The following is a 57,346-nucleotide window of genomic DNA, read 5'->3' on the forward strand; positions in this document are numbered from 1 at the left end:
TTTTGATGATCAGATCGACAAGTTCTTCAGTTTCCTGGCGTGGAATGAGGACCGATTCATTGACCTGGAAAACTTCACCATAAAAATCTGCTTTATTGAGTATGTACTGTATAGGTCTGTGCTTTTTTAAATTCTGAAGGATGCTAAGTGCTTCAGCCTTATCCGCCTCGTGGACGATAGCTGTTTTTCTCAATTGATAATTGGTTCTATTTAACCCAAACTTTTCGGCAACAACCACTAAGAATATTGCTTTTATTTCATCCTCCTCATATAACTCCTGAAGCTCATGTTGAAATAATAATTCGAAATCTTGAAGTATTTCCATGTGTCAAAGGTACGATTTTCATAGATTTGTATCTATGGATATGCACAGGCAATATATGCATCGTTGTTTGGAACTGGCCCAAATGGGGGCGGGTTCAGTGAGTCCCAATCCAATGGTTGGGGCTGTCATTGTTTTGGACGGTAAAATTATTGGTGAAGGGTATACTTCTCCGTATGGTGGACCGCATGCTGAAGTCAATGCTGTACAACAGGTTATGCAAAAGTATGGGGAAGAAGCAAAACGGCTTATCGCAGAAAGTACTTTTTATGTCAGCCTTGAACCTTGCGCGCATTATGGGAAGACACCTCCCTGTGCCAATATGATTGCGGAGCTGAAACCGTTGAAAGTTTTTATAGCCTGTTTGGATCCTTTCGCAAAGGTCAATGGCAAAGGAGTAGAAATACTACGGGAAGCTGGTATTGCGGTTGAAATTGGTTTACTGGAAAAAGAGGCCATATGGCTCAACCGTCGATTTTTTACCCGTATCGGTCAATTTCGTCCCTATGTTATTTTAAAATGGGCACAAACCAAGGATGGTTTTATAGGGCAAGAAGGTAAGCAGATTTGGATAAGTAATGCTGCAAGCCAACAGTTGGTTCACCGTTGGCGAGCAGAAGAGGATGCTATTTTGGTCGGTACAAATACTGCAATCGTAGATAATCCCAGTCTGACCGTAAGAGAATGGCAGGGCAAAAACCCATTGCGTATTCTTTTAGATAGAGATCTTGCTATTTCGCTAGATGCCAATATTCTCAATGAGCAAGCTGATACAATTGTGTTCAATGCTAAAAAGACAGAATGGACAGTAAATGTGAAGTATATTGAGCTTGAAAATTATGGTCTATATCTACCGCAAAATATTCTTTATCAACTTTATTTAATGGATGTTCAATCTATAATCATAGAAGGCGGGCGAGCAACCCTGCAAATGTTTATAGATGCGGGCCTGTGGGATGAGGCCAGGGTCTTCGAATCTGAAACGAATTTATTGAGCGGGATTACGGCTCCTCTCTTCAAGGGGCAATTGCTCGAAAGTAAATTAGTTTCCAATGATATTTTAAAGATCTATAAGAAACAGTAATTTTTGTATATTTAGGAAATTATAAGCCATAGCCGGTTAGTTGAATTCTTAAAATACAATTATGTTAGTTACAGAAAACTTAATGCAGTTTATCTGGAAACTTCGGCTATTCCGTGCAAATGGGTTAAATTCCACTGATGGTGGGTCCCTAGCCGTCGTTCAAGTGGGACAATACAATACAGATTCTGGCCCCGATTTTCTCATGTCGCACATTAGATATGCAGATAGGGATTGGTTTGGTCATGTAGAAATACATGTTCAATCATCAGATTGGGACCGCCATGCTCATCAAGAAGATGTTACTTACAATAACGTGATCTTACATGTGGTTTGGAAAAATGATAAAGTTATCTACCGAAGTGATGGAACGTCTATTCCTACGTTAGTACTTTCGGACTATGTAGATAAAAATCTATTAGAAAAATATGCCAATATGATGGATACCAAAAGCTGGATTCCATGCGAATATCAGCTTGGGCCTATCAATATCTTAAAAAAATCAATGTGGCTGGATACCCTGTCAATTGAGCGTTTGGAAATGAAAGTTCAGCGGATTTTCGTACTTCTGAAACATTTTGACAATGATTGGGAAAAAACCTTCTGGGTATGGATGTGTAGATCTATGGGGTTAAAAGTTAACGCAGATACTTTTCAGGAATTCGGAGAAAAACTGCCGTTGCATATTCTAAAAAAATACCGTTCAAACTTATTTAAAACGGAAGCTATTTTTTTTGGTATCAGTGGTTTATTGCTTGGTAAACCAACTAGTGGGTATGTGAAGCGATTAGTAGACGAATTTAAATACCAACAGCATATTCACGATATTGAAATCGTTTTTGGTGTATGGAAGAGGTTGAGAATGAGACCCTATAATTTCCCCGAACGGCGGATTGCCCAATTAGCGGTTTTGTTTAGTAAGAATGAGTTGGGGGTGGCAAAGCTTTTGGGCGTTGATAGTTTGGAGGCGGCGAGAAAATTATTTAAAATTGAATCTTCAAGCGATTTTTGGGAATCACGTTTTTCTTTAGGCACAAAAGAAAAAGCTAAAAAAAGTGCTTGGATCGGGAAAGAAACTGTTGATCTTCTGGTTATTAATGTGGTTGTTGTATTCCTTTTTTCATATGGAAAATATTTTGGCATTCAGTCCTATATTGAAATGGCTTTACAGTTATTGGAGGAGCTTCCTGCTGAAAATAATAATATCGTGCGGCGATTTGCTAAACATAATTGGGATGTTAAAGACGCAGGCAAGACGCAAGGAATGTTGCAGCTGAAGGAGTTTTACTGCGATAAGAAACGTTGTCTTCATTGCAGAATCGGTATGGAGATTTTAAAAGGTAACTAGTTCTTTAAAATTTCTGCAATTTCTTTATGGCCTTTTTCATACGCCAGATCCATTGGTGATAGTCCTGAAATGTTGATTATTCTTGTATCTGCTCCGTTTTCAAGTAAGGCAACAATAAAATTGATATTACCATATTGGGCAGCAAAATGAAGCGGAGTTTCGCCTGTGGCGTGAATGGCATTGACATTCGCGCCCGCATCGATAAGCAATTTCCCAATTTCTTCATTGTTGTTTGAGGCGGCAATATGCAATGCTGTAGTGAGCTGTTCATTTTTGGTTACGGTGTTTGGATTTGCACCTTTGGATAGCAATAGACGAACAATGTCTACTTTGTTGAAATATGTAGCTAAGGTCAATGGCGTAAAACCCTGCGATGACCATTCATTGATAACAGAAGGGACCTGCGAAATAATAGCCTCAAGATAGGATGTTAATCCTGCTGCACAAGCCTCATGTACAGTCATGGACTTAGTGTGTTGTAAAAGTACCCTTATGATCTGAGGTTTGTTGTAATAGCATGCTAATAGAAGGGGCGAAATTCCATGACTTGTTGTTTCCTGTAAAAGTTCGGGATTTCCAATCAATAACAGATCTATGTCGTTGCTTTTTCCTTGTTCTATGTATTGTTCTAAAATGGAGAGGCTCATGTGTTTGTTAATTGTCTAAGTTCTTTACTAAAATAAACTTTATTCATGACAATAAATGTTTGATTGGAGAAATTATTGATAATTTATGATGCTCCATATCCGAATTAAAAGTGAGAGGTGCGCTTTTTTTAAAAGGTGTATGGAGATCGAAAAAGCCCAAAAAGCGTATTTTTTAATTTTTTATATACACAAATGTGTAGTAATGCACATAATATTTCCGTAAATTAAAAAGTAGATGTACTTTTGTTAAGCCCCTCCCAAGGGCATGTTTTTCATAGGTAGATGTAGGGTCGGGTGTTTCTCACTACGACCCTTTTTTTATAGCTTTGTTTTATATTTTAAAAGAGATGTCTAAAAGGAAGATAGTTATAGCCATTACGGGAGCTAGTGGCTCAATTTATGCTAAAGTTTTACTTGAAAAGCTGTTGGTGTTAAAAACACAAATCGCTGAAGTTGGTATTGTCATGTCGAATAATGCGAAGGATGTATGGCGTGCGGAATTAGGCGATGAAAGTTACCAGGATGTACCTTTTAAATTTTATGATAAAGGAGATTTTTTTGCTCCTTTCGCATCGGGGTCCGCTCGCTATGATACCATGATTGTATGTCCTTGTTCGATGGGTACATTGTCGCGAATAGCGCATGGCATATCCTCAGATCTGACAACACGCGCTGCTGATGTCATCTTAAAAGAGCGACGACGATTGATTTTGGTTACACGTGAGACACCTTTAAGTATCATTCACATTCAGAATATGAAATTGGTGACAGAGGCAGGTGGCATCATTTGTCCGGCATCGCCTTCATTTTATAGTTTGCCAAAGACGCTTGAAGAAGTAGCAGAAACCGTTGTTGATCGTATTTTGAGTCTTGCTGGATTTGACTTTAAGCATTATCAATGGGGAGAAAATTCCTAGGTAATCGTTGCCGAAATCTATTTTTAATGTTCTTTAATAAATTTGTATTTTGTAACTTTGTTTCTCGAAATGAAGCAATCACAAGCATCAAGCGAAAAAGTTATTTATAGCTATATGATTTATAGTGATAAAGCGCCTTTCTACCTGTTCACAATGCACAAGCTATGTGCTTCGATTAAAACTTTGTACCCTTTTAATTTCAATCACAATCATATATGAAAAGCTTATTGATTACTTCTGTTAAAGTAATTTTACCTGGTAATAAATTTCATCAGCAGCAAGTGGATGTATTTATTGAAGAGGGAAAGATTGCACAGATTGGAAAATCTGTCAAATTAGCGGATAAAGATCGTGAGACCATTGATGGCTCCGGAAAAATTTTAGCGCCTGGTTTTTTTGACTTACATGCCAATTTTGGAGAGCCCGGGCTAGAAACCAAAGAAGATATCTTAAGCGGAACAGCTGCAGCTGCTGCAGGTGGCTTTACTGGAGTAGCCGTGATGCCCAATACTGAGCCACCTATTCAAAGCCGTTCAGAAGTGGCCTTAATTGTCAATACTGCGAAAGGAAATATTGTGGATGTACATCCTATTGGTGCTATCAGCAAAAAGAGAGAAGGCAAAGAATTGGCCGAATTATTTGATATGAAGCAAACCGGGGCTGTTGCTTTTAGTGATGGAAATAGGAGTGTTCAACAAGCGGGACTAATGAGCAGAGCATTGTTGTATGCTAAGGGGTTTAATGGATTAATTTTTTCGCATGCTGAAGATGAGTCAATGGCAGGAGGAAACAAGATGAATGAAGGGGCTATGAGTACTTATTTAGGTATGAAGGGTATTCCAAACCTTGCCGAATCATTGATGGTTTCTCGCGATCTCTATTTAGCAGAATATACAGGAGCTCCTATTCATTTTGCTTCCATAAGCACACCGGAAGCTGTTGATCTGATAAAAAAAGCAAAAGCTAAAGGTCTTGAAGTCACATGCGATGTTGCCGCACATCAATTGGTGTTTACTGACGAAGATATTGTTGGTTTCGATAGCAATTACAAGGTTAGCCCCCCATTAAGAACGAAAGCAGATCTTAAGGTATTACTTAAAGGAATCAAGGATGGAACTATTGATGCTGTTGTCTCGCAACATACACCGCAAGAAATAGAATTCAAAAATGTCGAATTCCATATTGCCAAAAATGGCATTATTGGTTTGCAGACAGTGCTGCCGCTGTTGATTCGTGCCGGATTGAACGAAGAACAAATTGTAAATAGCCTGTCCGTCAGACCAAGGCAAATTTTAGGACTTGAAGTACCTCAGATTGAAGAGGGAGCAGAAGCCAATCTTGTTTTATTTGACGCATCGAAAGCATGGAATTTCGATGAGAAAACCAATAAATCCAAATCAAAAAATTCACCTTTATTCGGAAAGACCTTAAACGGTGCTGTCGAATTGGTCATCAACAATAGTCAAATTATTAAAAACGATTAAAAACCATGGAAGCAAATATTAAAGCAGCCGTTGAGGCAGGTATATTAAATTATGGCAAGGTTGATGGAATTTCGACTGCACCGGAATTTCTTGAAAGGATTATTCGCGTATTCAACAACGAAGTAAGCTATTTGGAAAAGTTAGAACTGTTGGATCAGTCTTTCGATGACTATCCTTTGTTTGACGAACTTCGCGAAGTATATGTTGATCTTTTATTGATGAATTTTTTCTCTAACGATGTATTGAAGCTGGAAGATGATTATTTGGATTCAGAAGAATGGGAAGCGATTGAAGATGAAACCATCGATCGTGGAACGGAATTGTTGAATATTTTTCTTTATTTAGGCGAATGTAAAGACGATGAGATTGAACCTGAATTGGATGACTTCTTAAAAGAGTTTTTACTAGTTGATGAAGACGAGTTTCAAGACGAGCATGAAATTTATGAAGATATTATTGCTAACCAAATTGTGGTAGATAGTCCATATGCTGAAATCGCGAAAGTCGGTAAAGGAATAAATCCGAAAAGCGAGGTTTATGAACTTTTCTATCCCATTATGAGCTTTTTTAGTGAATTCAAGCCCTCTGAAAAGCAATTTGAGGAATATGCTGAAGCGTCTTCCAATAAGGCTTTTGATATTGCCCTTTACCAAATAATGAGTACTTATTATAATAAATAGTTTTATGGCAGATTTAATCAACCCAAGTAATGTAGGATTTGATGCGGTAATCGACAAAAAGAAAAGTATTATCTATGGTGTCATACTGGGAATAATTTCTTTTATCCTAGGATTAATTGTCCTGTTTATTGTCAAAGACTTAAATTCCTTTTGGGGTGTAATGTCGATGTCATTTATCGTTAATACAGGGGTTTTCGTTATTATTGCTGCCTTGTTCGCTTTCGCTCTTCGGAAAGCAAATGGTGGTTACTGGAATTTTTCAATAGCATTGAAATCGATCTTTATGATGCTTGCTATTTCCACTATTATTTCCACGATCGGTACACAGCTCTATGTTAACTTCGTTAATCCAACGTTACAAGAAAAGGTTGTAACTCATACCATTAACGTAACCATTGAGTATATGGAAAAGAATAATGTTCCCGACGAAGTTATCGATTCAAAAATAGCGGAGCTTGAAAAACAAGTTGATTCTATCGGCAAAATTACCTTAGGACAAATATTTAAGGGGTTGGCAATCACTTTGATGTTTCAATTTGTTTTTGCATTGTTACTGTCAGCTTTGACAAAGCGAGAAAGATTAACGATTAGACAGGACACCATTTAGTGCCTAACAAAATAAAACTGTTCCTACAAGGTATTGCTGAAAAAGTAATACCTTTGTTACTATTTTAACACTATACTTTTAGCATGATTAACATTCACATGGATATTTCTGTTGTTGTTCCTTTGTTTAATGAAGAAGAATCCTTACCCGAATTGACAGCTTGGATCGACCGTGTTATGGCGGCCAATCATTTTTCATACGAAATTATTTTAGTTGATGATGGAAGTAAAGATCATTCCTGGAAGGTTATCGAAGAGTTAAAGTTAAACAACACGAATATTTCTGCTATCAAATTCCGACGTAACTATGGAAAATCTGCAGCATTAAATGTGGGTTTTGCTGCTGCACAAGGTGATGTCGTTATTACAATGGATGCTGATCTTCAGGATAGTCCCGATGAGATTCCTGAATTGTACGACCGAATCATAAATAAGGGGGCTGACCTAGTATCGGGATGGAAACAAAAACGATATGATCCGTTAACCAAAACCTTACCTACCAAATTGTTTAATGGTGTGACAAGGTCGATGTCTGGCATTCACAACCTGCATGATTTTAACTGTGGTCTAAAAGCCTACAAAAAGGAGGTTGTTAAAAATATCGAAGTGTATGGTGAAATGCATCGTTATATACCTGTAATTGCAAAATGGGCAGGATTTACAAATATAGAAGAACAGATCGTACAGCATTATCCACGAAAATACGGTACAACCAAATTCGGTCCTGGCCGCTTTGTGAAAGGGTTCCTCGATTTATTGTCCATATTTTTTGTTGGTAAGTTTTCAAAGAGGCCGATGCATTTTTTTGGGGGTATGGGCGTTATTAGTTTTCTGGCAGGTTTATTTATATCTATTTATCTAATTTGCCATAAATTGATAAGTATTGCCAGCGGAACACCTTTTAGGGACATAACAGATCAACCATTGTTTTTCTTTGCGCTAACAGCTATTATTTTGGGCACGCAATTATTTCTGACAGGTTTCTTAGCAGAATTAGTCTCTAGAAGCAGCTCCGATCGGAATAATTATCAAATTGAGAAAGTCATTTAAGTGGTTATGCGTATTGTGATTTTAGGATCTGCTTACCCACTGAGGGGTGGTGGGATAGCGTCTTTTAATGAACGGTTAGCATCCCACTTTCAGCAGTTAGGTCATGAAGTGGATATCTACTCGTTCAGTCTGCAGTATCCAAATTTTCTTTTTCCGGGAAAGTCACAATACTCGGATGAGCCTGCGCCAGAGGGACTTCATATCAAAACAAAAATAAATTCCATCAATCCATTTAATTGGATTAGTGTGGGCAAGGAACTTAAAAATGCTAAATATGATCTCCTTATCGTACGATTTTGGATGCCCTTTTTTGGACCGTGCTTGGGTACTATCCAGCGACAGGTTCGTAAGAATAGGCATACTAAAATAGTATGTATCGCTGATAATATAATTCCCCATGAACAGCGGCTAGGGGATAAGCTATTGATTCGGTACTTTTTGAAATCTGTTGATGCTTGTCTCACCATGAGCAAAAGCGTTCTGTCGGACCTCAAATTGCTAAGCCCGAAAATGCCTGCGGTGTATACTCCTCATCCCCTTTACGATAACTATGGCACTCAGCAAAGTAAAAAGGAAGCTCGTAGACGACTTAACATTGATCAAGAGGGGAAAGTGATCTTGTTCTTTGGATTTATTCGTCGATACAAAGGCTTAGATATCTTGTTGCAGGCTTTAGACGATGTCAGGCTGCGTGAGATGGGGGTTAAATTGTTGCTTGCTGGAGAATTTTATGATGACCCTGCGTTATACTTGGATCTTATAAAGAAGTATAAACTCGAAGAGTTTATTCTTATGCATACCGATTTTATTCCAAATCAGGAGGTAGGGTGTTATTTTTCGGCCGCGGATTGTGTCGTGTTACCTTATCGTAGCGCTACGCAAAGTGGGATCACTCAAGTTGCTTATCATTTTGATCTTCCAATGATTGTGAGTAATGTCGGTGGGTTGCCCGAATTGGTTCAAGATAGTTATGTTGGTTATGTTGTTGAACCCAAAGCAGAGGAAATCGCAGAATGCATTTTTTCTTTTTACCATTACAACAAAGAAGAACAATTTAGAACAAATATTAAAGACGAAAAAAGAAAATATAGCTGGGATACTTTCGGTAATGAACTTCTTAAATTGGCCCATTGATCGCTAACGGTTATTTTATTTGTATATAAAATCAAATTTATCTAAGTTTGGAATACTGAGGAAGAATTTTAAAAGAAGGAGAGATTTTGTTGCCGTTTACACAAAGCAGCTTAACTAAGCTGGAGGAATTTTTTAAGGAACAAGGGTATAAAGTTAGGTACGAAAAGGGGTCATTCCGTACAGGTGCTTGTATGTTGCAAACGACAAAAGTTGTAGTAGTCAATAAGTTTTCGAATCTTGAAATAAAAATCCAGTCATTGTGGAACATATTATTGGATATTGAAATTGATTCGGAGGCCATTTCTGAGAAGCTTCTTCCAATTTATGAAGAGGTATTGAAATCAAAAATTATAGCTTGAGAGTTACATTTTTAGGAACCGGAACATCCCAGGGGGTACCTGTCATAGCGTGCCAATGTCAGGTCTGCCAGTCTGAAGATCAGCGTGATAAAAGATTACGTTCTTCTATCCTTATTGAGTATAATCAACATACAATAGTGGTCGATACTGGTCCAGATTTTAGGTATCAGATGTTGCGCGAGAAAGTTATGCACTTAGATGCTGTGTTAATGACACACCCACATAAAGATCATATTGCTGGTTTGGATGATGTAAGGGCATTTAATTATCAGCAGCATAGTTCTATTTCCATTTACGGTACAGCTGATCTACACGAAGCATTAAGGCGCGAATTTTATTATGCTTTTACTGAAACGAAATACCCTGGAGCCCCGAGGTTGGATTTGGAGGAGATAGGGGCTGGTGTATCTTTGCCTTTGTTCGGGAAGGAAATAATGCCTATCGAGGTGCTTCATTACAAAATGCCAGTCTTGGGCTTCAGGATCGGAGAGTTTGCCTATATCACCGATGCAAAATTTATCAGTGAAGAATCACGGCAGCTATTGAAAGGTGTTAAAGTACTTGTTGTAAACGCACTCCAGAAAGAATCTCATATTTCGCATTTAACCTTGGACGAAGCGATTGAATTTGCCTACGATATTCAGGCAGATAAAACTTATTTTACACATATAGGACACCGAATGGGGTTGCATGAAATTGTTTCGAAAGAATTGCCCGAAAACATGTTGTTGGCCTACGACAGGTTACAGCTGGAGATCAGCTAATCTATTTATTATAAAACTATATTTCCATTTTCTTTGTTATACCTATAAAAATAGATTTAGGTATTAAATTAATAAAAGAAAATGGGAAATTTACTGTATATCATCGCTGTTATTTTGGTCATCATTTGGGCGATAAGTTTTTTTGGAGGTTATGCAGCTGGCAATAACATTATTCACGTCCTTTTGGTGATTGCAATTATTGTGGTATTATTGCGTGTCATCCGCGGTAATGCGTAATAGATTTCAAATCAAATTTAAATAGAGCTGGGCAATTTGTAGATCTTGAGGATAGGTGATCTTTATATTTTTAGCATCACCTTCTATAATAGCGATACTGTTGCCCATCTTCTCTACCACAGACGCATCATCCGTAAAAAGGGGATCTTCCACTTGCTGATACGATTTTAATAGTAACTCTCCATGAAATACCTGCGGCGTCTGTATTAACCAAATATGATTCCTATCTACAGCCGAATTAAAGGAAACATCTCCCATCCGGACGGATTCAATACTCTTTTTCCCCAATACAATCGCTCGATGATCATAGGCTCCTTCAAATGCTCTGTTTACAAGGTCTTCAGTAATGATAGGACGAGCCGCATCGTGTACTGCGATATAATCTTCTGAACCGATTTTAAAATTTTGCTCAATATAATTAATTCCATTTTTAACACTTTCGAATCGGGTTCTTCCACCATAAGTGAGATGGATAGGTGAAGTAAATTCATGCTCCAAGCATAGTTCATTCCAGAATTCCGCCATTACCTCACTGATTACTAGTATTACTTCCGATACAATCTTACATTGGCAAAATCGATTAATTGTATGCATGACAATGGGCATTTCATTTAAACAAACAAACTGCTTAGGAAGGTCGCTATTCATTCTGCTTCCTGTTCCGGCTGCAACGATTATGACAAAGTTCATGTTATTGAAAGTTAAGATTTATAAAATACGTGGATAGCTGGAGACTATCCACGTATTTTCTTTTTTATTAAACATAGGATTAAACGATTAACATCGCATCGCCATAGCTATAGAATCTATATTTTTCCTTCACAGCAACTTCATATGCATTCATTACATTTTCATAACCAGCAAACGCAGCAATCATCACTAGCAAAGTGGATTCTGGTGTGTGGAAATTTGTGATCATGGAGTTAGCGATACTGAAATCGTAAGGAGGATAAATAAACTTACTTGTCCAATCCGATGCTGCTTTTAAATGATGGTCAGCAGAAACAGAAGATTCTATTGCGCGCATAGAAGTCGTTCCTACAGCACATACGCGACGTTTATTGTCTATAGCTCTATTAACAACTTTTGCAGCTTCGTCAGTTATGATGAACTGTTCAGAATCCATTTTATGCTTAGTTAAATCTTCCACTTCGACAGTACGAAAAGTTCCAAGACCAACGTGAAGAGTAACCTCTGCAAAATCAACGCCTTTCAATTCTAAGCGTTTCATTAATTCTCTAGAGAAATGAAGTCCAGCCGTAGGAGCGGCAACAGCACCTTCATTTTTTGCGTAAATAGTTTGGTAGCGGAACTTGTCTTCTGGTGTAGCCTTACGCTTGATGTATTTAGGTAGTGGTGTTTCACCTAAGATCTCGATATTACGGCGGAACTCTTCATCGGTGCCATCAAATAAAAACCGGATCGTACGGCCCCTTGAAGTTGTATTATCCACGACTTCAGCAACTAGTAAGTCTTCATCGCCGAAATATAATTTATTGCCAACACGTATTTTGCGTGCAGGATCGACCAATACATCCCAAAGGCGAAGCTCATTGTTCAATTCACGCAGCAAGAAAACTTCAATCGTAGCTCCAGTTTTCTCTTTATTACCATAAAGACGCGCTGGAAAAACTTTAGTATTGTTTAAAATCATGACATCTTTGTCATCGAAATAATCCAATACATCTTTGAAAATTTTGTGTTCAATTTTACCACTATCTCTGTGTAGGACCATCAAGCGCGATTCGTCACGATTTTCAGAAGGTTCAGAAGCAAGTAATGATTCTGGTAAGTTGAATTTAAATTGAGATAACTTCATCTTTAATGATATATATTTTAATGTCTACCTTTTAGTGCATTACAGTGCACCAAATATTAGGCTGCAAAAAGCATACAAAGTTATAACTTTTTTGGGTATAGACAGGCGGTAATTCTAATTAAGTAGATATTTTTAACGATTTTGACATTAAATCAAAACTATATTGTATTTTAGAATACAAATTATGCAATTTTTTAGATTGATATTGGAGAGTTGTCAGTTTGCTTTTTCAGCATTAAAAGACAATCGTACACGCACTTTACTGTCGCTGTTGGGTGTGACCATTGGTATTTTTACGATTATTGGCGTATTCTCCGCAGTAGATACACTTCGGAATAATATTGAGGAATCAGTAAAGAAGATAGGAAGCAAGACTCTCTACATAGAAAAATGGCCTTGGGATGGAGGACCAAATTTCCCCTGGTGGAAATACTTGAATAGACCGGAACCCACGTATAATAATTATCTGGATTTAAAAAGCCGAATGACGACTGCTGAATATATGGCTTATATGATCAATATCGGCAATACGACAATAAAATATAAAAGTAATTCTGCACAGGGCTCATCGGTTAATGCCGCTACCTACGAAAACCTATATATTCAAAATTTAAATATCGTAGATGGCCGTTACTTTGCCGAAAGTGAATCGAGGGGGGGCGCCCTCGTGACTGTATTGGGAGCCAATATAGCGGAAGGACTTTTTCCTAATGATGAACCGGTTGGCAAATATATCAATATGCTAGGCCGAAAAATTCAAGTTATTGGCGTGTTAAAGAAAGAAGGAAATGGTGTATTAATCAATACCTCACCTGATGATACCGCCTTTATTCCATTTGAGCTCGCGAGGAATTTGGTCAATTATGATAATTTTTCACCAAGTATAGCGATGGTTATTAAACCGAACTATACACTGGCCGAGGCAGAGAGTGAAGCAAAGACATTAATGCGTTCAATTCGTCGTATATCTCCTCAGCGGGAGGAAAATTTTTCTATTAATCAGACAACAATGATTACAGGTGCATTGGATCAGCTCTTTGGAATAATTAATCTTGCGGGTTTTTCGATTGGTATTTTTTCAATCCTAGTCGGTGGTTTCGGTATTGCCAATATCATGTTTGTTAGCGTTAAGGAGCGTACACACATCATCGGAATTCAAAAGGCGCTGGGAGCCAAAAATTTCTTTATTCTTTCGCAGTTTTTAATAGAATCTATCGTGCTCTGCCTCTTGGGGGGAGGGATAGGTCTGATCGTTGTATATTTTTTAGCATTTCTTGTTCAGGCTGCGACTGGTGTTGCTATCGTCGTTAGTTTGAAAATGGTTATCCTGACAATTTCACTCTCTACTTTTATTGGGCTAATATCGGGCATTGTTCCTGCCTTAATGGCGTCTCGATTGGATCCCGTGGAAGCTATCCGAAGCAATTAAGGAGAAGATATGTTTAAAAAAGCTCAATTTTCGATATTGCAGGGATTTTGGCTTTTAATTTTTACCTATAGCTGTCTGCTAATGGCAGAAATCACTCTTCGCTATCGTGGTTTCTCACTCGACGCAAATTTCTTGATGATTAAACAAACGGAAATTGAAGAATTTTGGTGGTATCGCTACGTGTTTTATGTCCATGTTTGCACAGCTATCTTTGCCTTGCCTGCGGGTTTTACGCAGTTTAATACTTATCTATTAAATAAATATCCGCGAGTTCATCGGAGTATCGGGTATTTGTATGTATTCGCCATTTTGCTTTTTGCCGCTCCTTCAGGTTTGCTTATTGGATCCGTGGCAAATGGCGGATTAACATCTATCATTGCATTTGAATTATTGGGGCTTGGATGGTTTTATTTCACCTGGATGGCAGTTCGTTTGGCGAGTCACCGGAAATTCAATAAACACCGCGATTTTATGATCCGTAGTTTTGCCTTAACCTGTTCAGCACTTACGCTACGTTTTTGGAAGCTTGCTTTAGTGTACCTGTTTCAGCCCAATCCCTTGGACGTCTACCAGATTATCGCATGGCTGGGATGGATACCAAATTTGTTATTGGCAGAATTTATTATTTATCAAAAAAATCAAAAATTATGAGGAAGAACCTTTATTTAATAGTAATGCTTGGAGCAATAGTTGGCTGCAAGGACGGGAAAATTAAAAAGAATGAAGCCCATGGGACAAAGGACAGTGTTGTTGTTGAGCATGAGGTACATAGGGAACTCTACGGCAACTGGGTGGGAGAATTTGTAGTTGATGAAAATACACTGCAAGAAGGAGACGGTTTGCCAATTACAGATTATTCTCCGAAGATAAATTTGACCATAAAAAAAATTACGGATAAAGGTAATATCTTCGGACAGAATATGGTTAAAGGAAATCTGCGTCCTTTTGTGGGGAAATTGGAGGAAAATGGTGCCGATATCCGGTTATTATTGGATGAGCCCGGCGACAAAAAGTCCGACGGGCGTTTTGAAATCAAGCTTGATCACGATACGTTAATCGGCAATTGGACCGCATATGACCAAGGGGTAAAGATTAAAAAGAGAAGCTTTAAATTGTTGAAAAAGCAATTCGCATATAATCCTAATCTGATGCTGAAAAATCAGGGTGAGGAAAATGGGACTTTGGTTGACTGGATTAACGAAAAGAGAAAAGAGGAAACCGATGTAGATGGAGATTCAACTTATACATACGTCATCCAATATTATCGGTCGGCATCCCCTGCAGTTTTTACGGTCAATGCATCTAAACAAAAGTTGACCGAGAAAGACCTGAAAAATCTTAAGAAATTGGATCTGGAGATTATTCGGAATACGATTTTTGCCCGTCATGGCTATGCGTTTACTAAGCCAAGCATTCGCCAATTTTTTGAGCCTGTAGACTGGTATGTGCCTATTTCAAAAGATGTGAATGCAGATTTGAGTCCATTGGAAAAAGATAATATAGCTTTATTGACGAGATTTGAAAAATATGCAACGGATAATTATGACACCTTTGGAAGGTAGTGTATAAAATCCATTCCGAAACATTCGAAAGATCAATTTCACAAAAAGGGCTTTACAATGTAAAGCCCTTTTTGTGATTTAAACGGTCTATGTTTTATTATTTTTTTCGAATGGAAATTGCATTTTTATGCGCCTGCAAACCTTCAAGTTCAGCAAGTATTTCAACTACAGTTCCAATGTGTTGGAGCCCAGTTTCGCTAATATGTTGGAAAGTAACTTTTTTTACAAAAGAATCCACCGATACACCCGAGTAGGATCGCGCATATCCCGAGGTAGGCAGCGTGTGATTTGTACCCGAAGCATAATCACCCGCACTTTCGGGCGTCAAGTGCCCTAGAAATACTGAACCAGCGTTACTGATATAGCGTGTTAAAGACTCCCATTGATCCGTTTCCAAAATAAGGTGTTCTGGAGCGTAATCATTTGAAAATTGTAGTGCCTCCTGAAGGTTATCAACAGTGACTGCATAAGAATTGTCAATAGCTTTTGCAGCAAGTTCTTTGCGCGGTAAGACCGCCAATTGGGCTAACAGTTCTGTGTTGACCGCATCAACTATAGCTGTAGAAGTTGCAACCAAGACAGCTTGGCTGTCGACGCCGTGTTCGGCTTGTGCCAAAAGATCGGCGGCAACAAACGCCGGGTTAGCTGAATCATCAGCGACGACTAATACTTCGGATGGGCCGGCAGGCATGTCAATGCTAACATTTGCCAGACCCTGTATAATGGATTTTGCCTTCGTGACAAATTGATTTCCAGGGCCAAAAATCTTATCGACTTTGGGTATTGTCTCTGTTCCAAATCCCATAGCAGCAACAGCCTGAGCACCTCCAACCAAGTATATTCTATTTATCTTCAGTAATTTTAAACAAAAAGCGACAAACCCATTAATTTTTCCGTTGGATTGGGGGGGAGAACAAACGACAATTTCTTTGCACCCAGCTATTCTTGCGGGAATACCAAGCATTAAAAGTGTGCTAGGTAAGACCGCTGATCCTCCAGGAATATAGAGACCGACTTTTTCAATAGGGCGCACCTCCCGCCAGCATTTTACGCCTGGCATGGTTTCAACAGTGCGTTCTCTTTTTAGTTGCGTACTATGGAATTTATGAATATTTTGAAAAGCAATTTCCAGTGCTCTTTGCTGATCACGGTCTATGGTAGATGCCAACGCATCGATATCTTCCTCGTCCAAATACAGTCGCTCAAGTTCAACATTGTCAAATTTAGCAGCATATTCGCGTAGTACGATATCTCCTTGTTGGCGTACCTGTTGAATAATTTCCTGAACAACCTCCTGTATTGCATTGTTCGGATCCGTGTTTCTGGCAACCAGTTGTTGGATTTCGGATTTTCCTAACGTCTTGTAATCATAGTTTTTTAGCATGGTTGTATAAGTGCATCAAGTTTAAAGAATGATTTTTTCAACGGGCATCACAACGATACCTTGGGCACCTTCAGCTTTTAATTTGTTGATCTTATCCCAAAAGTCATCTTCGGTGATAACGGTATGTACGGCTACCCAGCCTTCTTCTGCCAGTGGAACAACCGTAGGGCTTTTAACGCCGTGGAGTAAAGAAGTAATAGCTGGCAAATTCTTCTTTTCGACATTCAATACCACATATTTGGTTTCTTTTGCTAAAAGAACAGATTCGATGCGTTGTACTAATTCAGTCAAAACTTCATTACCCTCTAATCCTTTTCTTCCCACCAAAATTGCTTCTGAATTTTTAACATCAGCAAAAGGTTTTAAACCATTGCTTTTTAACGTTCCACCCGTAGATACGATATCACAGATTGCATCACTAAGGCCCAAGCCTGGGGAAATCTCAACGGAGCCAGATATCAAACGGATGTCTGCATTAATATTGTACTCGTTTAGAAAGTTCCTGAGTATATTTGGATAAGAGGTCGCGATTGCTTTACCATTAAGGTCTTTAATGTCCTCAATGCTACTATCTTTGGGGATAGCTAATTTCAATGTACATTTTCCAAAACCGAGCCTCTTGACGTATTCTACTTTGGATTCAGTCTCGTCAATGATGTTTTCACCGACTATACCGAGATCGGCTATGCCTTGTTCTACATAACCCGGAATATCATCGTCTCTTAGAAATAATATCTCCAACGGGAAGTTACCTACAGTGGTGATTAAAGAACTTTTGTAGTTTTCGAAGTCTAAACCACAATTTTTCAGTAATTGAACAGATTTTTCGTTTAACCTACCCGATTTTTGGATAGCAATTTTAAGATTTTTCAACGCTTTATAATGTTAGCAGTAAATTATTAATAATAAGAAATCAAACAAGAGGGAAGGTATTCTACGTAAGAACACATTAAATTAACATATCGCCACAACGGCGATGATGGAAATGAAAATGATGTACGTAAGTATAAACCATGTTTGTATTAATAACTGTAAGCAAATGTATAGTAAATTAATTGGAAATCCAAGGCCATCATTTTAAAATTGTCATCTAAACAGGCTTATTATTTAAACGGATTCTAATTTGGATACAAAAATAAATGGTAAATATAACGAGTGTCGACTACATGCCAAATCTTGGCGTATGACCATACTGATTTGATGGCTTGGAGTATACAGTTTAGTATACTTTACAGACCAGTAATGAGTTTGATTCAAATTTAAACGTCTTTAATAAGGTAACAACTCACATAAATTTCCTTACTTTTAGGGGGTGAAGAAATTATAAATAGAGAGATTAATTACTGGATGAAAAGATTAGTTTTTATTTTTGTTTGCTGGTTGAATTGTTCGTATACCGGTGCTGTAGCGCAGGAAATACCTGCTTCTACATTAGATATCCGGATATTGGAGTCGATTGCTGAAACCAGGACTGTGCCGCAAACACAAACATTTAAAGTGCTTTCTGATATCAATAATTATGTTCAGATTGCAGTTCCCGTCGGTTTACTGGTTGCCGGTGCAGTCAATGATGATAAAATAATGCGTCAGAATGCTTTGTATGTTGCTAGCAGTACGGCTGTAACTGCTTTGGTGAATGTGGGTTTGAAACATTTGTTTAAGCGCAGTAGGCCTTTTAAAAAATATCCTAATTTCATCTCGGTTCGTACAGCTAGTGGATATTCCTTTCCCTCTGGGCATACGTCTTCCGCTTTTGCTACCGCATCTGCTTTGTCACGTGCCTATTCGAAGTGGTACGTCGTCGCTCCCTCCCTTTTATGGGCAAGTAGTGTTGGTTATTCACGGATGTATTTGGGCGTACATTTTCCTACCGATGTATTGGCTGGGGCTGCACTGGGAACGGGAGCAGCATTCGCTTTAGATGGATTAAAGAGATAATATAAAATGAAAAAAAATGGTGCAACAGATTGTTAAAATATTAGTTGTTGGATGTGGAAATATGGGCGCATCTCATGCAAGGGCTTACCACGATTTAGATGGCTTTCAAATTGTAGGTCTAGTGGCTCGTGGAGAGAGCAAAAGTAAGCTGAATGAAGAATTGGGAGGAAACTATAGCTTATTCTCGTCTTATGAACAGGCACTTCAGGAAACGAAACCGGATGCGGTGTGTATAGCCACCTATCCAGATACACATAAAGATTATGCTATAAAAGCCTTTCAAGCTGGGGCTCATGTCTTTATCGAGAAGCCTATAGCTGAAAACGTAATTTCAGCACAGCAGGTAGTGAATGCAGCAATAAAATACGATAGAAAATTGGTTGTTGGTTATATCTTGAGATACCATCCATCCTGGATCAAGTTTATCGAGATTTCTAAAACGATGGGAAAGCCACTTGTTATGCGTATGAACCTCAATCAACAGAGTCATGGATATATGTGGGATGTGCATAAAAATTTAATGTCTAGCTTAAGTCCCATTGTTGATTGCGGGGTCCACTATATTGATGTCATGTGTCAAATGGTGGGCGCAAAACCATTGTATGTATCTGCAATAGGTGCACGATTAACTGATGAGATTCCAGCTTGGAACTATAACTATGGGCAACTTCAGTTGCATTTTGAGGACGGTTCTGTAGGATGGTACGAAGCTGGATGGGGACCAATGGTGAGTCAGAACGCTTTTTTTGTAAAAGATGTTTTTGGACCAAATGGTGCAGTTTCCATTGTCGCTAACAAAGCCAGCGATGAGGGGAAATCGGATTCGGTCGCCTCCCACACACAGACGGAAAGCCTAAGAATACATTATAGTGATTTAGATTCAGCCAATGAATTTAAGAAGCCCGATGAATGGATTAACTTATCGGATGAGCCTGATCATCAAGAATTATGTAATCGGGAGCAGCTATTCTTTCTGCGGGCAATTTTAGAGAATTTGGATCTTACTGATTCAATGGAAGATGCTATCAACAGTCTGCGAATCGCTTTGGCATGCGATGATGCTGTGAAAACTAGATTGATGATAAAGTTGTAGTGCTTTTTCATAAACTATCTTGTGAATATTGCGATAGAATATATAGCAACAAAGCGCTTAAATAAAAAAATAGCTTAAAAAATAGACTTTTTGGTCTGTCTTTTGTTATTTAGCTACATATTTAACATTCTTATGAATAATTTACTCAAAGTTGCACTATTATTTGGATTATCAATTTCGACAACTTATGCGCAAGATAAGCAATGGCAGATGGAGTTGGTTTTTAAAGGTGAAATGTCGCCTGAAAAGTTTGAAAATGAAGTTCCAGAATTTGCAAAGGAGTTTTATGAGCCATTTTTGAAAGGAAAAATGGCTTATCGGAATGTAGAGGTTTTGGCCGATGCCGATTATTCTTCCACTATAGTGAATCGAAAAGCCCATGCTGTTTTAAATCGAAAGTTAGCAAAAACTTATTCGTATTCATCAGGAGATGATGTCGTCACTGCTGAATCATATCATCCATCTTATAAGATTGTTGGTGTAAAGCCGGAAGAATCCGAAGGCCCTTATGTGCAGCTACAAGATATGGACGAAATAGAATCAATAGCGGGCATCACCTGTAAAAAAGCAAAGTTGTTTTTCAAAAACAATGCGGATTCGGCTATCGCAACCGTTTGGTATTCGGAAGCAGTACCGACTTATTATTTGACTGCCTTTCCATTTATAAATGATTTGCCTGGTGGTGTGCTTAAATTGTCTTTAGGTGAAAGCAATGAGCTTGGTTTCGAAACAACAAAAGTGGCTAATACATCTTTTGTTGCAGACTTTCAATTGCCTAAAAACGCGAAGGTTATTGATATCTCCGGCGGAGATAATGATAGCCAGGCAGAAGATGTCGGTTTATTTGAAGATACTTTCCCATTGGATAAATCACTAAAATGGACGATGGTTAAGGATAAAAATACCAATGATGAATATTATGGTATAAAAAGCATGGCAGGAGAAGAAGTATTGCCTTGCTCTCTTTTCTCTTTAGCATACTTTAGTGAGCAAACTGCCATTGTTTCAGATAAAGATAATTATTTTTGGTTATTGGATAAGAAGGGGGTAAAGGTAAATAAAGAAGGATTTGACTGGCTGACGCCAGCAAATCAAAAAATTGCCATATTCCAAAAAGACGGTAATTTTGGATTGGTCACAGAAGAAGGAAAAATTCTGCTCGATAAGAAAGAAAACATCAGTAAATTTTTGGACAATTATCTGATGTTCTCTGAAAATGGAAAAATTGGATTGCTGGATGAACATGGAAAGATTATATTAAAAGCGAATCTACTATTTCTAGATGCTGATCACGTCGGGAATGTTTTGATTCGCGAGAAAGAGGGCGAAGAAACGAAGAAGATGGACCTAAATACTTTCTTAAATGCTTATGTTAAGTAATTTTAATTCCTTACCATCTATGTTTAGCGGTTACAAAAAAAGGCTTTCATACTATTGAAAGCCTTTTTTTGTAACCGCTAATTGAGAAGCAATTCAATTATTAGGGAATATTTAAAAACTTATGTGTTTGTAGCGAAATATCCCATTTCGGATTTTCTTTTACGTATTCAATAATAAAAGGGGTCATTTCTTTGGATTTTGACCATTCAGGTTGAAGATATAATCTGCAGTTTGGTCCAACGAGTTGTGCGTATTCTTCTCCCCATGCGAAATCGCTTTTATTGAAAACGATCACTTTCAGTTCACCAGCAGCTTCTAATACATCTTTGCGAGGCGCTTTGAATTTCTTCGGCGATAAACATATCCAGTCCCATTCACCACTCAGTGGATACGCACCAGAGGTTTCAATAAAGGTTTTAATACCTTCCTGATGAAGCCCTTTCGTTAGGTAATCCAAATTATAGATAAGTGGTTCTCCACCTGTAATGACAACTGTTTTGGCAGGATATTTCTTTGCGTTTTCGATAATCGAATCTGCTGTTGTAAGCGGATGTATAGAAGCATCCCAGCTTTCCTTTACATCGCACCAATGGCAACCCACATCGCAGCCCCCCAATCGTATGAAATAAGCAGCAGTCCCGGTGTGGTAGCCCTCACCCTGAATAGTGTAAAATTCCTCCATCAAGGGCAATAGTGTTCCGTCTTCTGGTACTTGATTTGACATAGTTAAAATTTCAGTCTGCAAAAGTAGCAAATATTAATGAGATGCTCAATTTGTCAATTGGCTTTTATTAACTCACTATCATTTTTTAGTCATTTCAATTCACAACTGGATTTATTTATCAGATTAATTACAGCAAACCGTTTTTGGAAGGGTAATGGTAATCTCTACAGCGAGTCAAATAGATATCACATAGTATACTAACAGCGAGAAAACACTCCTTTCAAAGGGAGATAACAGGGGGGTAACTTGGGTATACCCCTGTTAACCCCCTGTTATCTCCCTGTTAACCCCTTGTTAATACCCTATTAATGCTTAAAGTGGCATAGAGCAATTATCAAAAATTATTCTAAAGCGTGAAAGTTCATTCTTGGCCATAAAAAGGAAGTCCCAATCGAGTTTGAATAGCATGCGCAAGAGAAAAATCATAATGAGACCAGAGATGTATAACGGATTTAAATGATGGGTGGTGGTGAAAGGAGGGGTGGGAAACGTATAGCTCGCGCTCAGCACAAAGTCATGTTATTTATCAGAATTTTTACTAAATTTGTGACACAATTTATTTATTGAAAACGTAAGTGTAATAACATAATTGTACATGTTGTTTTATGTTTTCTATTTTTTAACAATTTAAAGATCATAGTTGTAAATGATTAAAATTACACTACCGGATGGTTCCGTAAGAGATTATCAACAAGGGATCACTGCTGCAGAGATTGCGTTATCAATCTCAGAAGGGCTTGCAAGAAACGTCCTTGCTGCCGAAGTAAATGGTGAAGTGTGGGATTCTGCCCGTGCTATTGAAAATGACGCTACTGTCAAGTTATTGACCTGGAATGATACCAAAGGTAAATCCACTTTTTGGCATTCTTCAGCACACTTGTTGGCTGAGGCTTTGGAGGCATTGTATCCTGGGATTAAATTTGGTATTGGTCCCGCGATTGAAACCGGATTTTACTACGATGTTGATTTTGGTGATCGTGAATTCTCGTCTGATGACTTTAAAGCGATCGAAGACAAGATGCTGGAGCTGGCTAAACGGAAAGAAACATTTGAACGTAAAGCTGTTTCGAAATCGGATGCATTGTCTTACTTTACTGAAAAAGGAGATGAGTATAAGCTAGATTTAATCAAAGACTTGGAAGATGGAAAGATTACTTTCTATACACAGGGGGAATTTACAGATTTATGTCGCGGTCCTCATATTCCAAATACTGGGTTTATCAAAGCGATTAAATTGACGAATGTTGCCGGTGCTTACTGGAGAGGTGATGAGTCTCGCAAACAGTTGACACGTATTTATGGTGTTACGTTCCCTAAGGCATCGGAGCTTACAGAATATTTGAAGTTTATTGAGGAAGCGAAAAAGCGTGATCACCGTAAACTGGGAAAAGAACTTGAACTTTTTGCTTTTTCTGAAAAAGTTGGTGCAGGTTTGCCTCTTTGGTTGCCTAAAGGAGCTGCATTACGCCAAAAGCTGATAGACTTCTTACAGAAAGCACAGTTAAATTCGGGGTATGAGCCCGTTGTTACGCCGCATATCGGACATAAGCAGTTATATGTGACTTCTGGACACTATGAGAAATATGGCGCGGATTCATTTCAACCCATAAAGACTCCTATCGAAGGAGAGGAGTTTTTGTTAAAACCAATGAACTGTCCGCATCACTGTGAAATTTATAAAGTAAAACCACGCTCGTATAAGGACTTACCGGTTCGATTTGCTGAGTTTGGTACTGTATATCGTTACGAGCAATCTGGTGAGCTTCACGGTTTAACAAGGGTTCGTGGGTTTACTCAAGATGATGCCCATTTATTTTGTCGTCCAGATCAGGTTAAAGATGAATTCAAAAAGGTAATCGATTTAGTACTTTATGTTTTTGGAGCCTTAGGCTTTAATGATTATACAGCACAAGTGTCGTTACGTGATCCTGAGAATCGTACGAAGTATATTGGTACTGACGAAAACTGGGCTTTGGCTGAATCTGCAATTATTGAAGCGGCGGAGGAAAAAGGCTTGCCGACAGTCGTAGAATATGGTGAAGCTGCTTTCTATGGTCCAAAATTGGATTTTATGGTGAAGGATGCTTTAGGTCGTAAATGGCAGTTGGGTACGATACAAGTCGATTACAATTTGCCTGAGCGTTTTGAGTTGGAATATACAGGAAGTGATAACATGAAACATCGCCCTGTGATGATTCACCGTGCACCCTTCGGATCTTTAGAACGCTTTGTGGCTGTATTGATCGAACATTGTGCTGGACAATTCCCATTATGGCTTGCTCCTGAGCAATTTATAGTCTTGCCAGTGTCAGAAAAATATGAAGAATATGCTCAAAATGTTTTGAATTCGCTAAATAATTCCGATATTCGCGGACTGATAGACTTACGTGACGAGAAAGTGGGCAGAAAAATCAGAGACGCCGAAGTGAAAAAGCTTCCTTATATGTTGATTGTAGGGGAAAAAGAGGTGGAAAATGGCACAGTTTCTGTACGTAAACATGGCTCAGTGGAATTAGGAACTATGACTGCTGAGGCATTTAGAGATATATTAATTAAGGAAATAACCGTTTAATTTTTAAACATTTGGCATTAAAAAGACCCGGTGGTCCAAGACCACCAATGAGAAAGAAAGAACCAGATCACCGCATTAATGAGTTAATCAAAGTACCTGAGGTACGTTTGGTAGGAGATAATGTGGAGCAAGGAGTTTTCCCTACGCGCAAAGCGTTAGAGTTGGCTGATGAGTTGGAACTTGATTTAGTGGAGATTTCGCCAAATGCTGTACCGCCGGTTTGTAAGATTATCGACTACAGTAAGTTTGTTTACGAACAGAAGAAGAAACAAAAGGAAATCAAAGCTAATGCAAAACAGACTGTTATTAAAGAAATACGTTTCGGACCTAACTCTGGTGAGCATGATTTTGAGTTCAAATTGAAGCATGCGATTAAGTTTCTAGAAAGTGGAGAGAAAGTTCGTGCTTATGTACACTTTAAAGGTCGTGCTATTGTACACAAAGATCAAGGTGAGATTTTGTTGTTACGCTTTGCTCAGGCTTTAGAAGATTACGGTAAAGTAGAACTTTTACCTAAATTAGAAGGTAAACGTATGTTTTTAACAGTAGCTCCAAAGGCTCCTAAAAAATAATAAGAATTCTAACAGATTGATATAAAATTTATAAGTATTATGCCAAAAGTTAAAACCAATTCCAGCGCAAAGAAACGTTTCAAATTGACTGGAACAGGTAAAATTGCAAGAAAAAACGCTTTCAAAAGCCACATCTTGACAAAAAAGAGCACAAAACGTAAACGTAACTTAACACAAACAAGTTATGTATCTGATGGCGATATGGGCAACGTAAAACGTATGCTTGCTATCGGTAAATAAGTTTTATTCGATTTTATTAATAATAATTTTTTAACCGGGTATAAGGTTGTAAGTTCATTGAAATACATGGCACCTTCTACCAAACTAATTTTAAAAATATGCCACGTTCGGTTAACGCAGTAGCTTCTAGAAGAAGACGCAAAAAAATCCTAGGCCTTGCAAAAGGTTACTTTGGATCACGTAGCAAAGTTTATACTATTGCTAAAAATACAGTAGAAAAAGGTTTACAATACGCTTACCGCGATCGTAAAACCAAAAAACGCGAGTTTAGAGCTTTATGGATTCAACGTATCAACGCTGGAGCTCGTCAACACGGAATTTCTTATTCCCAATTGATCGGTAAATTAAACGCTAAAAACATTGGTTTGAACCGTAAGGTTTTAGCTGACTTAGCTTTAAATAACCCAGAAGCTTTCAAAGCAGTTGTAGACGCAGTAAAATAGAGTTTTTAATCCGCTGTCAATTTGTTAGAGATATTAAAGGAGCCTTTTAGGCTCCTTTTTTTGTTATGATCGTTACTGTATCTTTTTTCGTACGCTATGTGACAAGTATATCCAATACAATGCTGTGTTTCATTTTAGTTCTTGCCCCCAATTATACTCTTGATGCAAGTGACGCTGTATTTTACAAGTTATAGCTCTTTTAGATTTGAAATTAGGTTTGATTTTTGTAGAGCTGTAGAAAACATAGCATTATGACATTAAGAACGATTATATTCGGATTTTCGCTTCTTTTGACCGGAAGTTTGGTGATGGCGGCCAAAGAGCCAGTTTCCAAGGCTCTAACGAACGATGTGGTTAATCAGCAGGGAAAAGTTATCTCAATTGAAGGGGTGAACAATAATCGTACGATAGAGGCCAAAGGGGGGGAGATTGTACAAATAGAAGGTGCTGACAATAAAGTTGTGATCCGTGGCAATGTGAGTAAATTGATTATTGAGGGGAAGGGGAATACTGTAACAGGGAATGACATCACAACGGTGACCATAGAGGGGGCAGACAATATGGTTAATATTGGTTCAGTAGAGACTGTTCAAATTGAGGGAGTCAAAAACCATGTCCATTATAAGTCTACGAAGAACAAAACTGGACAAGTAAAAGTGTCTACTGAAGGCGCGGATAATATGGTTATGAAAGTGAAATAGTGAATAAAGAAAATGAGCTAATACAAAAGCATTAGCCCATCGTTCAAGTATTTTTTATAATTACAATTTACTTTCTCTTTTCTTCTTTTTCTTAACGACTTTAGGCATCTGAGCCCTTTTTGCTTCATATTGTCGCTCAATGTATTGTATAATTTCTGAGGCAATATCTTTTTTTGTCGCTTTCTCGATGCCTTCCAAACCTGGAGATGAGTTTACTTCCAATACCAGAGGGCCCCTGTCAGAAGGAATCATATCCACACCGCAAACCGTTAGTCCTAATTGCGCGGCAGCAGCGATTGCTGTCTCTCTTTCGGCTTTATTTAATCGAATAATCTGGGCAGTGCCACCCCGATGGATATTTGACCTAAACTCACCCTCTTTGGCAGTACGTTTCATCGCGCCAACAACTTTGCCGTCAACCACAAAAGCCCGGATATCCGAGCCTTTTGATTCTTTAATAAACTCTTGGATCAGGATGTTGTTACCCAGGCCGTAGAACGCTTCAATAACAGAAGAGGCCGCTTTTTTAGTTTCGGCAAGTACTACACCGATGCCTTGAGTTCCTTCCAATAATTTAATGACCAATGGGGCTCCGCCAACCATATTGATAAGATCGTCTACATCGGAAGCCGTACGTGCAAACCCTGTAATAGGTAGACCGATACCAGCACCGGATAAAATTTGTAGACACCTTAATTTGTCTCGCGATCGCGTAATGGCTTGACTGGGATTCGCAGAAATGACATCCATGACCTCAAATTGTCTAACGATGGCAGATCCATAGAATGTTACCGATGCGCCTATTCGGGGAATAATGGCGTCAATATCACTCAGATCCTGACCTTTGTAATGGATACTTGGTTTACCTTGCTGAATACCGACATAACACTTGCTGTGATCAATGACAACACATTCGTGTCCTCTTTGTTGTGCGGCTTCTACGAGACGACGAGTAGAGTATAAACTCTTTACTGTCGATAATACGGCAATTTTCACGATTTGTATAATGAGTATATTTTGTGCTAAGATAACAAAATAGCTTGGCTATTTGTTTTTATTTTGCCAAGGCCTTCACGGAGAGATTTTCTTTGGAAACATCGACCAAAAACCTTTTGTTTAAGAAGTTTTTACCCAAAAGCATAGGGTAGGTCATTTGTGATCTATTTCTAAAGGAGATTTTAATGCTAAATACCTGGTTATATAATGTTGCTGTTGTACGGATATAGTAACGCTTTTCTTCTTGGCCAAAAGAACTTTTTACGAGTTTTGTTCGATAGAGTTTTAACTTTAGTGTTTTTGTCTCTTTTGTCTCAAAATCTATGATCAGTTCGCAGATGATCCAGTCTTGACCATCCTCATTAATGATCTTGTATGAATTGCAGTGTAGTACCGACGATGCCGCACCGGTATCGACTTTTGCTTCTATACCATATATTCCCAATTCAGGTAAATCAAGGGTCTCTTTCCAGCCCACAAGAAGTTTTTCTTTCATGTATACCAAATTGAAAATAAAATCCTTGTCTCCTAGGTATGTAGGGGACAAGGATAAAAATCTTTTATTCGTAGATAAATTCTCCGTAAGGAGAGGTTATAGTTACTTTTTTGGATGCAGATTCCTCTACACGGCCTATGATTTGAGCCGGAATCCCGAATGACTCTGAAATGGCGATGATATCCGATGCAATCGATTCAGGTACATATAATTCCATACGGTGTCCCATATTAAATACTTTGTACATTTCTTTCCAGTCTGTATTGGATTCTTTCTGTATTAATGCAAAAAGAGGTGGAATCGGGAAAAGATTATCTTTGATGACATGCACATTATCGACGAAGTGCAAGACTTTTGTTTGCGCTCCACCTGAGCAATGTACCATTCCATCAATTTGCGAACGGTACTTGTCTAGTATCTGTTTGATAACAGGCGCATAAGTACGTGTAGCGGAAAGGACTAGCTTACCTGCGGTTATTTTTTCTCCTGTTTCAACTTCAATTTCATTTGTAAGATCTTGACTTCCGGCGAAAACTAAATTGTAAGGAACAGCCGGGTCATAAGCTTCCGGGTATTTTTCAGCTACTTTTTTGTTAAATACATCATGACGTGCAGAAGTTAGTCCATTGGAACCCATTCCGCCATTGTATGCCTGTTCATAGGTTGCTTGTCCATTCGATGCTAAGCCTACAATGACGTTACCGCCTTTGATGCGATGATTTGAAATAACATCTTCACGTTTCATCCGACAGGTTACTGTACTATCAACAATGATGGTGCGAACAAGGTCGCCAACATCAGCCGTTTCGCCACCAGTAGAATAGATGCCGATTCCCAAACCTCGAAGTTCCGCCAGAATCTCTTCTGTACCATTAATGATTTCAGCAATCACATCTCCATGAATGAGGTTTTTATTTCTGCCAATCGTGGACGATAAAAGAATGTTATCGATGGCACCCACACAAAGTAAGTCATCAATATTCATGATAATCGCGTCTTGTGCGATACCTTTCCAAACTGAAATATCACCAGTTTCCTTCCAGTATACATAAGCCAATGAAGATTTGGTACCAGCACCATCCGCATGCATAATATTACACCAGTCTGGGTCTCCCCCCAAAATATCTGGAATTATTTTGCAAAATGCTTTGGGAAACAGACCCTTATCTATATTTTTTATCGCATTGTGCACATCCTCTTTCCCTGCGGATACGCCGCGTTGATTGTATTTTAAATCTGACATCTTACGGCAAAAATAAGCAATAGGACTGAATTAATGAATCTTATTCGTGTAATTTAATCACTTATTATTATCCGCCAATGTGCAATCAAATTTTCGAGATTGCATCTTGCGTTCGCTGGACTTGTGCTGGGTAAGCATCGGTAAATAATGTCTTCTCTTTTGTTGAAATGCTTTAAGTATAAACTGTATGCTTTTTGCCCGTTGAAAATAATTTGTGTGATTTTAGGGTGGGTCTCTAGCAGCTCAGCAATCGGATTGGGGCGTTCATCTTGTATGGCTAAATCCATGCTTCCAGGCCGAGAGGCTTCAGCACAAACATCCCAAAGACCAATATGGTTTCTGAGTAAGATATTTATCCGCTCTGTATAACTTATCCGCTGAGGTGCATTAAGCAGATATTCAATGACTTTCCAAAATCGATTTTGGGGATGTGCATAATATTCATTTTCTGCTAATGATTTATCTCCTGGTAACGAGCCAAGTATGAGCGTTTGGGTTGTGCAATTCACGATGGGTAGAAAAGATTTTTTAAGCATATTCAAAAATATAAATTTTACTATTTCATTTGAAAAATTAAAAATAGTATAGTATATTTATGATAGTAAAATGATATCAAAAATATATTAACAAATTATGGAAAAACTAATTAAACCCATGTCAGGCTATTTAGCTTTATTGATAGCGGTATTTTCATTTGTAGCAGCGATATTCTCATTTGCCAACGTCGAGGAAAGTTCACTGTATGTCGTATTGGGAGTAGCGTTGATGATTGCTACTTTTTTTATCCTTAAAGGACTGATGATTATTAATCCCAATCATTCCCGTGTACTCAATTTCTTCGGAAAATATGTAGGTACGGTTAAAGAAAACGGTCTGTTTTTTGTAAATCCCTTATATTCGACCATTAAAATAAGTCTTCGGTCGGATAACTTACAGGGACAGACACTGAAAGTAAATGACAAGATGGGAAATCCAATCGAGATTGGAGCAGTGATTGTATGGCAGGTAGGAGACACCTATAAAGCTGCTTATGATGTCAGTAATTATACCTCTTATGTACGCACGCAAAGTGAAGCTGCAGTGAGGCATTTGGCCGGAAGCTTTCCGTATGATAACTTGGAAGATGAAGGAGCGGAGATCACTTTACGTGAAGGTGGGGATACAGTCAATCATATTCTTGAACAAGAATTGTCTGATCGGTTGGCTCCAGCCGGGGTTATTATTAAAGAGGCGAGAATCAGTCATTTGGCTTATGCTTCCGAAATAGCAGGTGCTATGCTCCAAAGGCAACAAGCGGCAGCAATTGTGGCCGCTAGGGCAAAGATCGTAGACGGTGCTGTCGGAATGGTGGAAATGGCCCTACATAAGTTATCTGAAAAAGATATTGTAGAGCTCGATAACGAGAAAAAAGCGGCGATGGTCAGCAATTTAATGGTCGTACTCTGTGGAGAAAAAGCAGCGACACCAATTGTAAATACAGGTACTTTGTACCAATAAACGAAGTAAAATGGCGGATAAGAAAAACTTTATGCTACGCTTAGACGACCAGATGTACAAAGCATTGGAAAAATGGGCTGCAGATGAGTTTAGAAGTGTTAATGGGCAGATCGAATATCTTTTATATAAAGCGCTGCAAGAAAATAAAAGGGTGGGTACAGAAAAAAAGACTGCCGATAAGAAATAACATAGAGTAAGGAATGAAAACTTGTACCTTTGGCTTCGAAATAGGCGAAACCAAAGGTACTTTTTGTTTAAAATTTTAATGATAGGATATGAAGGTTAATCCAGCGTACAAGTTATTGGTCGTAAGTACAAGCACGATTCATGGTAGTGATTTTTTAGCTTATATTAAGCACGATTTTGTAGAATTTATTCAGTCCGATGAATTATTATTTATTCCATTTGCGAGACCTTCTGGAATTTCGTTTGATGCCTATACCGCTAAAGTGCAAGATGCGTTGAAAGATAAGGGGGTAACGGTTAGGGGAATACATGAGTTTCCTAATATGAAGAAGGCTATTCAGGATGCCAAGGCTATTTTTATTGGCGGTGGGAATACATTTTTACTGTTAAAAACCTTATATGAACTGGATTTGGTCGAGCAATTGCGTGTACAAGTAGCAAAGGGAATTCCATACGTCGGCACATCAGCCGGTTCCAATTTAACAGGGCTGACTATTGGAACTACAAATGACATGCCTATTGTTTATCCGCCTAGCTTTGATGCGCTTGGTTTTTTACCATTTAATATCAATCCACATTACTTGGATCCAGATCCAAAGTCCACACATAGAGGGGAAACGAGAGAAACGCGGATTAAGGAATTTCATCAATTGAATATGCAGCCCGTCATTGGTTTACGTGAAGGTAGCTGGTTGTATGTAAATGATGGAAAAATACATCTACAAGGTAATTTGGCTGCGCTGCTTTTTAGGCCGGGCCTAGAGCCAATAGAACTACCGCCTGGATTAATTAATTTTTAAGCTATTGTAAAATCTATAGCGATATTAAACCAAATACATCCATTAACGTAGTAGTAGGGGATTTAGGGTCGTATTAGCCAGAACTATCATTAAAAAATAGTGTTTCTATTTGTTGGAAATAATACAAAATAAGCTACTTTTGCCGTAAATCCATTAATTATCTTCCAATGGAACAAAATTCAGCATTACACCCAGCCGATATCGCAGAAGAAATCTCGCGTCTAAATAAAGGGGAACAACATCAGCAATTTATGAACTATCCTTTGGAGGATAGATTAGAAATCTTTTGTTTTTTTGAATTGGATGTTCAGTACACGTTGATCAAATCAATGACAGAACATGAACTTTCTGAATTGCTGAATAATCTGAAGCCGGATACCCGAAATGATCTGTTTTCGGAACTTCCAGATGATCTAATTAAATACCTGATCAATCTTTTGAATGAGCGGGAGAAGCAGATGGCTTTGGAACTGATCGGTTACAAGGAGGATAGTATTGCCCGCCTGATGACGCCAATGTATGTGCAGGTTCGTCCTTATTATACTGTTGACGACGTCTTTCGGCATATCAAGGTGTTCGGGAGAAAGGCTGAGACGCTCAACTTCATCTATGTAGTTGATGAGAAAAATGTCTTGATCGACGATTTGAAAATTGGTCAATTACTGCTATCGGATGCGTCAACAAAGATTTCTGATCTGATTGACTATAATTTTGCTGCGATTAAAGCATCAACACCTATGGAAGAAGCTTTTGAAATTTTTCAAAAATATGATCGAAGTGCCCTGCCTATCGTTACTGAAGCTGGGGTATTAGTCGGAATTGTCACATTTGACGACGTGTTAGACCGAATCGAAGATCGGGATACGGAAGATATACAGCGATTTGGGGGTATGGAAGAATTGGATCTGGCGTATACGAGAACGCCCTTGCTTCAATTGATTCAAAAAAGGGCAGGCTGGTTGATCATCTTGTTTTTCAGTGAGATGCTTACAGCGTCGGCAATGGGATTTTTTGAAGGAGAATTGGAAAAGGCCGTTGTATTGGCTCTATTTGTTCCTTTGATTATATCCAGTGGTGGTAATTCAGGGTCACAGGCAGCATCTTTGATTATCCGTGCGATGGCTCTTGGTGAATTGAAGCTTAAGGATTGGTGGTATGTGATGAAGCGTGAAGTTTCTTCGGGTTTAATTCTAGGAGGAATATTGGGTACGATTGGTTTTCTACGTATACTGGCTTGGCATTTTCTTGGCCTATATGATTATGGTCCTTACTGGATTGCAATTGGTTTTACGGTAGCAGTTTCCCTATTGTTTATCGTGCTATGGGGAACGCTATCAGGTTCGTTTATTCCATTTATTTTACGTCGATTCGGTTTGGACCCTGCTACAGCGTCGGCACCATTTGTTGCTACGCTTGTGGACGTATCGGGATTAATCATCTATTTCACTGTCGCTGCTTTCTTTTTGCAGGGAAAGTTACTATAGTTCGATACTAAAGTTAACCATCCAGAGCCTAAATTATACCGCTCATTTAAGGCTCTTTTTATTGAATAATTTCTTATTTTAGTAGTAAACTTCTTCCGTTAAAACTTTCATTTGTATTTGCTTTATAGAGGGCATTTCCTGAGCGATACATTTGTAGTTAAATTCGTCCATATTGATTATAGTTATTATACGTATAGAACTTGTAAGCACAGATCCTGTTTATAAATTTAGTCTTCGGTAGAGTTTTTCCTTTAAACCTCCTTTTTGCGCAATATAAATTCCTTTTTTCCCTGAAAAGATAAACGCGGCTATACATGCTATTGCTATAAATAAAATAGTTTGGCTCCCAAATAATTCATAGCCCATGACAATACAGGCGAGCGGGGTATTTGTAGCGCCTGAAAATAAGGCTACAAAGCCCATTGCAGCCAGAAGGCTGATGGGAAGTGGAATAATGGTGCTTAATGCACTACCTAAAGTTGCCCCGATAAAAAATAGCGGGGTGACTTCTCCGCCTTTAAACCCAGCCGAAAGGGTGAAAGTCGTCAATAGTAACTTGATGAAAAAGTCATAATAGTTCGACTGATCAACGAATGCGTTCTGAATCATCGGGATGCCAAGTCCAATATATTTGCTGCTGTGAGATATGGTAACAATGAGTACCAAAACAATACCGCCGATCACAGGCCTTAGTAGCGTTGCTCTAATTCGTTTAAATTGCACGCTAAAGAAGTCGCTGGTAAATGTAAAAAGCCATGCGGTGATACCGAATAGAATGCCTGCGATGAGACTAAATCCAATATTGGTCAACGTTAATATAGGAATAACATCATGAATTGGATAATGGGTATGCGGAATATTCCATAATTGACAACTGAAGTTCGCAAGATAGGCGGTAAATAAACAGGGAAGGATACCGAAATATCTTTTTTTCCCAATGAGTAGGACTTCCAGACCGAATATCGTTCCGGCGAGCGGGGTACCAAACACAGCGGCAAATCCTGCAGTGATGCCGATCGAAATTAAGATGCGACGTTCAGTTTTATCGAAGTCAAACCAGCGATTAAGCTGATCGGAAACCGCTCCACCTATCTGTACAGCAGTTCCTTCACGACCTGCAGAACCCCCAAACAGATGTGTAAGTAAAGTTCCGAATAGGACAAGAGGCGCCATGATAAGCGGGATGCGGCGTTGGGGATGAAGGTATTCTTCAATCAGCAGGTTATTTCCTTTGCTTGATGTATTGCCCCAATACTTATAGGACAATGCAATGGCAAATCCCGCTAATGGAAGTCCATAAATTATCCAGTGATTAGCTTCTCGGTACTGCGTTACACAATTGAGGGAAAAGAGAAAAAATGCACAAATAGATCCTACGATGAAACCTATCGCACTACAAGAGATAATCCATTTAAGAAGAAAATGAAGATTGCTTTCATTTGAATGTGCCATAGCCATAAGTCTATACTTTATATAAATTGTTGTTTTATAAAAATAGTAGACGTCATTAGCTTATTAGGGCGGTTCAGGGCAGACATCATTGCCGTATTTACTTCAAATCTACAAAAAGCGAATGATAATAGCAACCCAGCCTGCGATCATAAATAATCCGCCGAGCGGCGTAATTGGGCCAAGAAACTTTAGATTCTTTTTCCAGTATTCAGCAAACGATAGAAAATAAATACTTACAGAGAATAAAAGAGTTCCTAGTGTGATCAGATAAAATGCTACTCGTTCAGACTGAAGCTCAAAGTGGAAATTGAATCCTAGAATCAATAGGGTTAGCGCAGCATACATTTGATATCGAACGCCGACCTCAAAGGATTCCAGTTTTTCAGCAGATAGGATTTTTTTGAATGCATGGGCTCCAAATGCACCTAGGATAATAGCGAGGCCGCCAAATAGGGCGGCTGTGATAATAACAACGTTTTGCATGCCTAAATTTACTAAATTGCGGGTTTAATCATATCAATATGAAGGATTCCATAATCGGGGTAGGGCTCGGAGATTTGTTTAAATCCTAATTTTTCATAAAAGGGTTTTAAATGAAATTGCGCGCCTATCTGTATCTCACCTTCACCGAATTCTTTATAGAGCGATTCGATAGAATGCATCATTAATTTTTTACTCAGACCGGTTCCGCGCGCTTCCTCGGCGACGATAACGCGACCAATGGAAGCCTGTGGGTAGGAAATGCCCGGAGGAACTAATCTCGTGTATGCCATAATACGATCATCTTGTTCTGTCCACAGATGTAGACAAGCAAAATCTTTATCGTCCAATTCAGGATATAAACATTCTTGCTCCAAAACAAACACTTCCATTCGAAGCTTTAAAATACGATATAATTCATTCGTGTTGAGTTCGTCAAAACTCTTTAGATTCCACTGATAAGCCATAATTGAAATAAAAACAGAGTCAAATTATGTAATCGATATGGCTGGAAAGACATATCCAATTTAATTTGACTCTATTGATTTGAGCGTTTTATGCAAGAAGACTTTTAACAACTTCAGAGATGGTTTTTCCATCTGCTTGTCCAGCAAGCTTTTGATTAGTGGCGCCCATCACTTTACCCATATCCTTAATGGAAGAAGCTCCTGTTTCGGCGATAATTGCTTTGACTATGGTTTCTACTTCTTCTTTGCTTAACTGTTTTGGTAGATAAGCCTCAATTACTTTCTCTTCCTCAACTTCAATTTCATAAAGATCTTCGCGGTTTTGACTTTTATAAATTTCAGCAGATTCGCGACGTTGTTTTACAAGTTTTTGTAAAACTTTAATCTCTGCCTCCTGGCTAAGATCTTCGGCATGACCCTTTTCTGTCTTTGCTAATAGGATAGCTGCTTTAATTGCACGTAAACCACGTAATTTTGCCGTGTCTTTTGCGATCATTGCCGCTTTAATGTCTTGGTTTATTTGTATTTCTAATGACATGATATTTAAATTATTTTCGATTGACAATGGTGCCCGTTGCTTGCGCTGTAGGCATTATTAATAGATCGTTGATATTGACATGTGCCGGTCTGGTAATGACGAAAAGGATCGTTTCGGCAATATCTTTCCCTGTAAGGGGTTGTACACCATTGTAAACATTTTTAGCTTTTTCGCGATCTCCATGGAAACGAACTTCCGAAAACTCTGTTTCCACCATTCCTGGGTCGATAGAGGTTACTTTAATCCCCTGAGGTAGCAAATCAATACGCATAGCTTTCGTCAACGCATCAACAGCGTGTTTGGTGGCACAGTACACATTTCCATTCGGATAAACTTCTTTTCCCGCAATAGATCCCAAATTAACAATATGAGCGCCGTTTTCAGTATCCATGAGTGGTATCACGGCGTTACTTACATACAATAGGCCTTTGATATTGGTATCAATCATTCTGTCCCAATCGCCGATATCACCATCTTGGATGGGATCCAATCCTTGACTTAGACCCGCATTGTTGATGAGTATATGTATTTTTTTCCATGCTGCTGGCAGACCATCAATTTGATGCGCAACCTGTTCTTGGTTTCGAACATCAAGTTCAAAAATATGGATTTGAATTGTAGGGTAGGAAGCGAGCAATGTATTTTTTAATGTTTCTAAACGGTTTAACCTGCGCGCGCAAAGTAAAAGATTATAACCCTCTTTTGCTAAAACTTCGGCGCAAGCTTGACCGATGCCTGAACTTGCTCCTGTAATAAAAACTGTTTTAGTCATATAGTGTAACTCGTTGTTATAAAAAATTAATCCAATTTGACTCAATACCACTTCGTAGATGTCGCTATTTTGTAGCAATATAAATCGTACAGATGCCAAATGTCTGTGGTCTAACGATTGTTTCGTTAAAACCTGCTTTTTTGTTTATGGCAACGAACTTTTCTCCATCTGGAAATTGAGCAACAGATTCTGGTAAATATTCATACGCACTGGAATCTTTTGAAAAGAATTTTCCAATAGTTGGTGTGATAAACTTAAAATAAAAATTATACAGCTGCTTAATAGGGAATTTCTTTGGATTCGAAAATTCTAAAATAACAGCCTTTCCACCGGGTTTTAAGACACGGTATATATCTGATAGGCCTTTTTCCAGGTTCTCAAAGTTCCGGACACCAAACGCTACGGTAACAGCATCGAACGTATTGTCTTCAAATTGAAGCCTCTCGGAGTCCCCTAGTGCTATTTCAAATTGATTCTCGAGGCCCTTACTTGCAATTTTTTTCTTGGCAACCTCAAGCATTCCTTGTGATATGTCTACCCCAATGATCTTTTTGGGATTCAAGATTTTAATTGATTCCAATGCAAAATCACCGGTTCCTGTCGCTACATCCAACATCAGTTGCGGTTTTATGGACTTTAAGGCATTGATGGCTTTTTTGCGCCATATAATGTCAATACCCAAAGACATGAAGTGGTTTAAAAAATCATAGGAATGAGAGATATTGTCAAACATATCTGCTACCTGTTTTTTCTTACCGTCGTTGGTATCTTTATAGGGTTTTAATGTTGAAGAGTCGTGCGTCATTTTACAAATATACGATATATGAGTATTTTTTAGTGCTTAAAGAGGGATTTGTTTTCATACGAAAGTCGGTTTGTTTTGATGCTAGTCATGGTCATAGATTTATTTTTTAGCATTTTGCTTATTCACAACAGCTTAAGTTATTAACATTTTCTAATGTACTGACTTTGAGTGTTGATTATTTGTTTTCAACATCTTTTCAACATTCATTGTTGAAAAGATGTTGTGTAAATCTGTGTCCTTCAAAGCTTTTGAGGGTTTTGGCAATGATCATTGAATTTCGCTGTGTGAAACTACGCATGGTTGTAAATTTTATTTTTTATACATTTGTTATCCTATCTACAATTTATACGGATAGCAAAGCTATATTTCTGATATAATATCATGATGAACGACAGTAATTTTGAAGCGAATAACACGGATAATAACAAACGGGGTAATTACGGCGGACGTCGTACCAAATTAAATAATTTGGTGAGTGGTTTGGGTAAACTTCCGCCGCAGGCAGTGGATCTTGAGGAAGCTGTTTTGGGAGCTTTAATGCTTGAAAAGAATGCGCTGAGCGAAATTATTGATATTCTCAAACCGGAATCATTCTACAAAGAATCACATCAAAAGATCTTTGAAGCGATTTTCGGTCTTTTTCAAAAAACTTCTCCAATTGATATATTAACCGTTACCTCGGAGCTTAGACGGATGGGGGCTCTTGAAATGGTCGGTGGTGCCTATTATATTACGCAATTGACAGATCGCGTGGTTTCGGCAGCTAATATTGAGTATCATGCACGTATTATTTCACAGAAATATATTCAGCGTGAGCTTATCAAGGTTTCTACGGAAATTATCAATAGTTCATATGATGAAACCTCAGATATTTTTGATCTTTTGGATCATGCCGAGAAAAGCTTATTTGATATCGCGCAGAATAACTTACGGAGAGATTCCCGAAAAATGGACGATATCATGCGTGAGGCGATTTCTAATCTTGAGATGCTGCGCGACCGTACAGATGGTTTAACCGGAGTGCCTTCTGGCTTAACAGCACTGGATCGTATGACATCCGGCTGGCAGCCTTCTGATCTTGTTATTATTGCGGCACGTCCAGCGATGGGAAAGACCGCATTTGTACTTTCTGTAGCGCGTAATGCCGCTGTGGAGCATGGTAAAGCCGTTGCTGTATTCTCGCTGGAGATGTCGTCTGTTCAGCTTGTCAATCGTCTTATTGCCGGTGAAACCGAAATTGAGCAAGAAAAATTAAAAAAAGGAAATCTTGCTGACCATGAATGGCAACAATTACATTCGCGAATTGGTCGTTTAACGGATGCGCCTATTATTATTGATGATACGCCGGCGTTGAACGTGTTCGAATTTAGAGCTAAATGTAGGCGCTTAAAGGCACAATACGATATTCAAATGGTGATCGTCGATTACCTGCAGCTAATGCATGGAAAGGCTGAAGGTAAAGGTGGGGGGAATCGCGAACAAGAGATCGGTAGTATTTCCCGTGCTTTGAAATCTGTGGCTAAAGAGTTAAATATTCCTGTGCTTGCATTGTCGCAGCTGAGTCGTGCCGTAGAGTCAAGACCAGGAAATAGTAAGCGTCCTATGTTGTCCGATTTACGGGAGTCTGGTTCTATTGAGCAGGATGCGGATATGGTTCTTTTCTTATATAGACCCGAATATTATGGTTTGACAGAAGATGAAGAGGGGCGTCCTACTGCCGGTGTCGGTGAAGTTATTATTGCAAAACACCGTAATGGGGAGACTGGAATTGTACCACTTCGCTTTGTGGGTAAATTTGTAAAGTTTGTGGATTTAGAAGATGAGTTTTCGGGTCTTGGTGGTGGAGATGGATTCGGCGATTCACCGTCCACATTTTCTGCTTCAGCATTGAATCCGTCACCAAACTTTGCTGATGATTTTAGTGCTGGTGGCTTCAGTGGAGGTATTACGATGCCATCTCGAATGAACGACATGCCTGATGATGCGCCATTTTAGCGATTAATTTTACATAAGTATTCCTAAATAACAGAAAAAACCGAATGATTTAATTCGGTTTTTTCGTTTAAAACGGCATGTGCCGTATACTGCTGATGTGGAGGGGTTGTTATCGAGGTAGGGTATTAGTATCGCCGATTTTCTGTATTGTGTGGTTTGTTTGATACACTTGTTAAATGCAGAATAGATGAAAAGTGAATGAATATAGGAATAGTTGGAGTACAATTTTTGCCTTTTTGATTGGGTTTATTTTAAATAAATTAGAAGTTTACTTAATTTGTACACATACCCAATTTATTAAGATTTTAGGGCTTGGCTAAAGGTCGTGATTCGATTTAAAATTGTCGGAAAAAAGACAAGCGAAATTTTTTGCAAACACTTATAAAACGTCTAGATGAAGATAACATTACTTTGCATAGGTAAGACGGATGAAAAATACCTGATTGAGGGAATTGAAAAATATACGAAGCGATTAAAGTTTTATGTCAACTTTAATATTGTTGTTCTACCCGACATCAAAAATGTTAAAAGTTTTTCTGCTGAACAGCAGAAAGACAAAGAAGCCCTTTTGATTTTAAAGCAGCTACAGCCCCAAGATTTTGTTGTCTTATTGGATGAACATGGAAAAGAATTTAGATCTTTAGAGTTTTCTGTTTATCTGGAGAAGATGATGATACAAAGTGTCCAACATCTGGTGTTTGTTATAGGAGGGCCTTATGGTTTCGATCAAAAAATTTATGATCGAGCGAAGTCAAAAATCTCACTATCCAAAATGACATTTTCCCACCAAATGATCAGATTGTTTTTTACAGAGCAGCTATATCGAGCTTTTTCCATTATGAAAGGCGAGCCTTATCATCACGAATAATATGGAAAAAAGTTGTTAACTTCATCATGATTAAAAACAAGCTTATGAATTTGCCAAATAAACGAGATTACCACTATAAAAGTGATGAAGGAGAGAGAAATAGCCAATTGAATAAATACATTATGATTGCTTGTATTATTATAGTGATCATATTGGCATTTTTTTTTGCATAGGTTGATACCCCGCTATACGGATATTATTAGTAAAAGAAATAAATCTCTTACTTAATATCCGTATGGAGGATATCAGCAGATGATTTTAATGAAAATTTGATTGAAGTATTTAAGCTAAAGCGCTTAAATTTTTGGAGAAGGTTGGCAGGTTTTGCGCGTAGTTTTCGGGGTAGCGTTGTTTACGAATCCCCAGTTAGTCATGTAGAACGACAAAGGATTGATCTCTAATAATTTTTTCATTTTTTCTTTTTTAACCATATAATAATTTATTGATACGCTATTATAAAACAATAATCGAGCCAAATTGTGTTATTTGCCATTTTTGGCTAAATAAAGACCTGCTTTACTGGGGTTATTTGTGAATGGGAATTTATGTCTAATTGAAAAGAGCAACCCAGTGGAAAAGGGTTGCTCTACATCAATTCATTTATTTTTTATCAATCTTATATAATTTTCCGAGGTCTGTTATAGCATACAAAGCCCCATCTTTACCCTGTGTAATATCTCTAAATCGCTGTCCTTCATTACCTAGTAGACGTTCTTCTCCAACCACCTTGTTATCTTTTAGTATAATTCTAGCGATATGCATACTGCTTAGTCCGCAAATGAAGAGATTATTCTTCCATTCTGGAATGTTTTGGCCAGTATAGAAAGCTATTCCACTAGGGGAGAGGACAGGATCCCAGTAATAAACAGGTTGTTCTAAGCCATCTTTCTGCTGTATACCCTCACCAACTTTATCCCCTTTGTATTCGATGCCATATGTAATTGTTGGCCACCCGTAATTCTTACCAGATTCAATTCTATTCAATTCATCACCTCCACGTGGACCGAATTCGGTTTCCCAAAGATCGCCAGTTTCCGGATGTAGGGCGAGTCCCTGAGGATTGCGATGTCCATAGCTAAAAATTTCAGGACGTGCATTCGAATTGGCCAAAAATGGGTTCCCTTGGGCAGGTTGTCCATCGGTGGTAATACGTAAAATCTTTCCTAATGCTGCATTTAAATCCTGAGCCAAAGGTCTTGTAACTAAATCAGACCTTTCGCCTGTGCTGACAATAATATTTCCATTTTTGTCAAATATAATGCGTCCGCCATAATGCAAGTTGCCTTTATGAGCAGGAGTTGCTTGATAGATCACCTTAGCACCTTCTATGGATTTTTCGTCGGCCGATAATTTTCCTTTGGCAACTGCAGTTAATGTTCCGGCCGCTGTGTTATCGGAAAAAACCCAATATACCATGCGGTTTGATTCGAAATTTGGATCAAGTCGTACACCCAAAAGTCCTCCTTGCCCGCTACTATTGACGGGAGGTAAACCCTTGATTGGTTCACTTAATTCACCATCTTTTGTTGCAATTCTAAAATCGCCCTCTTTTTCTGATATCAATAATCGGCCATCAGGCATTGCGGTAATGCCCCAAGGTGATTTTAATCCCTCTGCAATCACTTTACCTTCATAAGGTGTGGTAGTTTTCGCACCCTGAATTCTAGTTTGTCCAGCAAATGCCGGCTTATAATTTGTGTTTGCCTTTTGTGTTTCTACAGCAGGATAGCTCGTTGTATCCACGGGAGCATTCGCACTGCTATCCGAACCTGAAGCCGAACTAGCAGGACTTGAATTACATGCCGTCAATCCTAATGATACTGTTAAAAGGCTTATAGTCAATTTGGTTTTCATTATCAGTAAGTTATTTGGTTTGATTATCGATTTGAAGATATTAAAAATTAACGAGATATTATTTTAAAGGGATGTAATATTATAAATAAGATGAGTACATAACATAATGAAGACATATGGATCTAGACCGATCCTTTGACAGACGGTTATAACTCGACATTATCTTTCCGAAAGGCAACTATTTATGATCTGCTGTAGCTCACTATCCTTGTTGACATAATAGTCACTTATATCCAAAATCGTATTGGTGTTTAAATTATAAGTACATACAGGAAGGTAATTGGGCTCTGCAGAAGTTTCTAACGTTTTAAAATACTCCGCACTTTCCTGAATACTTGAAAACTCTTTAGATTCGCAATGCTGTGTATCCTGATTATATGCAATGGTTATAAAGTTCTTTTTCATTTTATTCACCTTTTATTGACAGAATAACGAAAATTGCAGCGTAAAAGTTTTAGAAATTTTTCAATTTTAAAATTGGTATCTTCGAATTTATCAAACGATTATATGGCTAGCGACTATTGATTTTCCAAAAAATATCGTTGCTTTGCTTTCAAAATCATGCGGGTCATCAGTCGTGTAGAATGTCAATTGTTCATCTTGGGAACAAAGTATCTCAATTTCTTTATGTCTATTCAGATAGTCTTTTAAGCTAGCCGCGACAATGGGACCCTGGGAGATAATCTGAATATGGTTTGGTACATACTTCTCTATTACAGGCAATAATAACGGGTAATGCGTGCAAGCAAGCACTATGGTGTCAATCTGAGCCGATTGTTGTAACAGTTCCCGTATATCCTTTTCGACAAAATAATGAGCGCCTTTGGTATTCATTTCATTGTTCTCTACTAATGGCACCCAAAAAGGGCAGTCATGTTGAAAAACCTCAATTTCAGGGTTAAATTTGTGAATTTCTATTTTATAGGATTCTGAATTGACTGTACCCGTAGTTGCTAAAATACCAATTTTATTGGTTTTAGTAAAATTATGAACCATTTCGGTAGTGGGTCTAATTACTCCGAGTACGTTCTTTCCGGGGGGAAGGTCATTTTGTTGAATGGTTCTTAATGCTTTAGCTGAAGCTGTATTACAGGCCAATATAATGAGGTTACATCCCAAGTCGAATAGTTTAAAAACACATTGTTTGGTGTAATTATAAACGGTCTCAAACGATCGTGTACCGTAGGGAACACGAGCATTGTCACCTAAATAGATATAATCATATTGAGGCAAAAGGTGTTGAATTTCTTTAAATACGGTGAGACCGCCATAACCAGAATCAAAAATACCAATAGGACCGGAAGTTTTTAAATTATTCATAACGCACTGTTATATATTCCTTCACTTATAACAGTGCGTTACAAGATTCAGATTTATTGTAGCAAAGATGGTTTCTCTTTATATATTTTCCAAATTAATTCGCCAAATAATGTATTCGTCCAGGCAAACCAATGTCTTGTGAATTTTTTAGGATCATCTTTATGAAAAGATTCATGCATAAATCCGGTTCCACCATGGGTATTTACCAGCGTCTTAATACAGTTACGAATCTCCTCATCACTTGTCGAGGTCTGTGCGCGCATGATAATGGACATCGGCCAGATCATATCTCTGCCTATGTGAGGACCACCAATTCCTTCTGCTGCCGTTCCTTTGAAAAAGAATGGATTTTTATCGGACAGCACAAAGTTACGCGTACGTTGATAAACTTCATTATTGATATCGACAGCCCCTAAGTACGGTAAGGCCAGTAGGCTGGGAATATTGGCATCATCCATCATCAGATGACTTGAAAACCCGTCCACTTCGAAGGCATATATACGACCTAGTGTTGGGTGATCTATTATGCCGTACTTATTTACTGCTGCTTCTACCTCGTTTGCGAGCGCTTCCATTTTATCGGCGAGTGCCTTTTCATTTTTGACTTTTTTCAATATCTCTGCAGATTGTCTAAGACTCACAATTGCAAACAAATTGGAGGGAATCAAGAACGAGAATACGGTAGAATCGTCCGAAGGTCGAAAACTAGAACAGATCAATCCAACCGGATTCACGGGATATCCATAACCATCAACCTGCAACGTATCTGATCCTCTTGCGGTAGTGCGCTCAAATTTATAAGGACCGAGGCTGTCTTTTCGTTGTTGCTCAACGAAAGTTTGATATATTTTATGTTGGGCTTCCAGCCATTCCTCATTAAATGGACTACTGTCTTTGGTTTCTTTCCAGTAATGATAGGCTAATCGAATTGGATAGCACAACGAATCGATTTCCCACTTCCGTTCATGAATCCCTGGTTTCATGTCTGTATGATCGCTAAACCATTCGCCCTTTTTGGTTGGATCATTATAAAATGCATTCGCGTAAGGGTCAATATTGATACATTTACTCTGCTTTTGGATTAGTCCAACAATCAGATCCTGTAATTTTTTATCCTTTTTCATAAAGGGAAGATAGGGCCATACTTGCGCACTGCTATCACGTAACCACATGGCGTCTATATCTCCTGTAATGACGTACGTGTAGTTTCTTCCGTTTTGAACATAGGGGAAGACTGTGGTGTCAAGAGTATTGGGAAAACAGTTATTAAATAACCACGACAGCTCCTTATTTTTAACATTTTTCTGAAATTCTACAATTGCATCTTCTATTACTTTACTCGAAAAAAGCCTCTTCTCTTTGACGGTACGGACTGTAGGAAAAGAATGTTCTTGAGCAAATGAAAATTTGCTGGTTAGTGCACCTGCTGTTAACAGGCTTGCGTTTTGGATAAATGCTCTACGCTTCATGCTTATAGGACTGTTTATTTATGATATAAGGTTATTTATTAACATGCAAGATAGAAATATTTTTGAATAAAAGGAATAGCAAATACGATTTAGCATTATAAAATTGACCAAAGATGTGAATTAAGTCATTTTTATTCGGTTAATTTGCGTTTAGGAATGCATTTTGCTATAAAAAACAATCTTTTAAAAAATTTTATGAGGCTTAATATAACAAAAAACAATAATTTACTTCGATTGGCGTTGGCTAGCATTGGAGTAGGTGTTTCCTTAGGAGCTGTTGCCCAAATTAAGAGCCAGCCTTATTCGTATCATTTTTATCAGAAAATGAACGAAGCTGTTTATTCTACGGAAACCAGGATCCATACTTCTGCTAAACCCTTCGTTATTAAAGACTCTTTATTGTTAGCCAAGTTTGATTCAATTCAATCTAACAAACCCGTGTCATCGTCCAACTGGTTTATGCGCAAGATTTTTAATGAGCATCTTATCCAAGTCGAGAAGGACGATTATACGTTCTATGCTGATTTTTTACCAGATCTTTATATGGGAAAAGATATGCTAGGCGATAAACGGCGTACTTGGATGAATAGTAGAGGATTTCAGGTGGGATTAAATGTGGGGAACAAGTTTACATTCAATACGTCAGCATTTGAAAGCCAAGCAGTTTTTCCCAAATATCTGGATGACTACATTGTTGCGAATAAAGTTGTTCCTGGCCAAGGAAATACGAAATTTCAGTCTAAAAATAAAATGGACTGGATGTATGCTACAGCGAGCATGACTTATGACGCACATAAATATATCCAGGCTACTTTGGCTTACGATAAAAACTTCATTGGAGATGGTTATCGCTCCATGCTTCTGTCCGACTTTTCTTCGAACTATGCCCATCTTAAATTGACCGGAACGATAGGAAATGTTCAATACACCTCAATTTGGGCCTATATGAATGATCCAACACACCCTAGACAAGATTTAACGGGCACATATCCTATGGAGGGGCAAAATAATACCCGTTTGGGAGATGGAAAGAAATGGGGGGCTTTTCAATATTTGGATTGGAATGTAACCAATAAATTATCGGTAGGTTTTTTCCAATCCGTTGTTTGGGCCGCGCAGGATGAAGGAGGAAGAAGGGGGTTTGATTTTAGTTACCTAAGTCCAGTTATCTTTATTCGCCCTGTCGAAAGTAACAATACGACTTCGCCGGATAAAATGTTTTTGGGCTTAACTTCCAAGTATAAGCTTCCATATAGATTGACAGCATATGGCCAGTTCTTGTTAGGAGAGTTTACGGCGAAAGAATTTTTTGCAGGAAATGGATACGCACATAATAAATGGGGTGCACAGCTTGGTGTAAGAGGGTATGATATGTTTGGCGTAAAGAATTTAAACTTTCTAGCCGAATACAATACAGCTAGACCCTATACCTACGCGCACTTTAAATCGTATTCAAACTATAGTAACAACGCCGAGCCATTGGCGCATCCAAAAGGCGCAAACTTTAGAGAGCTTGTTGGCCTAGTTAATTATGCATGGGACAGATGGGACTTTTCGGTACAGGGAATGTTTACTCAAAACGGGCTGGATCTACCCGACGGAAGTAACATGGGAGGGAACATCTTTCAGTCCTATAATACAATACCAAACTTATATGGCAATCATATTGCACAAGGTATAAAGAATACTATCTATTATGCAGACGCGAAGGCAGCCTATGTACTTAATCCAAAGTATAATCTTCGTCTAGAGCTCGGATACACCCAACGTTATGCAAAAGCGAAATATGAATCGCCTATCGTCAATAAATCTGGCGTTATCTCATTCGGACTTCGCTCAAGTTTCCGGGCAATTTATAATGATTTATAACAATGATATTCCGATGAAAAAGATCCTTATACTGAATGGCCCAAATTTGAATTTATTGGGTGTAAGAGAAAAATCAATTTATGGTAGCCAGGATTTCGTTAGCTATTTTGAAGCGCTTAAACAGCAGTTTGCAAGTTTGCAACTGCACTATTTTCAAAGCAACTCAGAAGGAGCTCTAATCGATAAGATCCACGAGGTTGGTTTCGACTTTGATGGAATTGTATTAAATGCCGGAGCGTATACACATACCTCCGTTGCGCTTGGCGATGCGATTGCAGCTATTACAACTCCTGTTGTAGAGGTCCACATCAGTAATGTCCACCAAAGAGAAGAATTCCGCCATCATTCGTTTTTAGCGAAGAACTGTCAAGGCGTAATTTGTGGTTTTGGTTTGGACAGCTATCGATTAGGCATCGAAGCTCTTATCAAATAAAAAGCGGGAATTTTCCGCTTTTTTATTTGATAATTAATTACTCCATTCTAACCAATAAGAGTTCTAATTTGGGCTTCGTCTGATCTGATCTGCTCTCTCATTGCTTCTAACGATTCGAAACGTTCATCATGACGGATAAAATGAAGGAATTTTACACGCAGTGTTTTGCCGTAAATATCCTGATCGAAATCAAAGAGGCTGATTTCAATAGCTCGGTTCATACCATCGACGGTGGGTCTAGTTCCTATATACCCCATTCCTTTAGCAATTGAAATAGGGCTTTCTTCTTTGTATTCCCCAGTAGTAATGTTTTGGATGTGATTGTAGATATAGACCTCAACAGCATATATCCCATAAGCTGGTATAAGTTTATGCGGTTCGTGAACCTGTAAATTTGCCGTTGGAAATCCAATTGTACGTCCGATTTGGTCTCCTCTAATCACAGTACCTGTCAATTCGAAAGGATATCCCAAATATAGATTTGCCGTTTTTATGTCACCCTTTATAAGTGCTTCGCGTACCCGTGTGGAGGATACGGCAATATCATTAATATCCTGCTCGGGAATTTCGTCGACACTGTAATCAAATATGGAGGCAAACTGTTCTAAATCGCCCATACTTCCCTGTCGATCCTTTCCGAAATGGTGATCGTATCCTATTACAATTTTTTTTGTACCAAGTTTTCCCACAAGGACATTACTAATATATTCTTCTGGAGTTTGATTGGAAAAATCACGGGAAAAGGGAATTATGATTAAATGGTCAATGCCAACTTTACTCAGCTGACTGACCTTTTCTTCGATATCATTGATTAAGCGCAAACTATCATCATCTGGATTGATAATCAAACGCGGGTGTGGAAAAAAAGTGAGCAAAATTGTCTCTCCACTGATTTTATGAGCAGCTTCCTTTAAGTGAGCCAATATTTTTTGATGGCCAATATGAACACCGTCAAAAGTGCCGATGGTTACAACTGCATTTTCAATAGGTGAGAAATCATCTAAACTTCTGTAGATTTTCATTTATAGGAGTTTTTGCAAAAATAAGATAAAGTATCAATAAAATGGGTTGATAGAGTTATTTAATGATCTCTTTATGACGTTTTATTTCCGCGATAAGTTTTTCTAAATTCCAGGCATTTTCTACTGAATAATCCCCACTTTTGGTACGCCTCAAAGAACTTAGATGTGATCCACTCTGTAAGGATTTTCCGAAGTCATAGGCCAAGGATCTAATGTATGTTCCCTTTGAACAGGATATGCGGAAATACACGTTGGGAAGCTCAATTTTTTCAATAAGAAAACTATTGATTCGAACTTGACGGGATTTTATTTCAACCTCTTCACCGCGGCGTGCTTTTTCATAGACCCGTTCGCCATTGATTTTTATAGCCGAATGAGCAGGAGGAAATTGTTGAATTTCGCCTTCAAATGCTTTTGCAGATTCCATTATCATATCGTCTGTAATATGATCGATAGGAAATGTTTCGTTAATTTCTGTTTCCAGATCATAGGAAGGCGTGGTAGCTCCCAATGTAATGGTTCCAGTGTATTCTTTGTCTTCGGCTTGGTAACTATCTATTTTCTTTGTGAATTTGCCTGTGCATACGATCAGTAAACCGGTCGCAAGCGGATCTAAAGTTCCTGCATGACCGACTTTTAATTTTAACGGCTTGATGGAGTTTCTGATTTTACCAACCACATCAAAACTAGTCCAAGTCAAAGGTTTATCAATCAACAGCATTTCTCCTTCAGCAAAATGAAACTTCGCTGAGTTTTCACTAACCTTTATATTTTCCATCAAAAGATTTTAAATAATTTGTAAACTATGACCCGAAAGTAGGAGGGTAAGAATAATGACACCAACGATTATTCGATACCAACCAAATGCTTTAAAACCGTATTTAGTCAAGAAGCCGATAAAAGATTTAATCGCAACTATTGCGACAACGAAACCAATTAGATTGCCAATAATAAGCAAATTGAGCTCTTCCCCATTAAAGGTGTTCCCTTCTTTAAAGAACTTTAACAGCTTTACAGCAGAAGCACCAAACATCATCGGCAGGGCAAGAAAGAAGGAAAATTCTGCAGCAGCTTTACGTGTCAGTTTTTCGGCCATACCACCGATAATGGTACTAGCAGATCTTGAGGTACCGGGGATTAATGCAAGGCATTGATACACCCCAATCATAAAAGCTTGTTTGTATGAAACTTTGTCGGAATCTTCTACTGTAGGTTTGTTAAACCACCTGTCAACAAACAGTAATACTAAGCCGCCTACAACCAACATGATCGCGACCATTAGCGGGCTTTCCAATAGGGAGTCGATATAATCGTTAAAAAGCAACCCTAACACGGATGCAGGAATAGCCGCAATGATCAATTTATAGTAAAATGAGAGCGATTTAAAAAAACGCTTGTAGTATAATACCAGAACGGACAATATCGTTCCCATCTGGATGACAATCGTAAATAACTTGACAAATGCCGAGGGCTGTATACCCATTAAGGCAGTGGCTATGATCATATGGCCTGTCGAAGACACAGGCAAAAACTCCGTTAATCCTTCAATGATAGCAAGGATAATCGCTTCAATAATAGACATCTTTTAGAATTAAGATTATACTTTAATTGGATTTGTTCTTGGGACGGTATAAAATTGCTGCAAAACCTATTGCAAAACCGAGAACAACAACAATCGGCGCCAATGTAATTTTGGTAAAGCTATAAATATCGGTTTCACCGGACATCAATATAAATCCAATGATTACAACTAATACGCTAGCTATAAACAGTTGGTAATTTATTTTGGAGAATACAAATGAACCTTTATTAACTGATTCAGTAGATTTCTTTATTTGAGCCATTTTTTATCTGTATAAATCGTTAGATTGTGCCTTTAAGTATTTTGTTACTGCGAAATAAGTGCTAAGTCCCGAAATGAGAATCCCAATGAGGATTACTCCTAAAAATATCACAGCAAATTCAAACCAGTTACGTAAAAATACCAGTTCAGGTATTTGCTGTTGCGCAAACTTCAAGGTTAAAATAAGCAGTAGAATCGCGATCAAGGAACCGAGCAAACCATGAATAATACCATACGTTATAAATGGTTTACGGATAAAGTTTTTAGTAGCCCCAATAAGCTGCATACTTTTAATTAAGAAACGTTGGGAGTAAATAGCAAGACGTATCGTGTTGTTAATTAAAGCGACTGCGATAATTAGCAGGATAACAGCAAATGCAAGTACAATCACCCCTATGATCCGGACGTTTTTGTTCACCATGTCGATCAGAGACTCCTGATAAACCACCTCTTTAATTTTATTGTTTTTGGAGATTTTTTCAATAAAAGTTTTAATACTATCTGTATTGGCATAATTCTCTTTCATATAAACATCCAATGAAGGTAAAAGAGGGTTATGCCCCAGATACTGTACGAAATCTTCGCCAAGGTCTTCCTTTAGATTTTTTGCTGCTAACTCTTTACTGATATATTCGGTACGAAGCACATAGGTGTCTTTCTCGAGATCTTTTTGCAATGAAAGAACATCACCTTCGCTCGTACCATCGTTCACGATGACATTTAAGACGATATTTTCCTTAACGTATTTCGAAAGATTTTTAGCATGCACCAAGAGCAATCCCAACATACCTGTTACCAATAACACTAGAGCGATACTAATAACCGTAGATACATATACAGATTTTGTTTTTCTTTTTTGTGTGCTTAATTCGTATTCTGACATAATAAGCGAAAATTTATTTGCGAAAGTAACTATTTGAGTGGAAGATTTCGAATTAATCTTGTAATTACTTTGATAAAAATCAATTCGAACCCTGTTTTCTACCTATGCTTAATTAACTTTTCAATACTATAATTTATTGTTCAAACTACAAAACTTTTATCACATTTCAGTATTAAATCGTAATTTCGCCAGTCATAAAAATTCCTTAAGAATAAAAATGGAGTATAATCACAAATCATTAGAGAAAAAGTGGCAAAAATTTTGGGCGGATCATCAAACGTTTAAAACTTCTGATACGCAACAAAAGCCAAAATACTATGTATTGGATATGTTTCCTTATCCTTCCGGAGCGGGGTTGCACGTTGGTCATCCGCTGGGCTATATTGCTTCGGATATCTTTTCAAGGTATAAACGTTTAAAAGGTTTTAATGTGTTGCATCCGATGGGGTATGATTCTTTTGGTCTTCCTGCGGAGCAATATGCGATTCAAACGGGCCAGCATCCAGCCGTAACGACTGAAGTCAATATCAATCGTTATCGGGAACAGATGGATAACATTGGATTCTCTTTTGATTGGAGCCGGGAAGTGCGTACTTCAGATCCTTCCTATTACAAATGGACGCAGTGGATTTTTATGAGATTATTTGATTCTTGGTATAATAAAGAATCGGATAAAGCCGAACCGATCGAAACGTTGATGGCGAGGTTTGCTACAAATGGATCTGCTGCTATTGCAGCGGTTGCTGATGAGGACGTTTTGGAATTTAGCGCTGAAGATTGGAAATCTTTTGATGAAGAAAAACAACAACGTGAATTGCTGAAGTACCGGATTGCTTATTTACGAGAAAGTACAGTAAATTGGTGTGCTGCGCTGGGAACTGTATTAGCGAATGATGAGGTAATCAATGGGGTTTCTGAGCGTGGAGGATATCCCGTCGAGCAAAAGAAGATGATGCAATGGTCTATGCGGATCACAGCTTATGCTGATCGGCTCCTGAGAGGGTTGGATACGGTTGATTGGCCCGAACCTTTGGTAGAAATGCAACGTAACTGGATCGGAAAATCGGTGGGTGCTTCCGTGAAATTCCCCGTACCACAATTAGATACGGTCATCGAAGTTTTTACGACACGTGTAGATACTATTTTTGGCGTTTCATTTGTCGTTTTAGCTCCAGAGCACGAATTGGTATCAGCATTAACTACCCCTCAGCAACAATCCGAGGTAAGTGCCTATATTGAGAAAACTTCCAAAAAGTCTGAATTGGATCGTATGGCCGATACGAAAACAGTTTCAGGGGCTTTTACGGGTTCGTATGCCAAGCACCCACTTTCGGGACAAGACGTACAGATTTGGATCGCAGATTATGTATTAGCCAGTTATGGAACAGGCGCTGTCATGGCTGTACCTAGTGGCGATCAACGGGATTATGTATTCGCTAAGCACTTTGATCTTCCTATTATTCCTATTTCAGATACTCAAAATATTGAAGAAGAAGCTGATCCCAATAAGGATGGGAAATATATTAATTCCGATTTTATCAATGGTATGACTTATCAAGAAGCTGTACCTGCTTTAATTGCCAAGTTGGAGGCGATCAAATTGGGTAAAGCGAAAATAAACTTCCGTATGCGGGATGCCATTTTTGGACGTCAGCGCTATTGGGGCGAACCCGTGCCTGTATACTTTAAAAATGGATTACCTTATTTAATTAAAGAAGAAGAATTGCCTCTCTTATTGCCGGAAGTTGATAAATATTTGCCAACGGAATCAGGCGAACCCCCTTTAGCAAGAGCAAAAGGTTGGAAATATGAAGATCAATATGAGTATGAATTGAGTACAATGCCCGGATGGGCAGGCTCTTCATGGTATTGGTTTAGATATATGGATCCGAAAAACGACGGTGACTTTGCGTCCAAAGAAGCTGTAGACTATTGGAAAGCAGTAGATTTATATATCGGTGGTTCGGAGCATGCTACCGGGCACCTATTGTATTCGCGCTTTTGGAATAAATTCTTAAAAGATTTGGGCTACCAGAACGAGGAAGAGCCATTCCGTAAATTGATTAATCAAGGAATGATTCAAGGGCGCTCTAATTTTGTGTATCGTGTGTTGGATGAAGAGGGTAGAGGTACAAATCAATTTGTGTCTTACGGGCTGAGAGATGAATATAAAACTATACCGTTACATGTTGACGTAAATATTGTACAAAATGATGTGTTGGATTTAGAAAAATTCAAAAACTTCAGACCTGATTTTTCAAATGCTGAATTTGTATTGGAGAATGGCAAGTATATCTGCGGTAGCGAGGTGGAGAAAATGTCGAAGTCCAAATTCAATGTTGTCAATCCAGATGATATTATCGAATCTTATGGAGCGGACACACTGCGGCTGTACGAAATGTTTTTGGGGCCTTTGGAGCAAGCTAAGCCTTGGAATACTAATGGTATAGAAGGAGTTTATAAATTCTTACGTAAGGTATGGCGTCTGTTTCATGATGCAGAGGGTAATTTCAATGTTTCCGACGAAGAGCCTACAAAAGCAGAATTTAAAGCCTTACATAAAATTATTAAAAAGGTGGAAGACGATATTGAGCGTTTTTCTTTCAATACTTCGGTTTCTGCATTTATGATCTGTGTGAATGACTTAACAGATTTAAAATGCAATAAGCGACAGATACTGGAACAATTCATTATCACCCTCCAACCGTATGCACCCCACATTACGGAAGAGCTGTGGACGCTATTAGGGAATGAAGCCGGTACACTTTCTTCTGCTTCTTACCCTATATTTAGACCGGAATATTTAGTCGAATCAGAATTTGCGTATCCGGTATCCTTCAACGGAAAGATGAAATTCAATCTATCGTTAGCGCTCGATCTAGATCAAAAGACGATCGAAGATATCATCAGATCACATGCCGATGTACAACGTCATCTAGATGGGAAAGCCATAAAAAAGATTATTTTTGTTAAAGGGAAAATAATCAATATTGTGGTCTAACCAGATTCACTTTCCAATAAAAAAGCCGTTTTATCATAAAGATAAAACGGCTTTTTTATGCTAATACATCTTGAAACGCTATTGTCTTTTCAAAGATTGCTTTCGCATATGGGCAATTGGGAACAATTTTAGCGTCGTTCTTTCGTGCATAGTCAACTGCCTCCAGTACTAATTTTTTGCCTACACTCATTCCTCTGTATTCTTCGTGCACTTCCGTGTGGTCAATCGAAAATTCATGATCGTTTTGCCACGTATACTCTAAAATTCCGGCTTCATTATTTTCAACCTCTGCAACGAAATTACCTCTTTGGTCTGTCTCAATGTTTTTTATCTCCATAATTTTTTTAAAAAATAACGTCTTAAAGGACGTTTTGTTTTATGTAATTTTTAATTTTTTGCTCACTGTCATGTTTGTCTAATTCGCACTACTTTTCCATCTACTGATAATTAAAGCAAAACACCTATTGTCGTGGGCCAGCAAAGCGAATAAGGATAGGCAATATGCATTTTTAAAGAATTTTTCGTATATTTGCAATTATCTCCTTAGAATACATCGCATTTTTATCTTTTCAACGAAGCTCTAAAGGTCCGAAACCTCCACGGGAACATTTACTTTAATCGATATTGAATGAGCAAAAGCCAAATCACATTTAACAAAAAAGAACGAGAAAAAAAGAAATTACTCAAGAAGCAGCAAAAAAATGAGAAAAAGGAATTCAATAAAACAAACAATGACAAGGGAAAATCTTTGGAAGAATTGTTTGCTTATGTTGATGAAAATGGGAATATCTCAGACAGACCTGCAATAAAATTGAAAGAAGGTGAGAGTCCAAGTATGGTCTCAAATCATCATGATGAGTATTCCTTTGGAAAAGTTGTCCACTATAATAACGATTCCAACTATGGATTCATCAGAGACAACGAAACCCAGCAATCTGTTTATTTCAACGACCGTTTGGTCGGGCAGAAATTGAATTTGAATCAGAAAGTGAAGTTTAAATTTAAGAGTGCTAAGCAAGGCGCGCAAGTGACTGAAGTCTTGATCGAATACTAGAAGAAAAAACACTGCAAATTTCAGGTGTTTATGATAGTAAGGCCCTTTGTTTGATGTCAAAGTTGTTGAAGTCAAACAAAGGTTTTTTTTGCATGTACAAATACTTTGCGCAGGAAGCTGACCTATCGTACTAATAGGATTTATTATACGGTTATAAGCTTCATTTTTGCACAGCTTTCATATTACCCATTAGTTTTCCATTCAGATTTCCTAATCTGCATGTTGAGGCTTTTCCAGGTTTCATCCCCAATGGATACTTCCGAACTAATGTTTTCGTTGATCCGAAAACCTACTTCTTGATAGCATCGAATGGCATTGACATTCCATTCATAGACATTTAGATCAGCTATGCCATAGTTACCGTCTATAAAAAGTAGCTTCAGGAGTGCATTTACAGTGCTTTTGCCATAGCCTCTATTCCGGTCAGAGCTTTTCGCAATTAAAATACGGCAAAGTCTTGGGGTATTCCGCTCGAAGTTTAATTCACAATGACCAATAATTTCTTTAGTTGCTGTATCAGTTATTTTAAAGATTTGTCGCTTTGGATCTGTAATGTATTTTTCAAGTTGCTGGTCGGTAATCGGAAAAGCAAAATAAGGGCCTGCAAACTGTAAGAGTTCACGCGCTGATCCAATCCACGATTTAAATAGTGTGAAATCTGACTTTTCGAATTGAATAAGTGTTACCATTATTGTTGTTTTTTTTGTAGCCATTCCGATAGCGCAGGTCCAATTTATACAATTTTTGGCAACCGATTCCAAAGATGTCCGCTAATTTCACGAAATTCACACAAAATTTAGTACAGGACATTATGCCGCAGCTTATTTTTGATACCTTTATAGAGGCTCCTTTGTCTGTGGTTTTCGACCTGGCACGTAGTATTGATCTGCATAAGTATTCTGCAAAGAAGACTGGAGAGGAGTCAATTGGAGGGGTGACGACTGGTTTGATCGAGATGGGGCAGCAGGTTAGGTGGCGTGCAAGACATTTCGGGGTCAGGCAAACGTTAACTGTGCGGATAACAGCCATGGAACGGCCTTATTTTTTTGAAGATAAAATGGTCCACGGGATGTTTTATTCCATGGAACATCAGCATTTCTTCGAAGAAGTTGAACATGGAAAAATAATCATGCGCGATATTTTTAATTTCGAAGCACCGTTTGGTGTTCTGGGAAAATTTGCGGAATCTCTCTTTTTAACACGTTATATGCGAAAGTTTATTGAAGAGCGCAATCAGGTAATCAAAGAAGTTGCTGAATCTGGTCGTTATGTGGACTATATACCCGAATAGCTTTTTTACTAGAAGCGAAAGATTGATCGCCTTCGGTTAGCGCATTTTGCTATTGGTCTAAAATCTTATCAAGGGTAGTGTTGACCTTTCCTATTGTTCTCCCGAAAAAATCCCTGAGATCCCCTGTATTTAATCATTCCGTGCAACAACATCCAGGTTTGGATTTTTCTTAAGAAGTTGCTCTTGTATAAAATCAAAAGCGCCTTTTTGATTCATAGTCACCTGGTGGATTTTGTTGAATTCATTGAAAAAATAGACGCGGTAGCTATTAGGGCCCCGGTAATTGCGTATGATTTTCGTTTCAATGCGATGGATCTGATCAATTTCAATGCATTTATTTCCGATCAGCGGGAAAAATAGAATCTCATTTTTAAAAAAAACATAAGGTGCTATCGCTGAAAAGATGCGGGTCAATCGCTTGGTGTATTGCTCGTAGGTAGCAAGGTCCTCGCTGTTTAGATCCTGTAGTACCCGAATAAATTTTTGGTTCTTCCTGTAAACTACCCAGCATAAAAGTCCAAATATAAAACCTAAATAAATGAAAAGAATCGATAGGGTAGGGAGTGATTTGTAGAAAAATGTAAGTCTGTCTTCAATGCCTAGCCAATGTTGAAAAAAGGCGGACAGGAAAAATCCGTAGCAAAAGGCGAATATAGAGAGGAAAATTCCGATGATTACATTGCGGGTCCTCCTGATCTTTTTGAGCTCTATTTTTAAAAAGAATGGCAATGCTGAAAGTTCG

General features: G+C 38.3%; 61 protein-coding genes and 1 riboswitch (2 of these 62 cut by a window edge). Of the genes, 32 read left to right on the top strand and 29 right to left on the bottom strand.

The features are described 5' to 3' along the window. A protein-coding gene (prmC, locus tag B2107_RS07905; protein WP_293954761.1) for a peptide chain release factor N(5)-glutamine methyltransferase crosses the window boundary here: on the bottom strand, positions 1-325 show its 5' end (the start). Its footprint begins 536 nt before the window's first position; 325 of the gene's 861 nt are visible here — the first part of the coding sequence; it begins with the start codon at positions 323-325; the stop codon falls past the left edge of the window. Between the two features lie 34 nt (positions 326-359). Here prmC and ribD point away from each other — a divergent pair, with 34 nt between their 5' ends. Continuing rightward, positions 360-1,406: a bifunctional diaminohydroxyphosphoribosylaminopyrimidine deaminase/5-amino-6-(5-phosphoribosylamino)uracil reductase RibD gene (ribD, locus tag B2107_RS07910; RefSeq protein ID WP_293954763.1), complete on the top strand. Its 1,047-nt coding sequence runs from the start codon at positions 360-362 to the stop codon at positions 1,404-1,406. Positions 1,407-1,467: 61 nt separating this feature from the next. Beyond that, on the top strand, positions 1,468-2,751 hold the full coding sequence (locus B2107_RS07915) for a DUF2851 family protein (RefSeq protein ID WP_293954765.1): 1,284 nt from the start codon (positions 1,468-1,470) through the stop codon (positions 2,749-2,751). Here B2107_RS07915 and B2107_RS07920 read toward each other — a convergent pair. Next, positions 2,748-3,398: an ankyrin repeat domain-containing protein gene (locus B2107_RS07920; protein ID WP_293954767.1), complete on the bottom strand. Its 651-nt coding sequence runs from the start codon at positions 3,396-3,398 to the stop codon at positions 2,748-2,750. The genes B2107_RS07915 and B2107_RS07920 overlap by 4 nt on opposite strands. A 347-nt stretch (positions 3,399-3,745) precedes the next feature. Between B2107_RS07920 and B2107_RS07925 the strand changes: the two genes are divergently transcribed. From B2107_RS07925 to B2107_RS07960, 8 genes are all read left to right on the top strand, one after another. After that, positions 3,746-4,315 (top strand): UbiX family flavin prenyltransferase, encoded by a 570-nt coding sequence (locus B2107_RS07925; RefSeq protein ID WP_293954769.1) that lies wholly within the window; start codon positions 3,746-3,748, stop codon positions 4,313-4,315. Positions 4,316-4,530: 215 nt separating this feature from the next. Further along, on the top strand, positions 4,531-5,799 hold the full coding sequence (locus tag B2107_RS07930) for a dihydroorotase (protein WP_293954771.1): 1,269 nt from the start codon (positions 4,531-4,533) through the stop codon (positions 5,797-5,799). A gap of 5 nt (positions 5,800-5,804) precedes the next feature. Then, the gene (locus tag B2107_RS07935; RefSeq protein ID WP_293954773.1) at positions 5,805-6,479 is read left to right on the top strand and encodes a hypothetical protein; all 675 of its coding nucleotides are present in this window, start codon (positions 5,805-5,807) and stop codon (positions 6,477-6,479) included. A gap of 4 nt (positions 6,480-6,483) precedes the next feature. Next, entirely contained in the window at positions 6,484-7,086 is a 603-nt protein-coding gene (locus B2107_RS07940; protein ID WP_293954775.1) for a DUF4199 domain-containing protein, read from the top strand. A 98-nt stretch (positions 7,087-7,184) separates the two neighbouring features. Beyond that, the gene (locus B2107_RS07945) at positions 7,185-8,135 is read left to right on the top strand and encodes a glycosyltransferase family 2 protein (protein WP_293955087.1); all 951 of its coding nucleotides are present in this window, start codon (positions 7,185-7,187) and stop codon (positions 8,133-8,135) included. A 6-nt stretch (positions 8,136-8,141) separates the two neighbouring features. Further along, positions 8,142-9,269: a glycosyltransferase gene (locus B2107_RS07950; RefSeq protein WP_293954777.1), complete on the top strand. Its 1,128-nt coding sequence runs from the start codon at positions 8,142-8,144 to the stop codon at positions 9,267-9,269. A 355-nt stretch (positions 9,270-9,624) separates the two neighbouring features. Then, positions 9,625-10,392: an MBL fold metallo-hydrolase gene (locus B2107_RS07955; RefSeq protein WP_293954779.1), complete on the top strand. Its 768-nt coding sequence runs from the start codon at positions 9,625-9,627 to the stop codon at positions 10,390-10,392. 81 nt (positions 10,393-10,473) lie between these two features. Further along, positions 10,474-10,629 carry a lmo0937 family membrane protein gene (locus B2107_RS07960; RefSeq protein WP_209574636.1) on the top strand — a complete coding sequence of 52 codons (156 nt, stop codon included), beginning with the start codon at positions 10,474-10,476 and terminating at the stop codon, positions 10,627-10,629. Positions 10,630-10,635: 6 nt separating this feature from the next. Here the strand turns inward: B2107_RS07960 and ispD are convergent, their stop codons facing one another. Beyond that, complete coding sequence (gene ispD / locus B2107_RS07965; RefSeq protein WP_293954781.1) at positions 10,636-11,319, bottom strand: 2-C-methyl-D-erythritol 4-phosphate cytidylyltransferase; 684 nt, start codon at positions 11,317-11,319, stop codon at positions 10,636-10,638. A gap of 79 nt (positions 11,320-11,398) precedes the next feature. Beyond that, positions 11,399-12,448: a tRNA preQ1(34) S-adenosylmethionine ribosyltransferase-isomerase QueA gene (queA, locus tag B2107_RS07970; RefSeq protein ID WP_293954783.1), complete on the bottom strand. Its 1,050-nt coding sequence runs from the start codon at positions 12,446-12,448 to the stop codon at positions 11,399-11,401. A gap of 184 nt (positions 12,449-12,632) precedes the next feature. Between queA and B2107_RS07975 the strand changes: the two genes are divergently transcribed. From B2107_RS07975 to B2107_RS07985, 3 genes are all read left to right on the top strand, one after another. Next, positions 12,633-13,877 (top strand): ABC transporter permease, encoded by a 1,245-nt coding sequence (locus B2107_RS07975; protein ID WP_293954785.1) that lies wholly within the window; start codon positions 12,633-12,635, stop codon positions 13,875-13,877. Between the two features lie 81 nt (positions 13,878-13,958). After that, positions 13,959-14,528 carry a DUF2306 domain-containing protein gene (locus tag B2107_RS07980; protein WP_293954787.1) on the top strand — a complete coding sequence of 190 codons (570 nt, stop codon included), beginning with the start codon at positions 13,959-13,961 and terminating at the stop codon, positions 14,526-14,528. Then, positions 14,525-15,439: a YARHG domain-containing protein gene (locus tag B2107_RS07985; RefSeq protein ID WP_293954789.1), complete on the top strand. Its 915-nt coding sequence runs from the start codon at positions 14,525-14,527 to the stop codon at positions 15,437-15,439. The genes B2107_RS07980 and B2107_RS07985 overlap by 4 nt, the downstream gene beginning before the upstream one ends. A gap of 97 nt (positions 15,440-15,536) precedes the next feature. Here the strand turns inward: B2107_RS07985 and hisD are convergent, their stop codons facing one another. After that, positions 15,537-16,823, bottom strand: a complete 1,287-nt coding sequence (gene hisD / locus B2107_RS07990) for a histidinol dehydrogenase (RefSeq protein ID WP_293954791.1) — start codon at positions 16,821-16,823, stop codon at positions 15,537-15,539. Between the two features lie 21 nt (positions 16,824-16,844). Next, positions 16,845-17,696, bottom strand: coding sequence for an ATP phosphoribosyltransferase (gene hisG, locus B2107_RS07995; RefSeq protein ID WP_293954793.1), 852 nt, complete (start codon positions 17,694-17,696; stop codon positions 16,845-16,847). A gap of 474 nt (positions 17,697-18,170) precedes the next feature. On the opposite strand from hisG, the gene B2107_RS08000 reads away from it, so the two are divergent. The 3 genes from B2107_RS08000 (at position 18,171) to B2107_RS08010 (ending at position 21,234) form a co-directional block, all read left to right on the top strand. Beyond that, positions 18,171-18,761 carry a phosphatase PAP2 family protein gene (locus B2107_RS08000; RefSeq protein WP_293954795.1) on the top strand — a complete coding sequence of 197 codons (591 nt, stop codon included), beginning with the start codon at positions 18,171-18,173 and terminating at the stop codon, positions 18,759-18,761. A 16-nt stretch (positions 18,762-18,777) separates the two neighbouring features. Next, the gene (locus B2107_RS08005) at positions 18,778-19,854 is read left to right on the top strand and encodes a Gfo/Idh/MocA family protein (protein ID WP_293954797.1); all 1,077 of its coding nucleotides are present in this window, start codon (positions 18,778-18,780) and stop codon (positions 19,852-19,854) included. A 132-nt stretch (positions 19,855-19,986) separates the two neighbouring features. After that, positions 19,987-21,234, top strand: coding sequence for a hypothetical protein (locus B2107_RS08010; RefSeq protein WP_293954799.1), 1,248 nt, complete (start codon positions 19,987-19,989; stop codon positions 21,232-21,234). A 100-nt stretch (positions 21,235-21,334) separates the two neighbouring features. On the opposite strand, the gene B2107_RS08015 is transcribed toward B2107_RS08010, so the two are convergent. Then, entirely contained in the window at positions 21,335-21,958 is a 624-nt protein-coding gene (locus B2107_RS08015) for a 7-carboxy-7-deazaguanine synthase QueE (RefSeq protein WP_293954801.1), read from the bottom strand. Positions 21,959-22,604: 646 nt separating this feature from the next. Between B2107_RS08015 and thrS the strand changes: the two genes are divergently transcribed. The 5 genes from thrS to B2107_RS08040 all read left to right on the top strand — a co-directional run bounded on the left by thrS (position 22,605) and on the right by B2107_RS08040 (position 26,486). Next, complete coding sequence (thrS, locus tag B2107_RS08020; protein ID WP_293954803.1) at positions 22,605-24,530, top strand: threonine--tRNA ligase; 1,926 nt, start codon at positions 22,605-22,607, stop codon at positions 24,528-24,530. Between the two features lie 11 nt (positions 24,531-24,541). Then, positions 24,542-25,102 (top strand): translation initiation factor IF-3, encoded by a 561-nt coding sequence (gene infC / locus B2107_RS08025; protein WP_075993338.1) that lies wholly within the window; start codon positions 24,542-24,544, stop codon positions 25,100-25,102. A 39-nt stretch (positions 25,103-25,141) separates the two neighbouring features. Further along, the gene (gene rpmI, locus B2107_RS08030; RefSeq protein WP_002993964.1) at positions 25,142-25,342 is read left to right on the top strand and encodes a 50S ribosomal protein L35; all 201 of its coding nucleotides are present in this window, start codon (positions 25,142-25,144) and stop codon (positions 25,340-25,342) included. A gap of 98 nt (positions 25,343-25,440) precedes the next feature. Then, entirely contained in the window at positions 25,441-25,785 is a 345-nt protein-coding gene (gene rplT, locus B2107_RS08035; RefSeq protein ID WP_046674462.1) for a 50S ribosomal protein L20, read from the top strand. A 251-nt stretch (positions 25,786-26,036) separates the two neighbouring features. Next, positions 26,037-26,486: a DUF3060 domain-containing protein gene (locus B2107_RS08040; RefSeq protein WP_293954805.1), complete on the top strand. Its 450-nt coding sequence runs from the start codon at positions 26,037-26,039 to the stop codon at positions 26,484-26,486. 60 nt (positions 26,487-26,546) lie between these two features. Here B2107_RS08040 and rimK read toward each other — a convergent pair whose 3' ends face one another. The 4 genes from rimK to B2107_RS08060 all read right to left on the bottom strand — a co-directional run bounded on the left by rimK (position 26,547) and on the right by B2107_RS08060 (position 29,757). Beyond that, positions 26,547-27,482, bottom strand: a complete 936-nt coding sequence (gene rimK / locus B2107_RS08045; protein WP_293954807.1) for a 30S ribosomal protein S6--L-glutamate ligase — start codon at positions 27,480-27,482, stop codon at positions 26,547-26,549. Positions 27,483-27,540: 58 nt separating this feature from the next. After that, the gene (locus tag B2107_RS08050) at positions 27,541-27,978 is read right to left on the bottom strand and encodes an ATP-dependent zinc protease (protein ID WP_293954809.1); all 438 of its coding nucleotides are present in this window, start codon (positions 27,976-27,978) and stop codon (positions 27,541-27,543) included. A gap of 64 nt (positions 27,979-28,042) precedes the next feature. Beyond that, complete coding sequence (locus B2107_RS08055) at positions 28,043-29,221, bottom strand: AIR synthase related protein (protein ID WP_293954811.1); 1,179 nt, start codon at positions 29,219-29,221, stop codon at positions 28,043-28,045. A 53-nt stretch (positions 29,222-29,274) separates the two neighbouring features. After that, positions 29,275-29,757 (bottom strand): DNA-deoxyinosine glycosylase, encoded by a 483-nt coding sequence (locus tag B2107_RS08060; protein WP_293954813.1) that lies wholly within the window; start codon positions 29,755-29,757, stop codon positions 29,275-29,277. Positions 29,758-29,854: 97 nt separating this feature from the next. On the opposite strand from B2107_RS08060, the gene B2107_RS08065 reads away from it, so the two are divergent. The 4 genes from B2107_RS08065 to mgtE all read left to right on the top strand — a co-directional run bounded on the left by B2107_RS08065 (position 29,855) and on the right by mgtE (position 33,188). Continuing rightward, positions 29,855-30,718 (top strand): SPFH domain-containing protein, encoded by an 864-nt coding sequence (locus B2107_RS08065; protein ID WP_293954815.1) that lies wholly within the window; start codon positions 29,855-29,857, stop codon positions 30,716-30,718. Between the two features lie 10 nt (positions 30,719-30,728). Next, the gene (locus B2107_RS08070; protein ID WP_293954817.1) at positions 30,729-30,905 is read left to right on the top strand and encodes an Arc family DNA binding domain-containing protein; all 177 of its coding nucleotides are present in this window, start codon (positions 30,729-30,731) and stop codon (positions 30,903-30,905) included. 88 nt (positions 30,906-30,993) lie between these two features. Then, positions 30,994-31,704 carry a dipeptidase PepE gene (pepE, locus tag B2107_RS08075; RefSeq protein ID WP_293954818.1) on the top strand — a complete coding sequence of 237 codons (711 nt, stop codon included), beginning with the start codon at positions 30,994-30,996 and terminating at the stop codon, positions 31,702-31,704. A 167-nt stretch (positions 31,705-31,871) separates the two neighbouring features. After that, on the top strand, positions 31,872-33,188 hold the full coding sequence (mgtE, locus tag B2107_RS08080; RefSeq protein ID WP_293954820.1) for a magnesium transporter: 1,317 nt from the start codon (positions 31,872-31,874) through the stop codon (positions 33,186-33,188). A gap of 219 nt (positions 33,189-33,407) precedes the next feature. On the opposite strand, the gene B2107_RS08085 is transcribed toward mgtE, so the two are convergent. From B2107_RS08085 to ubiE, 6 genes are all read right to left on the bottom strand, one after another. Then, on the bottom strand, positions 33,408-34,640 hold the full coding sequence (locus B2107_RS08085) for a chloride channel protein (protein ID WP_293954823.1): 1,233 nt from the start codon (positions 34,638-34,640) through the stop codon (positions 33,408-33,410). A gap of 39 nt (positions 34,641-34,679) precedes the next feature. Further along, positions 34,680-34,742, bottom strand: a riboswitch (Fluoride riboswitch). Between the two features lie 6 nt (positions 34,743-34,748). Continuing rightward, entirely contained in the window at positions 34,749-35,123 is a 375-nt protein-coding gene (locus tag B2107_RS08090; protein WP_293954825.1) for a DUF423 domain-containing protein, read from the bottom strand. Positions 35,124-35,134: 11 nt separating this feature from the next. Then, a complete protein-coding gene (locus B2107_RS08095; protein ID WP_293954827.1) occupies positions 35,135-35,587 on the bottom strand; it encodes a GNAT family N-acetyltransferase in 453 nt (150 codons plus the stop codon). Positions 35,588-35,675: 88 nt separating this feature from the next. Next, a complete protein-coding gene (locus B2107_RS08100) occupies positions 35,676-36,125 on the bottom strand; it encodes a GatB/YqeY domain-containing protein (protein WP_293954829.1) in 450 nt (149 codons plus the stop codon). Between the two features lie 10 nt (positions 36,126-36,135). Continuing rightward, positions 36,136-36,897: an SDR family oxidoreductase gene (locus B2107_RS08105; protein WP_293954831.1), complete on the bottom strand. Its 762-nt coding sequence runs from the start codon at positions 36,895-36,897 to the stop codon at positions 36,136-36,138. 64 nt (positions 36,898-36,961) lie between these two features. Next, on the bottom strand, positions 36,962-37,702 hold the full coding sequence (gene ubiE / locus B2107_RS08110) for a bifunctional demethylmenaquinone methyltransferase/2-methoxy-6-polyprenyl-1,4-benzoquinol methylase UbiE (protein ID WP_293954833.1): 741 nt from the start codon (positions 37,700-37,702) through the stop codon (positions 36,962-36,964). A 384-nt stretch (positions 37,703-38,086) separates the two neighbouring features. Between ubiE and dnaB the strand changes: the two genes are divergently transcribed. Next, the gene (dnaB, locus tag B2107_RS08115; RefSeq protein WP_409456562.1) at positions 38,087-39,697 is read left to right on the top strand and encodes a replicative DNA helicase; all 1,611 of its coding nucleotides are present in this window, start codon (positions 38,087-38,089) and stop codon (positions 39,695-39,697) included. Positions 39,698-40,091: 394 nt separating this feature from the next. After that, positions 40,092-40,565, top strand: a complete 474-nt coding sequence (rlmH, locus tag B2107_RS08120) for a 23S rRNA (pseudouridine(1915)-N(3))-methyltransferase RlmH (RefSeq protein WP_293954837.1) — start codon at positions 40,092-40,094, stop codon at positions 40,563-40,565. A gap of 600 nt (positions 40,566-41,165) precedes the next feature. Here rlmH and B2107_RS08125 read toward each other — a convergent pair. From B2107_RS08125 to B2107_RS08140, 4 genes are all read right to left on the bottom strand, one after another. Next, positions 41,166-42,419 (bottom strand): PQQ-dependent sugar dehydrogenase, encoded by a 1,254-nt coding sequence (locus B2107_RS08125; protein ID WP_293954839.1) that lies wholly within the window; start codon positions 42,417-42,419, stop codon positions 41,166-41,168. A 159-nt stretch (positions 42,420-42,578) separates the two neighbouring features. Then, positions 42,579-42,824, bottom strand: a complete 246-nt coding sequence (locus tag B2107_RS08130; RefSeq protein ID WP_293954841.1) for a hypothetical protein — start codon at positions 42,822-42,824, stop codon at positions 42,579-42,581. 90 nt (positions 42,825-42,914) lie between these two features. Continuing rightward, entirely contained in the window at positions 42,915-43,739 is an 825-nt protein-coding gene (gene murI, locus B2107_RS08135) for a glutamate racemase (RefSeq protein ID WP_293954843.1), read from the bottom strand. 53 nt (positions 43,740-43,792) lie between these two features. Continuing rightward, positions 43,793-45,208 (bottom strand): glycoside hydrolase family 125 protein, encoded by a 1,416-nt coding sequence (locus tag B2107_RS08140; protein ID WP_293954845.1) that lies wholly within the window; start codon positions 45,206-45,208, stop codon positions 43,793-43,795. A gap of 195 nt (positions 45,209-45,403) precedes the next feature. On the opposite strand from B2107_RS08140, the gene B2107_RS08145 reads away from it, so the two are divergent. Then, entirely contained in the window at positions 45,404-47,077 is a 1,674-nt protein-coding gene (locus tag B2107_RS08145) for a gliding motility protein RemB (RefSeq protein WP_293954847.1), read from the top strand. A gap of 13 nt (positions 47,078-47,090) precedes the next feature. Further along, complete coding sequence (gene aroQ / locus B2107_RS08150) at positions 47,091-47,510, top strand: type II 3-dehydroquinate dehydratase (RefSeq protein WP_293954849.1); 420 nt, start codon at positions 47,091-47,093, stop codon at positions 47,508-47,510. A gap of 47 nt (positions 47,511-47,557) precedes the next feature. Here aroQ and B2107_RS08155 read toward each other — a convergent pair whose 3' ends face one another. From B2107_RS08155 to B2107_RS08175, 5 genes are read right to left on the bottom strand one after another with little or no spacing between them, the layout of a single operon-like run. Continuing rightward, on the bottom strand, positions 47,558-48,532 hold the full coding sequence (locus B2107_RS08155) for a bifunctional riboflavin kinase/FAD synthetase (protein WP_293954851.1): 975 nt from the start codon (positions 48,530-48,532) through the stop codon (positions 47,558-47,560). A gap of 55 nt (positions 48,533-48,587) precedes the next feature. Continuing rightward, the gene (truB, locus tag B2107_RS08160) at positions 48,588-49,310 is read right to left on the bottom strand and encodes a tRNA pseudouridine(55) synthase TruB (protein WP_293954852.1); all 723 of its coding nucleotides are present in this window, start codon (positions 49,308-49,310) and stop codon (positions 48,588-48,590) included. Positions 49,311-49,319: 9 nt separating this feature from the next. After that, positions 49,320-50,114 (bottom strand): undecaprenyl-diphosphate phosphatase, encoded by a 795-nt coding sequence (locus tag B2107_RS08165; protein WP_293954854.1) that lies wholly within the window; start codon positions 50,112-50,114, stop codon positions 49,320-49,322. A 22-nt stretch (positions 50,115-50,136) separates the two neighbouring features. Beyond that, complete coding sequence (locus B2107_RS08170) at positions 50,137-50,376, bottom strand: DUF3098 domain-containing protein (RefSeq protein ID WP_293954856.1); 240 nt, start codon at positions 50,374-50,376, stop codon at positions 50,137-50,139. A 3-nt stretch (positions 50,377-50,379) separates the two neighbouring features. Continuing rightward, entirely contained in the window at positions 50,380-51,258 is an 879-nt protein-coding gene (locus B2107_RS08175) for a cell division protein FtsX (RefSeq protein ID WP_293954858.1), read from the bottom strand. Between the two features lie 217 nt (positions 51,259-51,475). On the opposite strand from B2107_RS08175, the gene leuS reads away from it, so the two are divergent. Further along, the gene (leuS, locus tag B2107_RS08180; protein WP_293954860.1) at positions 51,476-54,259 is read left to right on the top strand and encodes a leucine--tRNA ligase; all 2,784 of its coding nucleotides are present in this window, start codon (positions 51,476-51,478) and stop codon (positions 54,257-54,259) included. A 55-nt stretch (positions 54,260-54,314) separates the two neighbouring features. Here the strand turns inward: leuS and B2107_RS08185 are convergent, their stop codons facing one another. Next, entirely contained in the window at positions 54,315-54,596 is a 282-nt protein-coding gene (locus B2107_RS08185; RefSeq protein WP_293954862.1) for a GNAT family N-acetyltransferase, read from the bottom strand. Positions 54,597-54,887: 291 nt separating this feature from the next. Here B2107_RS08185 and B2107_RS08190 point away from each other — a divergent pair, with 291 nt between their 5' ends. Beyond that, a complete protein-coding gene (locus B2107_RS08190) occupies positions 54,888-55,313 on the top strand; it encodes a cold-shock protein (RefSeq protein ID WP_293954864.1) in 426 nt (141 codons plus the stop codon). A gap of 182 nt (positions 55,314-55,495) precedes the next feature. Here B2107_RS08190 and B2107_RS08195 read toward each other — a convergent pair whose 3' ends face one another. Continuing rightward, positions 55,496-56,002, bottom strand: coding sequence for a GNAT family N-acetyltransferase (locus tag B2107_RS08195; RefSeq protein ID WP_293954866.1), 507 nt, complete (start codon positions 56,000-56,002; stop codon positions 55,496-55,498). Positions 56,003-56,076: 74 nt separating this feature from the next. On the opposite strand from B2107_RS08195, the gene B2107_RS08200 reads away from it, so the two are divergent. Then, on the top strand, positions 56,077-56,604 hold the full coding sequence (locus B2107_RS08200; protein ID WP_293954868.1) for an SRPBCC family protein: 528 nt from the start codon (positions 56,077-56,079) through the stop codon (positions 56,602-56,604). A gap of 129 nt (positions 56,605-56,733) precedes the next feature. Here the strand turns inward: B2107_RS08200 and B2107_RS08205 are convergent, their stop codons facing one another. Further along, positions 56,734-57,346, bottom strand: partial view of a hypothetical protein gene (locus tag B2107_RS08205; RefSeq protein ID WP_293954870.1) — the 3' portion only. The gene runs 8 nt beyond the window's last position; 613 of the gene's 621 nt are visible here — the last part of the coding sequence; its start codon lies beyond the right edge, outside the window; it ends in the stop codon at positions 56,734-56,736.

The organism is Sphingobacterium sp. UBA7855 (assembly GCA_002500745.1).
In the GTDB taxonomy this organism is placed as follows: domain Bacteria; phylum Bacteroidota; class Bacteroidia; order Sphingobacteriales; family Sphingobacteriaceae; genus Sphingobacterium.

Excerpts from the sequence above, each read along its gene's own strand:
- leuS (WP_293954860.1), top strand. The coding sequence starts at position 51,476 with ATGGAGTATAATCACAAATCATTAGAGAAAAAGTGGCAAAAATTTTGG.
- B2107_RS08130 (WP_293954841.1), bottom strand. The coding sequence starts at position 42,824 with ATGAAAAAGAACTTTATAACCATTGCATATAATCAGGATACACAGCAT.
- B2107_RS08125 (WP_293954839.1), bottom strand. The coding sequence starts at position 42,419 with ATGAAAACCAAATTGACTATAAGCCTTTTAACAGTATCATTAGGATTG.
- hisD (WP_293954791.1), bottom strand. The coding sequence starts at position 16,823 with ATGCTAAAAAACTATGATTACAAGACGTTAGGAAAATCCGAAATCCAA.
- B2107_RS07975 (WP_293954785.1), top strand. The coding sequence starts at position 12,633 with ATGCAATTTTTTAGATTGATATTGGAGAGTTGTCAGTTTGCTTTTTCA.
- B2107_RS08165 (WP_293954854.1), bottom strand. The coding sequence starts at position 50,114 with ATGTCTATTATTGAAGCGATTATCCTTGCTATCATTGAAGGATTAACG.
- B2107_RS07940 (WP_293954775.1), top strand. The coding sequence starts at position 6,484 with ATGGCAGATTTAATCAACCCAAGTAATGTAGGATTTGATGCGGTAATC.
- B2107_RS07915 (WP_293954765.1), top strand. The coding sequence starts at position 1,468 with ATGTTAGTTACAGAAAACTTAATGCAGTTTATCTGGAAACTTCGGCTA.
- B2107_RS08155 (WP_293954851.1), bottom strand. The coding sequence starts at position 48,532 with ATGAAAATCTACAGAAGTTTAGATGATTTCTCACCTATTGAAAATGCA.
- B2107_RS08145 (WP_293954847.1), top strand. The coding sequence starts at position 45,404 with ATGAGGCTTAATATAACAAAAAACAATAATTTACTTCGATTGGCGTTG.
- B2107_RS08065 (WP_293954815.1), top strand. The coding sequence starts at position 29,855 with ATGGAAAAACTAATTAAACCCATGTCAGGCTATTTAGCTTTATTGATA.
- B2107_RS07920 (WP_293954767.1), bottom strand. The coding sequence starts at position 3,398 with ATGAGCCTCTCCATTTTAGAACAATACATAGAACAAGGAAAAAGCAAC.
- B2107_RS08090 (WP_293954825.1), bottom strand. The coding sequence starts at position 35,123 with ATGCAAAACGTTGTTATTATCACAGCCGCCCTATTTGGCGGCCTCGCT.
- murI (WP_293954843.1), bottom strand. The coding sequence starts at position 43,739 with ATGAATAATTTAAAAACTTCCGGTCCTATTGGTATTTTTGATTCTGGT.
- B2107_RS08140 (WP_293954845.1), bottom strand. The coding sequence starts at position 45,208 with ATGAAGCGTAGAGCATTTATCCAAAACGCAAGCCTGTTAACAGCAGGT.
- B2107_RS07960 (WP_209574636.1), top strand. The coding sequence starts at position 10,474 with ATGGGAAATTTACTGTATATCATCGCTGTTATTTTGGTCATCATTTGG.
- rlmH (WP_293954837.1), top strand. The coding sequence starts at position 40,092 with ATGAAGATAACATTACTTTGCATAGGTAAGACGGATGAAAAATACCTG.
- B2107_RS08050 (WP_293954809.1), bottom strand. The coding sequence starts at position 27,978 with ATGAAAGAAAAACTTCTTGTGGGCTGGAAAGAGACCCTTGATTTACCT.
- B2107_RS08185 (WP_293954862.1), bottom strand. The coding sequence starts at position 54,596 with ATGGAGATAAAAAACATTGAGACAGACCAAAGAGGTAATTTCGTTGCA.
- dnaB (WP_409456562.1), top strand. The coding sequence starts at position 38,087 with ATGAACGACAGTAATTTTGAAGCGAATAACACGGATAATAACAAACGG.
- B2107_RS08170 (WP_293954856.1), bottom strand. The coding sequence starts at position 50,376 with ATGGCTCAAATAAAGAAATCTACTGAATCAGTTAATAAAGGTTCATTT.
- B2107_RS08070 (WP_293954817.1), top strand. The coding sequence starts at position 30,729 with ATGGCGGATAAGAAAAACTTTATGCTACGCTTAGACGACCAGATGTAC.
- B2107_RS08105 (WP_293954831.1), bottom strand. The coding sequence starts at position 36,897 with ATGACTAAAACAGTTTTTATTACAGGAGCAAGTTCAGGCATCGGTCAA.
- ispD (WP_293954781.1), bottom strand. The coding sequence starts at position 11,319 with ATGAACTTTGTCATAATCGTTGCAGCCGGAACAGGAAGCAGAATGAAT.
- B2107_RS07935 (WP_293954773.1), top strand. The coding sequence starts at position 5,805 with ATGGAAGCAAATATTAAAGCAGCCGTTGAGGCAGGTATATTAAATTAT.
- B2107_RS07950 (WP_293954777.1), top strand. The coding sequence starts at position 8,142 with ATGCGTATTGTGATTTTAGGATCTGCTTACCCACTGAGGGGTGGTGGG.
- B2107_RS08190 (WP_293954864.1), top strand. The coding sequence starts at position 54,888 with ATGAGCAAAAGCCAAATCACATTTAACAAAAAAGAACGAGAAAAAAAG.
- B2107_RS08100 (WP_293954829.1), bottom strand. The coding sequence starts at position 36,125 with ATGTCATTAGAAATACAAATAAACCAAGACATTAAAGCGGCAATGATC.
- B2107_RS08005 (WP_293954797.1), top strand. The coding sequence starts at position 18,778 with ATGGTGCAACAGATTGTTAAAATATTAGTTGTTGGATGTGGAAATATG.
- thrS (WP_293954803.1), top strand. The coding sequence starts at position 22,605 with ATGATTAAAATTACACTACCGGATGGTTCCGTAAGAGATTATCAACAA.
- B2107_RS08200 (WP_293954868.1), top strand. The coding sequence starts at position 56,077 with ATGTCCGCTAATTTCACGAAATTCACACAAAATTTAGTACAGGACATT.
- rplT (WP_046674462.1), top strand. The coding sequence starts at position 25,441 with ATGCCACGTTCGGTTAACGCAGTAGCTTCTAGAAGAAGACGCAAAAAA.
- pepE (WP_293954818.1), top strand. The coding sequence starts at position 30,994 with ATGAAGGTTAATCCAGCGTACAAGTTATTGGTCGTAAGTACAAGCACG.
- B2107_RS08085 (WP_293954823.1), bottom strand. The coding sequence starts at position 34,640 with ATGGCACATTCAAATGAAAGCAATCTTCATTTTCTTCTTAAATGGATT.
- B2107_RS08015 (WP_293954801.1), bottom strand. The coding sequence starts at position 21,958 with ATGTCAAATCAAGTACCAGAAGACGGAACACTATTGCCCTTGATGGAG.
- B2107_RS07985 (WP_293954789.1), top strand. The coding sequence starts at position 14,525 with ATGAGGAAGAACCTTTATTTAATAGTAATGCTTGGAGCAATAGTTGGC.
- B2107_RS07925 (WP_293954769.1), top strand. The coding sequence starts at position 3,746 with ATGTCTAAAAGGAAGATAGTTATAGCCATTACGGGAGCTAGTGGCTCA.
- truB (WP_293954852.1), bottom strand. The coding sequence starts at position 49,310 with ATGGAAAATATAAAGGTTAGTGAAAACTCAGCGAAGTTTCATTTTGCT.
- B2107_RS08095 (WP_293954827.1), bottom strand. The coding sequence starts at position 35,587 with ATGGCTTATCAGTGGAATCTAAAGAGTTTTGACGAACTCAACACGAAT.
- rpmI (WP_002993964.1), top strand. The coding sequence starts at position 25,142 with ATGCCAAAAGTTAAAACCAATTCCAGCGCAAAGAAACGTTTCAAATTG.
- B2107_RS08060 (WP_293954813.1), bottom strand. The coding sequence starts at position 29,757 with ATGCTTAAAAAATCTTTTCTACCCATCGTGAATTGCACAACCCAAACG.
- B2107_RS08195 (WP_293954866.1), bottom strand. The coding sequence starts at position 56,002 with ATGGTAACACTTATTCAATTCGAAAAGTCAGATTTCACACTATTTAAA.
- queA (WP_293954783.1), bottom strand. The coding sequence starts at position 12,448 with ATGAAGTTATCTCAATTTAAATTCAACTTACCAGAATCATTACTTGCT.
- aroQ (WP_293954849.1), top strand. The coding sequence starts at position 47,091 with ATGAAAAAGATCCTTATACTGAATGGCCCAAATTTGAATTTATTGGGT.
- B2107_RS08055 (WP_293954811.1), bottom strand. The coding sequence starts at position 29,221 with ATGTCAGATTTAAAATACAATCAACGCGGCGTATCCGCAGGGAAAGAG.
- B2107_RS08175 (WP_293954858.1), bottom strand. The coding sequence starts at position 51,258 with ATGTCAGAATACGAATTAAGCACACAAAAAAGAAAAACAAAATCTGTA.
- ubiE (WP_293954833.1), bottom strand. The coding sequence starts at position 37,702 with ATGACGCACGACTCTTCAACATTAAAACCCTATAAAGATACCAACGAC.
- mgtE (WP_293954820.1), top strand. The coding sequence starts at position 31,872 with ATGGAACAAAATTCAGCATTACACCCAGCCGATATCGCAGAAGAAATC.
- B2107_RS07930 (WP_293954771.1), top strand. The coding sequence starts at position 4,531 with ATGAAAAGCTTATTGATTACTTCTGTTAAAGTAATTTTACCTGGTAAT.
- B2107_RS08010 (WP_293954799.1), top strand. The coding sequence starts at position 19,987 with ATGAATAATTTACTCAAAGTTGCACTATTATTTGGATTATCAATTTCG.
- B2107_RS08000 (WP_293954795.1), top strand. The coding sequence starts at position 18,171 with ATGAAAAGATTAGTTTTTATTTTTGTTTGCTGGTTGAATTGTTCGTAT.
- B2107_RS08040 (WP_293954805.1), top strand. The coding sequence starts at position 26,037 with ATGACATTAAGAACGATTATATTCGGATTTTCGCTTCTTTTGACCGGA.
- B2107_RS07980 (WP_293954787.1), top strand. The coding sequence starts at position 13,959 with ATGGCAGAAATCACTCTTCGCTATCGTGGTTTCTCACTCGACGCAAAT.
- ribD (WP_293954763.1), top strand. The coding sequence starts at position 360 with ATGGATATGCACAGGCAATATATGCATCGTTGTTTGGAACTGGCCCAA.
- B2107_RS07945 (WP_293955087.1), top strand. The coding sequence starts at position 7,185 with ATGGATATTTCTGTTGTTGTTCCTTTGTTTAATGAAGAAGAATCCTTA.